The sequence below is a fragment of the Hymenobacter sp. BT559 genome (genome assembly GCF_016427535.1).
GTDB lineage: Bacteria > Bacteroidota > Bacteroidia > Cytophagales > Hymenobacteraceae > Hymenobacter.
Window position 1 is genome coordinate 173,015 of the sequence record NZ_JAELXV010000002.1, and the last position, 57,671, is coordinate 230,685.

At 60.0% G+C, this 57,671-nt stretch carries 26 protein-coding genes (2 of these 26 running past the window's edge); 12 read left to right on the forward strand and 14 right to left on the reverse strand.

The genetic code is table 11. The features are described 5' to 3' along the window. A protein-coding gene (locus JAO77_RS07410) for a hypothetical protein (protein ID WP_198989702.1) crosses the window boundary here: on the forward strand, positions 1 to 177 show its 3' portion. Its footprint begins 309 nt before the window's first position; the window shows 177 of its 486 coding nt (coding positions 310-486); the start codon falls outside the window, past its left edge; its stop codon occupies positions 175 to 177. An 85-nt stretch (positions 178 to 262) separates the two neighbouring features. Here JAO77_RS07410 and JAO77_RS24365 read toward each other — a convergent pair whose 3' ends face one another. The 4 genes from JAO77_RS24365 to JAO77_RS07430 all read right to left on the reverse strand — a co-directional run bounded on the left by JAO77_RS24365 (position 263) and on the right by JAO77_RS07430 (position 33,323). Next, positions 263 to 8,800: a T9SS type A sorting domain-containing protein gene (locus JAO77_RS24365; protein ID WP_198989703.1), complete on the reverse strand. Its 8,538-nt coding sequence runs from the start codon at positions 8,798 to 8,800 to the stop codon at positions 263 to 265. A gap of 441 nt (positions 8,801 to 9,241) precedes the next feature. Then, positions 9,242 to 20,107 (reverse strand): right-handed parallel beta-helix repeat-containing protein, encoded by a 10,866-nt coding sequence (locus tag JAO77_RS07420; protein WP_198989704.1) that lies wholly within the window; start codon positions 20,105 to 20,107, stop codon positions 9,242 to 9,244. A 457-nt stretch (positions 20,108 to 20,564) separates the two neighbouring features. Beyond that, complete coding sequence (locus JAO77_RS07425) at positions 20,565 to 29,771, reverse strand: T9SS type A sorting domain-containing protein (protein WP_198989705.1); 9,207 nt, start codon at positions 29,769 to 29,771, stop codon at positions 20,565 to 20,567. Positions 29,772 to 30,536: 765 nt separating this feature from the next. Beyond that, entirely contained in the window at positions 30,537 to 33,323 is a 2,787-nt protein-coding gene (locus tag JAO77_RS07430; RefSeq protein ID WP_198989706.1) for a 4-alpha-glucanotransferase, read from the reverse strand. Positions 33,324 to 33,457: 134 nt separating this feature from the next. Between JAO77_RS07430 and JAO77_RS07435 the strand changes: the two genes are divergently transcribed. Together JAO77_RS07435 and JAO77_RS07440 are read left to right on the forward strand one after the other, a co-directional pair. Continuing rightward, on the forward strand, positions 33,458 to 34,219 hold the full coding sequence (locus JAO77_RS07435; RefSeq protein ID WP_198989707.1) for a hypothetical protein: 762 nt from the start codon (positions 33,458 to 33,460) through the stop codon (positions 34,217 to 34,219). A 78-nt stretch (positions 34,220 to 34,297) separates the two neighbouring features. Continuing rightward, positions 34,298 to 35,065, forward strand: a complete 768-nt coding sequence (locus JAO77_RS07440; RefSeq protein ID WP_198989708.1) for a hypothetical protein — start codon at positions 34,298 to 34,300, stop codon at positions 35,063 to 35,065. Between the two features lie 65 nt (positions 35,066 to 35,130). On the opposite strand, the gene JAO77_RS07445 is transcribed toward JAO77_RS07440, so the two are convergent. Continuing rightward, a complete protein-coding gene (locus JAO77_RS07445; RefSeq protein WP_198989709.1) occupies positions 35,131 to 36,438 on the reverse strand; it encodes an amidohydrolase in 1,308 nt (435 codons plus the stop codon). 349 nt (positions 36,439 to 36,787) lie between these two features. Here JAO77_RS07445 and JAO77_RS07450 point away from each other — a divergent pair, with 349 nt between their 5' ends. Beyond that, on the forward strand, positions 36,788 to 37,492 hold the full coding sequence (locus tag JAO77_RS07450; RefSeq protein ID WP_198989710.1) for a phosphatase PAP2-related protein: 705 nt from the start codon (positions 36,788 to 36,790) through the stop codon (positions 37,490 to 37,492). Between the two features lie 100 nt (positions 37,493 to 37,592). Here JAO77_RS07450 and JAO77_RS07455 read toward each other — a convergent pair whose 3' ends face one another. Continuing rightward, positions 37,593 to 38,993 (reverse strand): MATE family efflux transporter, encoded by a 1,401-nt coding sequence (locus JAO77_RS07455; RefSeq protein WP_198989711.1) that lies wholly within the window; start codon positions 38,991 to 38,993, stop codon positions 37,593 to 37,595. 339 nt (positions 38,994 to 39,332) lie between these two features. Between JAO77_RS07455 and JAO77_RS24670 the strand changes: the two genes are divergently transcribed. Further along, positions 39,333 to 39,452: a T9SS type B sorting domain-containing protein gene (locus JAO77_RS24670; RefSeq protein ID WP_502213806.1), complete on the forward strand. Its 120-nt coding sequence runs from the start codon at positions 39,333 to 39,335 to the stop codon at positions 39,450 to 39,452. A gap of 138 nt (positions 39,453 to 39,590) precedes the next feature. Here the strand turns inward: JAO77_RS24670 and JAO77_RS07460 are convergent, their stop codons facing one another. Further along, positions 39,591 to 40,349: a glucose 1-dehydrogenase gene (locus tag JAO77_RS07460; protein ID WP_198989712.1), complete on the reverse strand. Its 759-nt coding sequence runs from the start codon at positions 40,347 to 40,349 to the stop codon at positions 39,591 to 39,593. 200 nt (positions 40,350 to 40,549) lie between these two features. Here JAO77_RS07460 and JAO77_RS07465 point away from each other — a divergent pair, with 200 nt between their 5' ends. Together JAO77_RS07465 and JAO77_RS07470 are read left to right on the forward strand one after the other, a co-directional pair. Continuing rightward, positions 40,550 to 40,882 carry a winged helix-turn-helix transcriptional regulator gene (locus tag JAO77_RS07465; protein ID WP_198989713.1) on the forward strand — a complete coding sequence of 111 codons (333 nt, stop codon included), beginning with the start codon at positions 40,550 to 40,552 and terminating at the stop codon, positions 40,880 to 40,882. An 82-nt stretch (positions 40,883 to 40,964) separates the two neighbouring features. Next, complete coding sequence (locus tag JAO77_RS07470) at positions 40,965 to 42,749, forward strand: glycoside hydrolase family 15 protein (RefSeq protein ID WP_198989714.1); 1,785 nt, start codon at positions 40,965 to 40,967, stop codon at positions 42,747 to 42,749. A gap of 86 nt (positions 42,750 to 42,835) precedes the next feature. Here JAO77_RS07470 and JAO77_RS07475 read toward each other — a convergent pair whose 3' ends face one another. From JAO77_RS07475 to JAO77_RS07490, 4 genes are all read right to left on the reverse strand, one after another. Next, the gene (locus tag JAO77_RS07475) at positions 42,836 to 45,019 is read right to left on the reverse strand and encodes a bifunctional alpha,alpha-trehalose-phosphate synthase (UDP-forming)/trehalose-phosphatase (RefSeq protein WP_198989715.1); all 2,184 of its coding nucleotides are present in this window, start codon (positions 45,017 to 45,019) and stop codon (positions 42,836 to 42,838) included. Positions 45,020 to 45,333: 314 nt separating this feature from the next. Next, positions 45,334 to 45,882 (reverse strand): TetR/AcrR family transcriptional regulator, encoded by a 549-nt coding sequence (locus JAO77_RS07480; protein ID WP_198989716.1) that lies wholly within the window; start codon positions 45,880 to 45,882, stop codon positions 45,334 to 45,336. 648 nt (positions 45,883 to 46,530) lie between these two features. After that, positions 46,531 to 47,316, reverse strand: a complete 786-nt coding sequence (locus JAO77_RS07485; RefSeq protein ID WP_198989717.1) for an SDR family NAD(P)-dependent oxidoreductase — start codon at positions 47,314 to 47,316, stop codon at positions 46,531 to 46,533. Positions 47,317 to 47,409: 93 nt separating this feature from the next. Then, positions 47,410 to 48,225, reverse strand: a complete 816-nt coding sequence (locus JAO77_RS07490; protein ID WP_198989718.1) for a phytanoyl-CoA dioxygenase family protein — start codon at positions 48,223 to 48,225, stop codon at positions 47,410 to 47,412. A 341-nt stretch (positions 48,226 to 48,566) separates the two neighbouring features. Between JAO77_RS07490 and JAO77_RS07495 the strand changes: the two genes are divergently transcribed. Together JAO77_RS07495 and JAO77_RS07500 are read left to right on the forward strand one after the other, a co-directional pair. Then, positions 48,567 to 50,102: a hydroxymethylglutaryl-CoA reductase gene (locus JAO77_RS07495; RefSeq protein ID WP_235998286.1), complete on the forward strand. Its 1,536-nt coding sequence runs from the start codon at positions 48,567 to 48,569 to the stop codon at positions 50,100 to 50,102. Between the two features lie 286 nt (positions 50,103 to 50,388). After that, entirely contained in the window at positions 50,389 to 51,126 is a 738-nt protein-coding gene (locus JAO77_RS07500) for a hypothetical protein (protein ID WP_198989720.1), read from the forward strand. Between the two features lie 103 nt (positions 51,127 to 51,229). Here JAO77_RS07500 and JAO77_RS07505 read toward each other — a convergent pair whose 3' ends face one another. Then, positions 51,230 to 52,921 (reverse strand): S41 family peptidase, encoded by a 1,692-nt coding sequence (locus tag JAO77_RS07505; RefSeq protein ID WP_198989721.1) that lies wholly within the window; start codon positions 52,919 to 52,921, stop codon positions 51,230 to 51,232. 422 nt (positions 52,922 to 53,343) lie between these two features. On the opposite strand from JAO77_RS07505, the gene ruvX reads away from it, so the two are divergent. The 3 genes from ruvX (at position 53,344) to JAO77_RS07520 (ending at position 55,527) form a co-directional block, all read left to right on the forward strand. Continuing rightward, positions 53,344 to 53,763 (forward strand): Holliday junction resolvase RuvX, encoded by a 420-nt coding sequence (gene ruvX, locus JAO77_RS07510; RefSeq protein WP_198989722.1) that lies wholly within the window; start codon positions 53,344 to 53,346, stop codon positions 53,761 to 53,763. Then, positions 53,760 to 54,380 carry a peptide deformylase gene (locus JAO77_RS07515; RefSeq protein ID WP_198989723.1) on the forward strand — a complete coding sequence of 207 codons (621 nt, stop codon included), beginning with the start codon at positions 53,760 to 53,762 and terminating at the stop codon, positions 54,378 to 54,380. Before ruvX ends, JAO77_RS07515 begins: the two co-directional genes overlap by 4 nt. A 202-nt stretch (positions 54,381 to 54,582) precedes the next feature. Next, the gene (locus JAO77_RS07520) at positions 54,583 to 55,527 is read left to right on the forward strand and encodes a zinc dependent phospholipase C family protein (RefSeq protein WP_235998288.1); all 945 of its coding nucleotides are present in this window, start codon (positions 54,583 to 54,585) and stop codon (positions 55,525 to 55,527) included. Between the two features lie 75 nt (positions 55,528 to 55,602). On the opposite strand, the gene JAO77_RS07525 is transcribed toward JAO77_RS07520, so the two are convergent. Both JAO77_RS07525 and JAO77_RS07530 read right to left on the reverse strand, forming a co-directional pair. Continuing rightward, entirely contained in the window at positions 55,603 to 57,090 is a 1,488-nt protein-coding gene (locus JAO77_RS07525; RefSeq protein WP_235998290.1) for an MFS transporter, read from the reverse strand. Between the two features lie 200 nt (positions 57,091 to 57,290). After that, positions 57,291 to 57,671: the final stretch of an alpha-amylase family glycosyl hydrolase gene (locus tag JAO77_RS07530; RefSeq protein WP_198989725.1), read on the reverse strand. It continues 1,413 nt past the right edge of the window; 381 of the gene's 1,794 nt are visible here — the last part of the coding sequence; its start codon lies beyond the right edge, outside the window — the gene reads right to left on this strand; it ends in the stop codon at positions 57,291 to 57,293.

Here is a 57,671-nt window from a genome sequence, read left to right on the forward strand (position 1 = left end):
CTGTTGTCGGCAAGCCAACTGCGCGACTATCGCAAGCTAGAGCAAACCTCCCAGGCCCAGACCTACCTCGTCAGCATGGCCCTGCTGCCGGCTAATGCCGACAACCTGGCCAAGGACAAGCGCCGCCAGCGGCGCAACTCTACTATGATGGCGCAGCGCCTCGACGAAACTGAGTAGCCCCCGCCGCTACTTACCGAAGCAATAAAAAAGGCCCTTCCCGAGCGGGAAGGGCCTTTTTAGTACCTAGGGCACCTCTAGTGGCTTACTCCTTGGTCAGACGCAGCGCCTGGCGCAGGGGCGAGCCATCGGGCTGCGTGCCGGCTACCACTAGCAGGTAGCTGCCGCTGGCCAAGCCAGCCAGCTCCAGGAGCTGCGGCTGGCCGCCACCTAGGGCCCAGGTGCGCACCGTGCGGCCGGTAGCATCGAGCAGCTGTACCTGGAAGGTGGCTGCGGTGGGCAGCTGGCTCAGGTCCAGCGTAGTGCGGTCGGCCACGGGGTTGGGGTACACGCTCAGGCTTACGGTAGCAACTTTGGGGAAGCTTACCGTGCGCTGGGGCGAGTAGGTAGCCGTGCCGTCGAGGTCTACCTGGTGCAGGCGGTAGTAGACCGGGCCGGTGGCCTTGGCTGCCACGCCCGCATCGGTGAGGGTGTAGGCGCTAGCCGCGGCCTTGGTGCCCTGGGCCGCTACCCGGCCGATGGCTACGAAGGTGGTGCCGTCGAAGCTGCGCTCAACCTCGAAGTAGGCGCTGTTGACTTCCGAAGCAGTGGTCCAGCTGAGTAGCGCGTCGCGCTGCTGCACGGCCCGCGCCCCAAACTCAACCAGCACTACCGGCAGTGGCGTGCCGCCGATGGTGAACGTGACCGGCTGCGTGGTGAGGCCGCCATACTGGTCGGTGGTCGTGATATTCAGAGTATAGCTGCCCGCGAGCAAGCTGCTGGGCGTCTGTACCTGAATCTGACCCGTAGCAGCGTTCAGTACCAGGCCTAGCTGCGAGAGGTTGGTGATGTTGTTATACTGCGAGCTCGTGAACACACCGGTCGAAGAGGCGGCGGCTACCCCACTGGCAGCTCCGCTTTGCAGCGTGCCGCTAGCGGTGTTATACAGCTGCGAACTGGTGTTGTATACGGCGCCGTTGTTGTCGGCCACGAAAGAGATGACATCGTTGGCGGCGTAAGCAGCGGTCGAAGCCTTCACGGGGGTGTTAGCATACACAGCGGCATTGTCGGCCCCCACCGGGATGGTGTAGAGGGCAGGGGCGCTGGCCAGGGCTGGGGCGCCGTTATCAGTAGCCAGGTAATTGAAGAACGCGTTGCCCGCAAAGCCGGCAGCCGGCGTGTACTTCAAGGTCTGAGCCTGGGAAGGAGCCAGGTTGAGCTGTGAGGTGCCACCCAGCAGGTTGGCGCTGGTGATAGCCGTGTACGTGCTACCGCTGCTGTTGTAGAACAAGGTGCCGCTGGTAGGCAGACTAGTGAGCGTGTAGCTACTCACGCTGCCGTCGGGGTCGGTAGCTTGCAGCGGCGAGATGGGCGCTTGCTGAGCGGTATTGCCCTCGGGCGTTTGCAGTGAGTTCACGATGTTGCTGGCTACGGGCGGCTGGTTGGCAGCCGTGGTCGTGAGGCTGGCCGTGTTGGGTGCCTGGGTAGCCAGCTCGGTGGTGGCCGTGCTCACAGTGCTCGTGAGGGTGTAGCCCACTGAGCTCGTAATGGTGCTAGGGGCCGTCAGCGTGATGGTGTACTGCACTGCCTGGGCTGCCGCATTAGCGGCCGCCGTGCCCGAGTAGCCGGGCAGGCTGGCTACGGTGGGGAAGGTAACGAGGCCGGTGTTGGCATCGTAGCTGCCGCCGCTCACTATCACGCCCACTAGGCCGATGGGCAGCTGCACGGTGGTGTTCACAGCGCTGGCCGCCGAGGGGCCCACGTTGCGGGTCGTCACGAAGTACGTGGCCGACGAGTTAGGCGCAATGGTGCTCGGGCCGCTTAGGGTCGTGGTCACGTCGGCGCGCGGCGCGAAGGGCAGCGTTACGGTAGCCACGTTGTTGTTCGGGTTCGAGTCGCTATTGGTAGTGCTCACGTAGGAGGTTGCCGCCAGTGAGGTTGTGTTGCCAGGCACATTGTTGATAGTAGCCGTGAAGTTGTTGCTCACGCCCACTGCCTGGCTGCCTAGGGTGTTGAAAGTGGCTACGCCGGTGGCCGGGTCGTAGCTGCCGTTGCTCAGCACCACGTCTGCTGGGTTGAGGCCAGCCGGAAGCTGCAGGCGCAGAACCACGTTGCTAGCTGCAGCGCTCGACGTGCTGGCGTTGGCGGCCGTGGCAGTGAAGGTGACCGAGCCGCCCGCTATTACCGGGTTCGCAGCACTTATAGCAGCGCCCCCTACAGTAGCCGCAATGGTCGTCGACTCATCGAGCAAGTTGGTGTTCGAGGAGTTCACCGTGGTGTTCACGGTAGCCGAGTTGTTGTTCAAATTTGGGTCGTTGCCGGCGGGCGTCACGGCCACCTGGGCCGTCACGGTGAGGGGCGTAGTTGTGGGCGCTACAAACGAGATGGTGTTGCTGACCGCACCTGCGGCGCCTACGGCCTGGTCGGTCAGGGCTGGGAAGGTTACTACACCTGTGCTGCTATTGTACGAGCCACCGCCGCTCACCTGCACGTTGCTCAGGCCTGAGGGCAGCTGCACCGTGGTCGTCGAACTGGGGTTCACCGAAGAACCGGCATTGGTGGTAGCTACGGTGTAGGTTACTAGGTTGCCCTGCGCCGTGGTGCTAGGGCCGCTTAGGGCCACATTTACATCGGCGGTCGGGGCCGGAGTCGTCGTAATGCTAGCGGCGTTGTTGGTCGCGTTGGTTTCCTGCGAGGTCGTCGACACGGCTGCCGTTACGGGGAAGCCAGTACTGGCGGGCGCCGCGAAGGTTACGTAGGTGAGTACCGAGGCGCCGGCCGCTTGGGTAGAGGCCACGGCCGCCGTGGGCAGCGTGAGCAGGCCCGTGGTAGCGTTGTAGGCACCGGCGGGCAGTGCAATGGCCGTTCCGTTGGCATTGGTTAGGGCTACCGACGACAAGCCGGCTGGTAGCTGTACCGTCTGCACCACGCCCGCCGCCTGAGTGGGGCCGTTGTTGGTGGTCGTTACGGCGTAAGTGGCCGGCTGGCCCACCGTGGGAGCGGTGGAGCCGCTTATCGACGTCGTCATGTCGGTCAGGGCGTAGATATCTACCTTGGTCGAGGCCACGTTGTCGGCCACTACCGTTTCGGCCGAGGCCGAGGTGATGCTCACTACCGGCACCAGCGGGCCGCTGGCCGGGGCAGGTAGCTGAATGGTGTAGCTTAGCGAAGCACCCTGGGCCAGATTACCCACGGGAGAGAAGGTAACGACGCCCGTGGTAGCATTGTAGGTGCCATCGTTGCTGACTACTACGCCGCTTAAGCCGGCGGGCAGGGCCACCCGCGTTACGGAGTTGGCGGCTGCGGTGGGGCCATAGTTGCCGGTTGCGATGTTGAGTTGCAGGGCCGTGCCGGGGGCTACCGGGCCAGTGAGGGCCGTAGTGGGCGTTTCGGCCAAAGCTGCCGAGATGGTGGTGTATAGGTTGACATTGCCCGCCGTGGCCGTAGCCGCGCTCACGCTCGTGGTGGCCGTATTAGAAAGCGAGTTGGTTTCGCCTGCCGCCGCTACGCTGGCCGTGATGTTATTAAGCGCCGTGGCGGGCATGGTCAGCGTGATGCTGTTGTTCACGTTGGCGCCGCTGGCCAGGCCAGTCACGGCCGGGAAAGTCACGGTCGTGTTGGTGCCATTGTTCGAGTAGGTGCCGCCGTTGCTCACATAGAGACTTGTAAATACTCCCGGTAGTACTACCGTTTGGGTGGTGCTGGGTGCCACGCCAGGGCCGGCGTTCTGTGTCAGTACGCTTAGCGTAACCGAGGTGCCGGGTGCAGCCGAGGTGGGCCCGCTGATGGTCGTCGTCACGTCGAAGTTCGACGAGCTGCCGATGGCGGCGGTTGCCGTGTTGTTGGCCGTGTTGGTACCCTCGTTAGAGGTCGTGTTTACCGAAGCGGCGGCTACCACCTGGCTGCCGGGCATGGTAAAGCTAATGGTCGAAGTCAGGTTGCTACCCGAAGCCAGCGTGCCAGTCGAGGCATACGTGACTAAGCCAGTCGTGGCATTGTAGGTGCCGCCTAGGCCGCTGGAGAAGGTCACATTGCTGAGGCCAGCCGGCAGCTGCACGGTCGGCGTCACGTTGTCGGCCGCGCTCGGGCCGTTGTTGGTGAATGTAGCCACGAACGTGCCCGTGCCACCCGCTACTACCGTAGCCGTGCCGTTGTTGGTGATGCTGGCGACCATATCGGCCAGCGGCGCCACACCAAAGTTGTAGGTAGCTGCGTCGGGTAGAGCACCAGGGCCCGTAGCACCGGTAGTCGTCTGGACAGAGGAGGTGCCTACTGTGCTCGTAATCGAGGCAGCGCCGGGCGTAGCGCCCGCCGTGATGGGGAAGCTGTAGCTGTTGCTGATGCCAGCGGCCAGCGTGTTGTTGCCGGTAGTAGGCGTAAACGATAGCACCCGGGTATTGGCGACATAAGAAATCGTGACCGGCGCGCTGGCATACTTAGCCTGCAGGGCCGATAACTGGGCTGGGGTGATGCTGGCCCCGCTGGGCAGCGTTACCGACTGCGTGATACCTTGGGCAGTAGCCGGACCGTTGTTGGTGAAGTTCACCGTGAAGTCGCTCGTAGCCAAGCCCGGGTTCACCGAGGCCGGGCCCGTGATGGTGGTCGTCACGTCAGCGTAGTTGCCGATGTTGGTGGTAATGGATGAAGGGTTGTTAGCCGTATAAGGCTCGGGCGAAGTAGTCGAAATATTGGCGTCGGCCTTCACGTTGGCCGAGCCGCCGGCCAGCGGGACCGAGTACGACAGGCTGTACGACTGACTGGCGCCTACCGCCAGCGAGGTCAGCGAGGAGTAGGTCAGAATGTAAGGCTGCGTGATACCACCCGTGATGGTGGCGCCCGGCGCCACGATGTTAGTGAGTGTAGCGGGCAGTGATACGCGTGCCGCTACCCCCGTAGCCGGAATGGCGCCGTAGTTCGAAAAAGTCACGTTTAGGTTTACAGTGCTATTAGCCGTAGCCGTGCTAGCAACAGCCGTGGCTGGGCCCGTAATCACGGAGGCTACATCGGCCACGCAACTGGCGTTGGCCGCCGAGCCAGCGATGCTGTTGCTGATGGCCGGGTTGCCTACGCCCACCGTGCCCGACTCGGCGCCAAAAGCTACCGAGCCAAACGTGATGCCGTTGGTGCCAGCTACTGCCGAAGCGCTGGCTGCCGGGCCGTTGGTAACGATGAAGCCACCCCCGCCGCCGCCGCCGGGGCCGTGGGCTACACCGCCACCCGAGTTGGTGCCGCCCGTGCCGCCCATGGCGGTCAGGCTGATGCTACCTAGGGTGTTAGGGTTTTGAGCCGTCAGCAGGATAGAGCCACCGGCCCCGCCGCCACCGCTGCCATCGTTGGCTACGCTGTTGTCGGCATTATAGCCATTGGCCACGATGCTGCCCGCGCCCGTTACCGAGCCCGTGCGCACAAGTACGATGCCACCACCTGGTGCACCGCTGCTGGCCAGGCCATCGTAGGCTGCACCTGCGCCGTCGTTGCCGGTGCCGTTGTTGGTAACGCCTGCGCCGCCGCCGCCGCCCAGTACCAGGCGCGAGCTGCTAGCCAGCGGGAAGGCTGCGCCAGGCTCACCGCCCACTGCCAGGTTGGAGGCCCAGGCGTTGCCGCCACGGCCACCGCGGCCGCCGTTGGCGCCGCCGCCGCCGCCCGTGTTCTGGTCGTTTACCGTGGGCTGGCCATCGGTACCACCGCCGCCGGCTGTGCCAGGCGCGCCGCGGCCGTTGTCGCCGTTGGGGTAGCTGCTGCCCGTGGTTACGAGCGTGCCAGCCGCGCCGCTGGCGCTGTAGGTCGCTACGAAGTTGGGAGTGCCGGCTGTGCCTTCGCCCTTGCCACCGTTCGAAGTATTATCGGTGCGGTAGTCGGTGCTATTGAGGCCAGCGGTACCACCTAGGACGCGGCCTGCGCCGCCGCGGAAGCCGGCACCCGAAGCGTCAAGCGTCTTGCCATTAAAGTTGAGCGGGCCAGCCACGTCTAGGGCCAGTACGCCACCGAGTTGGCCGTTCCAGGCCGGGGGCGCAAGGTTGCTGCCCAGTGTGAGGGCTATGTACTGCGGAATGCGGATAATCTGGTAGCGCTGCTGCCCCTGCGTAGCCGAGGCGTCCGCCTGGGTGTAGGTATAAGTCAGGTTGTCGCGCAGGGTGAGGGTGCCGGCCGTGCCGGGCGTAATGGTAGCGCTGGTAGCGGCTACCACGCCATACTCGTAGCGCCCGGCCGTGAAGGTGGCGCCCGGCGTGCTGCCGTTGGCTGAGGGGCCAGCCACGCCGTCGCCGTAGGTGTCGTCGTTGGCCGAAGTAATAACCGCGCCCTGCATCTGTACGATAAGCACCAGGTCGCCGGGGGCCAGCGCCGTGCCGACATTGGCCGCGCCCGTGCCGCTGAGGGTCGTGGCGCTGAGGCTGATGCTCTTTTGGCCTGCGGCAGCGTTGGCAGCAGGTAAGAAGTACGTGTTAGGGGCCGCTGTGAGCGAAGTCACCGTACCGTCCTTGCCGGGTGTGGTGGGGCAACCTAGGGCAGTGCCGGCCGCGCCAGTAGCGCCGACGGTAGTAGTCACGTTGGCATTGGCCGCCGAGCCGTTGTTGTTGCTGGCGGTGTTGTCGATTTCGAGCGCGCTGCTCTTGGCTACGCCCGTGAAGGACGTAACGCCGGCCGGCATTACGAAGCTCACGTAGTTGACCGTCGAGTTGCCGGGGGCTAGGGTCGTAGTGTTGAAGGTGACAATGCCCGTGCTGGCGTCGTAGGTGCCGTTGGGCACGTTTACGGTGTTGGCGGCCGGCTTACCGGGCAGCGTAATGGTGGTGCTGGCGCTGCTAGTAGTGCGCGGGCCAGTGTTTGTAGTGGTAGCGTAGTAGAAAACCGTTTGGCCCGCGGCAGCCGTGGCTGGCCCGCTAATGGTAGTAGCTAGGTCGGCCTCGCCGCACCATGACAGGTTCAGGATGGTTACTTTCTGGCTGGCCGGGTCGCTTACGGCCTCGGCCGAGCTGTAGGTTGCCGTTACATCTTTCACCGGCACCGGAAAGGCCAGTACGATATTGCCAGCTGGGCTACCCGAAGGATTGCTACCTGTCACGGCATTGTTGGCAAACGTGTTGGAAGGTGCCAGGGCCACGTCGGCCGCCGTCAGGGTCACGATAGTGCCGTCGGCTTTGGTGCCCGAAAACGTTACCCGGTCAATGAAGCCGCTAGGTGTCGTGTTGGCCGCCGAGCCTCGGTCGATGTCGCCCACCACCAAGGTGAAGTTGTTTAGGAAACGAGTCGTGCCGCTCGCTGCATCCGTAAAGCTGAACTTGATGCTCGACTGGCGGTTGGCGGCAGCTTGCGTCGCATCGTCGCCGTAGTCGGCCGTCCACACTATACCCTTGCCGGGCTGCGCTGCGCCGGGGTCATTGCCGGTTTCATCCGCTACGAGCAGCGATACCGTCGAGGTGGCGAGGCTAGGTGCTGTGTAAGCACTGCTAATGGTAATGCCATCAACCGTGACCGATTGGGCCGAGGTCCAGTTTTCGGCCAGTGAGCGGCTGGCAAAGCTGAACACCGACTGCGTGTTGCAGGAGTTGGCATCTACCGGAATGCCGTAGTTTAGGTCAAGGCTTTCATCGCCCACGTTGTCGGTGGCCGTGTACGTAAACAGCGCGTTGCCCGAGAAATTCTGATTAGGGTTGAAGCTCAGTGCCGCGGCCTCGGCGGTCGTCAGCACCTGGTTGGCGCGCACCGGCGAGCCATTCAGCAACAGCACACCCTGCGAAGCCGGCGGAAGTACTTTTATTTTGTACGACACCACCGCGCCATCGGGGTCGGGGTCGTCGGCGCGCAATGTAGGAAGCGACACAATACCCTGCCGCCCAAATACTGTGGGCGCCGTTTGCTGGCCCCTAGGTATCTGGTTGATACGGCGTAGCGAGATACCCGTTAGGGCAACATCGCCTCCATCAACCGCGGCCGTGGTACTACCATCACTCAATACAAAGCGTAGGGTAGTAGTGCCTGCCGAAGTGGTGTAAGTCGTTGTATTAGCGCTGCTGATAGCGTATTGCACCCGTCGCCAGGTATCGACTTGGCCGTTGGCTGTCGCTTCTTCAGTAAAGGTAGTGCCTCCAAAGTTGGCCAGGTTAGCATTGCTGGCGGCATTGCGAACGCGAAAATTCACCGTTGGCAGCGCTTTGCCCGATAAGGTGGGGTTCAACGCATTCGACGCATAATAGGAAAAGACGTACGAGCCGCCAGCGACAATCTGAATGTCTTGATACCAGATAAAGCTTGAAACAATAGTCGCTGTAGTAGTAGAGTTCGATACGCCTAGGTTGCCATTGTACAGCAGCCAGGTATCGCTAGTGGTTATGCCATTGGCTGCATCACCCGGGAATGGCCGTTGCAACAGCGCGCTACCCGTGCGATAAGTGGCCGTGCCAGTTTGACTGGCTGGCTGGTTTTCGGCCGCATCGACTCCGCTGCCGGAGTACGTGCGCGAGCTTTTCCAGTTACCTAGGTCGGTGCCAGCGGCAATATTGGTGCCGGTAGGCTGAGAGCTAAAAGTCCCATTCGTTACGAGGTTGCCCCCGACGTACCGCTGGGCCCACCCAGTAGCGGGCTTGCCTAGGACCAGAGCCAGCACCCAGAGCGTCCACCGCTTGCTTTTTAAAGCTGTTGGCATAAGACTGATAATTGTATTAAAATTATAAATATGACTAATGTCACTCGTGCAAATGTATTTTGATTATTGTAGTCTAAAAAATAGAATTTAGTCCAACAGATGGAAAAAGTTTGCGAAATGCCTGTTTTTCCATCTGAATGAATTGTGAGTTTAATTTTTAATTTTTTTATTTATTGTATTTTATTTATAATAAATTTATATCAAGAGTAAAAAATAGGTCTTCTTTATTATGATTAAAACAAGTTATATTATTAACCTGAACCGTTTTGATGCTATCGGTAGCTAGCAACCCGACCTAGGGAGTTCCTATGAGGATATGACCTTAGTGAAGAGCAAAAAGCTGATGCTTTTTTATGAATTGCTAGTCTGGGATAGAGGCCAAAAACGAAAAAGGCCCTTCCGTGGGGAAGGGCCTTTTTCGTTGCCAGGAAGACGGACAGCTTACTCCTTGGTCAAGCGCATAGTTTGCTTGAGCAAAGAGCCATCGGGCTGCTGGCCGGTCACTATTAGCAGGTAGCTGCCGCTAGCCAGCCCAGCCACATTCAGCGGATGAGTCGCGCCACCTAGGAGCGTCCAGGTCTGTACTTGGCGGCCCGTAGCATCAAGTAGCACTACCTGATACGTGCCCGTGGCAGGCAGTTGACCTAGGTCGAGGTTGGTGCGTGTTGCCACGGGGTTGGGGTATACACTCAGGCTTACGATAGCAGCCTTGGTGAAGCTTACGGTGCGCAGGGGCGAGTAGGTGGCCGTGCCATCGCGGTCGACCTGGCGCAGGCGGTAGTAGACCGGGCCGCTAGCCTTAGCCGCTACGTTGGCGTCGGTGAAGGCATAGACCGTGGCCGACGTAGTCGTGCCCTGACCAGCCACCCGACCAATCTTAGTGAAGGTCGTGCCATCGAAGCTGCGCTCGACCTCGAAGTGGTCGTTGTTCTGCTCCGAAGCCGTGTGCCAGCTGAGCTGGGCGTCGCGGTTCTGCACGGCCTGGGCCGTGAAGTCGGTCAGCACCACCGGCAGCGGGTAGGCACCTAGGGTGAACGTAGCCAGGGCCTGTGTGATGCCACCGTTGGCGTCGGTCGTGTTTACGAATACCGAATAAGTGCGGGCCGTCGGGTTGTTCACCAATTGGCTGGCATCACTCACGTAGATGCGGCCGGTAGCCGGGTCGAGGCTCACGCCCGAGGGCAGCGTATTGGTCGGGTTGTCAGAGGGGCCAGTGGTAGCTAGCACGGCGTTGGTGCCAGTGATGAGCAGGCCGTTGGCGGCGCCGGTTTGCAGGGCTCCTGTGGTGGGGTCGAAGATGGTGCCGGCGCTAGTATACACTGCCTTGTTAGGGTCTATTACCTGGGCCAGAATGTCATTGGTCTGGTAGGCAGTAGTGCCACCCTTAGTTGTGTTGTAGGCCGTGTAAGCCGAAGCCTGGTCCTGCGCCACCGGAATAGTATAGAGGGCCGGGTTGCTCACCACGCCGCTGTTGTCGGTAGCGGTGTAGGTGAAGAAGGCGTTGCCCACGAAGCCACTAGCCGGCTTGTAGCTCAGTAGCGTAGCGTCGGCTACCTGGTAGCCGCCGGTCGGAATGCTGCTGATGGCTACGCCGTTGTAGTAGAGCGTGCCCGCAGTGGGCAGGCTCTGCACGTAGTAGTTCGAGATGCTGCCATCGGCATCGGTAGCATTGAGCGGCGAGATAGCCAGCGGGTTGGCCGTATTGCCTTCGGGACTGCGCAGCGTATTCACTACGTTGCGGGCCACTGGAGCAAAGCTTAGCGGTGCCGTATTGGTGGTGAACGTGGCCGTGTTGTTGTTCGTGTTAGTTTCGCCGGTCACGGCTGTGCTCACCGTAGCATTACCAATGGTGAGCGAGCCCGTAGCTGGCATAGTAACGGTGATGGTGTTGCTCACCGCGCTACCTACACCGGGGGCCAGGTTGCTGATAGTCGCAAAGGTCAGCAGCCCGCTGCTCGTGTTGTAGCTAGCCCCAGTGTTGGAGAAGCTGATGGTCGAGCCTGAGACCGTGCCCGTCTGGCCAGCTACCAGCAGGGTGCTGGTGGTTAGGTTGGCAGGCAGCTGCACGGTTTGGGTGGCTGATGCTACACTCGACGGGCCATTGTTGGTGGTTCTAATCGTGTACACATTCTGGCTGCCTGCCAGCGCGGCGAGCGGGCCACTGATGCCAGTAGTAAGGTCGAAGGCCGAGTTCACCGTGAGGGTGCTAGTGCTGCGGTTATCGGCGGGGTTCAGGTCGGTCGTGTTCGATGTCACTGCCGATACAATAGTCAGCGTGCCGCTGGCCGGGGCCGAGAAGGCTATCGAGAAGCTGGTGGCCGTGGTGCTGGGTGCCAGGCTGGCAACTACCGGGAAGCTGAGCAAGCCGGTAGCGACGTCATACGTGGCGCCATTGGCAAACGTGATAAGGCCGTTGGCTAGGGTGCCCGTCGTGCCGCCTACCTGCAAGTCAGCAACTGGTAGGCCGGTGGGGAGGGTCACGGTGGGCACCACGTTGGTGGCAGCTAGGGTGCCAGCATTGCGGTACGTAGCTGTGTACGTGACCGTGCTGCCGGGCGCTACCGTATTGCTGGCGGGGGTGATGGTGGTCACGAGGTCGGCCGTAGTAGCTGCGCTAGGTGCGGGCGTGGTGGCCGGGGCTACGCTCGTGGTGAGGGCTGCCGTGTTGTTGGCCGCTACGTTGTCGAGGGTGGCGGTGCTTACTGAGGCTAGGGCACTGAGCTGTCCGCCAGCAGCATTAGGCATGGTAAACGTCACGAAGTTCTCAGTGCTCACACCCGCTTGCAGGGTGCTGCTGGCCGCGAAGGTCAGCAGACCAGTCGAGCTGTCGTAGGTATAGCCTGTAGACGCCGACTGAATAGTGAGGCCGCTGGGCAGCCGCAGGGTGGGCACCACATTGGTAGCCGTGCCGGGGCCATTGTTGGTCGTAGTTACGGTGTAGGTCGCGTAGTTGCCAACGACGGCGGTGGCCGGGCCGGCCAGGGCTACGGCTACATCGGTGGTCGGCGTCACAGTGGTGGCTACGCTAGCGGCGTTGTTGGCCGGCGTGCCATCGATAGTAGCGCTGCTGATGGCGCTGCTTACCACATAGCTCTGGGCCGGGGCCACGAAGGTTAGCCCAAACGTCTGCACGGCACCAGTGGCATTGCTAGCCAGGGCGGGCAGCGTAACCAAGCCCGTTATGGTGCTGTAGGTAGCGCCATTGGCGAAGGTTATCGTATTGGTGGCGCCATTGAGTGTGCCTGTCTGGCCACCTACCGTGAGGGTGCTGGCGGTGAGGCCACTGGGTAGCTGCACCGTTTCGGTGGTAGCCAGCGCCGCGTTGGGGCCGTTGTTGGTAAAGGTCGCCGTGTAGGTTACGCTCTGGCCGGGCACTACGCCTGTAGTGGGGCCCGTGAGCGTCGTAGCCAGGTCGGTGCGAGGCCGCACCGTTACGGTGGCCGCCTGCACATTATCGGCTGGCACACTCTCAGGCGTGGTGCTGCCCACCGAGTTAGTTGCCAGCAGCTGGCCTTCGTTGCCCACCGAGGTTGGCACCGTAACCGCAATTGGGAACGTGAAGCCCGAACCACTGGCCAGCGAAGTAGCCGTAGCGGTGTAGCTCAGCAGCCCGGTCTGGCTGTTGTAACTAGCCGACTTGTAGGCTGTGCCATCGGCAAAGGTGTAAGTCACGTTGTCCGGCTGCAGGGTGCCCCCTAGGCCATTCACCAGCAAGGTAGTGGCGTTGAGGCCGGGCAGCAATTGCAGGCGGCCCGTGGTGTTGGCGGCCGCGCCGGGGCCGGCGTTGGTGGCGCCCACGGTGTAGGTCACCTGCGTGGCCGCGTCTACGATGGTCGAGGTCGTAGTGAGCGTGGCTACTAGGTTAGCCGGTGTGCCGGTGGCCGCGGCTGGCGTCAGGGTAGCGCCGGTAGCGGTGCTGCTGGTCGCGCCGTTGAGGTATGCTACATTGTTAGCCGTGTTCGTGTCGCCGGCGCCGGTCGTATTGGGCGTTACCTGAGCCGAGGGCGTGAAGGCCGCCGTGGGGGCCAGGAAGGTAATGGTGTTGGCCACCGTCTGACCGCTGGGCAGGCTGCCCAGCGCCGGGAAGGTTACTACCCCCGAGGTATTGTCATAGGTGCCACCGTTGCTGACGAACACCCCGGGCGAGCCGGCGGTAGGGTTCAGACCGCTGGGCAGCTGTACGGTTTGCACTGCACCAGCTATAGTTTGTAGGCCGTTGTTGGTGGTCGTCACGTTCAGCGTTACCGGCGAGCCGGCCACCACGGCTGTGGGGCCCGAGAGGGTAGTAGCTAGGTCGAAGCGCGGCGCGGCCGTAATGCTGGCCGAGTTCACATTGTTAGCTGGGTTGCTATCAGTGGTTGTGGTCGTTACAGCGGCCGTGCCCGTTACCACCCCACTGCCCGGCATGGTGAAGGCAATAGCCGACGACAAGGAGGCACCACCGCCTAGGGTCGTAGTTGGGTAGGTAATCTGGCCCGTGGTGGTGCTATAAGTAGCCCCATTGGCAAAAGTGATGGTCGTGCCGCTGAGCGTGCCGGTCTGGCCGCCCACTGTGAGGGTGGTTGTCGTCAGGACCGGAATCAGCTGCACGGTGGGCACTACTCCGGCTGCCGAGGGCGTACCATTGTTAGTGAAGGTAGCCGTGAAGGTGGCCGTGGCGCCGGGGGCCACGGTAGCCGCGCCGGTCACCGCTAGGGTGGCCTGCACATCTACCACCGGGGTGGTGGTCAGGGCCAGGCTGGCCGAGTTGGCTGCCACGTTGGCACCTTCGCTGCTGGCGGTGCTAGTGCTGGCCGTCAGGGTCGAGCTGCCGGCCGTAGTGGGCGCCGTGAAGGCAAACCGGTAGCTGGTGGCCGCGCCGCCGGCCAGGGTTGGGGCTGGCGGAAACGTGATGGTCGTCACGGCCGAGGTGCCGCTGCCAGTGGTGGCCACCGTGGTGCCCGAGTAAGCCGTAGTCAGGGCGTTTTGCTGGGCCGGGGTCAGGCTAGCACCAGTGGGCAAAGTCACTACGCGGGTTACGTTGCTGGCGGCATCGGGCCCTAGGTTAGTGAAGGTGGCCGTGTAGTAGCCCGTGGGCTGGCCGGGGCTGAGCGTGGTGCCCCCCGTGAGGCTGGCCGTTACGTCGGCCGAGGCCGTGACGGGGATGGTGTAAACAGCCGGGCCGTCGGTGACGGTGCCGTTCGTGTTGTGCGTGGTGCTAGTCTGGCCGTTGGCGTCGGTGGCAGTGTAGGTAAAGGTAGCGTTGCCACTAAAGCCGCGCGTGGGCAGGAAAGTCAGCTGGCCTAGGTTGGCCGCGGGCACCGTGGTGGCGGCCGTTACGGCTGTGCCATTGTAGTAGAGGATGCCCTGCGCCGCCGCAATGGGGTTTACCACGTAGCTCGCGATGGTGTTGGCGGTGTTGGTGGTGATGTCGCCCGTGAAGCCGCTAGCCGAGGCCGACAGGTTCGGGTTCAATACCACCGGCGCGGGCTGGTTGCTGGCCACGCTGACGTTGGTTACGTCGTTGGGCACGGGGGCCTGCAGTACGCGGGTATTGGCCGAAAATTCCGACGTGCTGCGGGCTATCGTAGCGGTAGCCGTCAGCAAGGCCGAAGTGTTGGCCAAGGCCGTGCGCTGCGCCGCCGTGAGGCTGCTCAGCGGAATGCTGAATGTGAACAGGTTGGTGTTATCGCTACCCTGAGCCACGCCGTTGATGTTGGTGGGGCCGTAGGTGCCGGTACCCGTGTTGCTATCGTCGGCCGTAAGCCCTTCGGTGCGGCTAGCCAGGAAGCTCGAGCCCTGCCCAAAATACCGGTTGCTGGCAGTAGGGTCAGTGCCAAGCGGCGTGGCCAAGAACAGCTCAACCAGCGAGCCGGGGCGGGCGTAGCCGGTTACCGTCAGCGTGGTAGCATTTAGCGTGGCCGTAGTCAGCACCGGGTTGTTGAGCAGGCCGTTGCCGCCCGTGTCGCCGTCGCCACTATCATTGAGGGTCACGTTGGGAGTAGTGCCCGTGTTACCGTTCCAGAAAGGAGTGCCTGCTGCGGTGCTGTTGTAGTTAGTTTCGGCTGTGCTCAGCAGGTCGATGCCTAGGCGAGTGTTGCCGCTAGTTGCGTTCTGTGAAATTGTTACCTGGTTGGCTGTGCCCAGCACCAAAACGCCCGAGCCATTATTGCCGCTCAGCACGTTGTTGTTAATGAGCGTAGGGTTGGTAGCGCCGAAAATGCGCAGGCCCGAGCCTTCTTCGCCCGTGCTAGTGGCCACGCCCACCCCGTTGTTCGAGATGGTGTTGCCCGATACCGTATTACCGCCTATGCCGTTGTCGGCCGAATCAATGCCGTGGCCATAGTTAGCCGTAATCAGGTTGCCCGATACGGTAGTGTTTGTGCTAGAGCCCAACACCTCGATGCCGTCAAACACCAGTCGCTCTCCGGCACCGGGTACCGTCAGCAGGCCGTTGCCTCGGATTTCGTTGCCCGAGATGAGGTTACCATTCGCGCCATTGTTAGCATCGTTGAAGTCAGGCGCTACCCAGATGCCCATGCCGCCATTAAAGCCGATGAGGTTGTTGCGCACGATACCGTTGTCCGAGCCGTTCAGGTCAATGCCCTCGTTGAGGGTGCGGTTGGTGCCGCCAGGGTCAGTAAAGCTGGTGGCCGACGCGCCAATCACGTTTTGCTCGATTAACGTACCGGTGTAATTAGGCCCCCCCACAATGTTATCACTAAAGCCATAAAGACTCAGGCCGCGCACCGTTGTGTTGTTGGCCGTCAGCGACAAGCCGTTGAAGGAGTTGCTACCTTTCAGCTGTACCTCGGGGCCGTTGAGCTGGCTCAAAGCCGTAGCTGCTATGCCTACCGTGCCACCTGCACCTAGGGCTACATTGTTGGTGTTGCCAATGTTGAATGTTTGTGTAGTGCCGTCGATGCTAGTAAGTGTACCCGTGATGGCCGGCAGCTCCGTAGCCGGCGTGATAGCCGCCACGCCGCCAGTCAGGGCTGCATTCGGAATCATGAAGATGCTGGTTTCGCGGCTGGCCGGCAGCGCGCCAGCGGTGTTTGAGCCAGCCTGGGCTAGGTTGGCTTCGCCGCCCAGCGCGTTGGCGTTGAGGATGAACTGGCGCAGCGAGCCTTGGCCCGCGTCGTTGGTGTTCACCACCACATCGAAGTTGAAACCGAAGTCGGGGCCAGTAGTGGCCGCGCTAGTCGTGTTGATGGTAGCAATGCTCTGGGGCGTAGTAGTGCCGCTGCTCAAGGCCGTCAGGCTCTGGCTGCCATTGTTAGCGGGCGCATCGGTAAAGTTGGGAGTCGCGCCGCCTACGGCAGTTGTCGTGCCGTTGTACGTCTGCACCGGCAGCAGGCCGGCCACGTAGCCTGTGCGCGAGCTGCTTACGGTGCTATTCACTACCCGCACGGTATAGGTGCCGGGGGTGGTGCTAAACGTGTACTGGCCATTGCTATCAGTGGTAGTAGTGCTTACTAGGGTCGTGCCGTTGTAAAGCTCTACCGTAGCGCCGGGGCGGCCTACGGTGCCACTGGCCGAGCGCGGGCGGCCAGCGCCGCCGCCGTAATTCACATCCTCATATACGTAGCCCGAGAGGGCCGCCAGCGTAGCATTGCCCGAAAACTCCGAAGTGGAATTGTTGAGCGTAGCTGTGCTCGTGAGCGTGGTGCCAGCTGCGAGACCCGCAAAGTTGCCCGTCAGCGGAATCAGGAAAGAGAAGGCGTTCGTATTATCAGTGCCCTGGTTGAGGCCGTTGACAGTGCCCGGTCCGTAAGTGCCGGTACCAGCGTCGGCATCGGGGCTAGTACCGGTAGTACTGCCTTCGGTGAAGGTACCTAGGTAGGTGCGGCCCTGGCCAAAGCCCGCGTTGGCCGCTACGCTATTAGCCGCGTTGTCGGCGGTGAATAGCTCAATCGTGGAGCCAGGGCGGGCAAAGCCCTGTACTAGCAAGCCGTTGGCCGTGAGCGTAGCGCGAGTAATGACTGGGAAGTTGAGCAAGCCGTTACCGCCCGTGTCGCCATCGCCACTGTCGTTAGTGGTCACGTTGGACGCGGTGCCTGTCTGGCCATTGTAGAAAACCGGCGCGCCAGTTTCACTGATGAGGTCGATACCTAGGCGGGTATTGCCGAAGGTCGAGTTCTGCGAAATCGTGATGTTATTGCCCGAGCCGCTTACCAGCACGCCCGAGCCATTATTGCCCGAGAGCACGTTGTTGGTGATGCGCGTGAGGTTGGTGGCACCAAACAGGCGTAGGCCTGAGCCTTCTTCGCCGGTGTTAGTAGCCACGCCCACGCCGTTGTTCGAGATGGTATTGCCCGACACAGTGTTCCCACCAATACCATTGCCAAAGCTGTCGATACCGTGGCCGTAGTTGGCCGTTATCAGATTGCCCGACACGGTGTTGTTGGTGCTGGCACCTTGCAGCTCCATGCCGTCGAACACTAGGCCTTCAGGAGCCGGACGGCTCTCTTGGCCGTTGCCCCGAATTTCGTTGTTGCTAATTAGGTTGCCATTCGAGCCATTACCAAAGCCTTGTACCCAAACGCCCATGCCCCCGTTAAACCCGGATAAGTTATTGCGCACGGTGCCGTTGTCGGCGTTGTTGAGCAAGATGCCTTCGTTGAGCGTGCGTACGCCCACGCCGGGGTCGGTAAAGCTCGTGGCCGAGGTACCCACTACGTTTTGCTCAATCAGGAAAGCCGTGATATCGTTGTTAACGGTAATGTTGTGGTCAAACCCGTAGAGGCTGAAGCCGCGCACGGTAGTAGTGGTAGCGCCTACTACTACGCCGTCAAAGGCGCGGGTGCCGACCAGCTGCACTTCGGGCCGGTTTACGGTCGATAGAGCCGTAGCCCCGGTACCGACCGTGCCGCCAGCACCTAGGGTGCCGGCGTTGCTGTTGCCGATGTTGAAGGTCTGGGTCGTAGCGTCGAGGCTGGTGAGCGCGCCCGTGATGGTGGGCAGTATCGTCGTGGGGGAAATAACGGCTACGCCGCTGCCGTTGAGCTGCGAGGCCGGGCCGCCGTTGCCACTGGCCAGCAGGCCAGGGCGGGCCGTCCCATTAGGAATCATGAAGATGCTGGTTTCGCGGCCGGACGGTAGCGCACCAGCCGCGTTCGAGCCTTCCTGGAATAGCAGGTTTTCGCTACCTAGGGCATTGGCATTGAGAATAAACTGGCGCAATGAGCCTTGGCCTGCGTCGTTGGTATTCACTACTACATCGAAGTTGAAGCCGAAGTCTACGCCCGAGGTGCCGGGCGTAACAGTTGCAATTGACTGCGGCGTCTGGGTGCCTGCCGTCAGAGCCGTTAGGGCCTGCGTGCCGCTATTGGCCCCGGCGTCTTGCCTTTCGGGAGCTTCACCACCCACGCGGTTGACATCAGGTACGGCCGTGCCGAGGCCTGTGCCGGTGAAGGCCGTGGTGCGGAATGTCTGCACTGGTATCACGCCGGTAGCGCCCGGAGTGCGTGACGATTTCACGGTGCTGTTTACTACGCGCACCCTATAGCTGGTGCCGGCCGTGAGGCCTGTAAAAGAGTAAGTGCCGCTCGCGGAAGTCGTGGTCGAGGCCACGAAGGCGTTGGTGCTGGTGTTGTAGAGCTCCACCGTGGTGCCCGCGCTGGCAATACCGTTGTTGGCCGCACCCGAATTCACAGCCGAAGTATTGGCCGTGCTGTACGGGCGGCCCGCGCCACCGCCGTAGTTGGTGTCAGTAAAGACAATGCCGCTGATAGTAGTGGAGCAGACTGCCCCCGAAATGCTGTTAGCGATGGCATTGCTGGTGGTGGTGCTGCCATTGGCGGCGCTGGCATTGCTGCCGGCTGCTGCCCCAAAAGTGCTGGTAGCAGTGCCGGTGGTGGTGCCGCCGGGGGTGCTGGTGCCCGCAGCGCCGCCCGTGGTGCTAGCCGCGAGCGAAGTCGCGGTAGGGCCGGTGGTGAAGATAACGCCGCCGCCGCCGCCGCCGCCCGGCCCGTGGGCCGTCGAGCTGTTGTTGGCATCCACGGGGCGCACGGTGCCCCCCGCGCCACCCTTGGCACTGAGGGTTAAGCTAGCCAGGCCAGCCTGGCTGGAGGTTGCCGTGAGTAGAATGGAGCCGCCAGCGCCACCACCGCCAGCCCCGTCGTTGAGCACGCCAGACGGCGCATTAGCGCCATCAACTACGATACCACCCGTGCCGCTAACCGTAGCTGTGCGCACAATAACCAGGCCGCCGCCCGGTGCTCCGCTGCTGGCAAAGCCCGTGCCGCCAGGGCCCGAGCCATCATTGGTAGTGCCGGCGCCGCCGCCACCGCCCATTATGAGTACACTAGGGCTAGAAGCAAAAGTGGCGCCTGGCTCGCCGCCAATGAGGGTATTCAGGGTACTATTGCCGCCGCGCCCACCAGGACCCGCGTTGCCGCCGCCACCGCCGCCGCTGTTGTTGCCGTTGTCGTTGCCACCACCACCGGCGTTGCCAGGAGCCCCGCGCGAGCTGCTACCGCCGGGATAGCCATCGGTGCCGGTGTTTGTAGCAGTTGTAGCGCCAAGCACGTTAACAAAGCGCGGAGTACCGGCAATGCCTTCGCCCTTCTGCGCATTGAGGTTAGTAGCTGCGGCCGTCAGGTCAGGCGGGCCAGCAGTCACATACTGACTTGTCACAGCGGCGGAGTTGTACACTTGCCTAATACCGGCCCCACCCCGAAAGCCCAAGCCCGAGGCGTTGATAACCGCCGTGCCAAAGTTGAGCTGCCCTTGCACATCGAGGGCGATAATGCCACCCGTGCCGCCGTTCCAGAAGGGCGGTACAATGTTGGCCGTCATCGTCAGGCTGCTGTACTGCGGCACGCGTACTACCTGAAAGGTGCGTAGCGTGGCAGTGCTACTTACGGCCGAGGTTATATAGGTATTTTTTAGAGCTGTGGAAAGCGTAACAGTATTGGGAGTAACGGCCGTGTTAACGCCACTGGCAGCTATTACATACTCATACTGCCCGGCCGTAAGATTTGTGGTAAGGTTGCCACTGGCTCCGCCGCCAGCCACGCCGTCGCCGTAGCTGTCCGAGTTAGTGTTATTGATTTCGGCACCCTGCATCTGAATCACCAATAGCAGGTCGCCGCTACTGATAGGGGTAGTGCTAGCCCCCGTGCCGGTGCGGATGGCACCCACACTCAAGGTGGTGGTGGTGGCAGCCGCCGTGCCTACGCCAGGGTAGTATGTATTGGGGCTAGCCGTGAAAGTGCTACCGTCTCTGCCAGGGCTGGCGCAGGTGTTTTGAGCCCGAGCCAATTGGACTGGTCCTAAGACAATCCAACCCAATAGCACAAATAGTACTCGTAGTATTAGGCGCATAAAAGAGGAAAAGGGTAAATGGTTATTTGCAATAAAAGGACTTCTGCAGAGGTAGGGTTTGGAGAGTTTTTATAACACAGCAAAGATATTATTTTCTGCTTTTTTACAATATGCGTAACCTTTATAAAGCCCCTATTCGCTGGTTGCAATACAGTTAATAGCTTATAAGCCCTGTAAACGCATATTATTTTTTTTTAAATTTTATTGGCCAGCTTTTTTGATGTATGAATCATGTACAATATTCTAATTATTTATTTAATTATTCTAATAACAAGCGTGTTTTTTTATTTTTACAAAATTGTATTTTTATAATAATAAAATTTATTATTTATTGTCGAGCTAGATGCTCCATACCTATATGATTGCGATGGTCCCGGCTAAAAACTGAGAGGCACACATAAAAAAAGACTCCCCTTCTGCAAGGGGAGTCTTTTCAAAAACTGCGAAAGCAGTGCTGTTATTCCTTTACCAGACGTAGTACTTGGCGCACAGCCGTGCCATCGGCTAGCTGACCAGTTACTAGCACTTGGTAAGTGCCAATAGCCAGGTCGCTGATGGATAGCGGCTGCGGCAGGCCACCACCTAGGGTAGCGGTGCGCACCGTCCGGCCCGTAGCATCGAGCAGTAGAACCTGATACGTGCCCGTGGTGGGCAGCGCGCTCAGGTCGAGCGTGGTGCTGGTCTGGGCCGGGTTCGGGTACAGGCTCAGTGCTAGGCGGGTAGCTAGCTGCTGGAACTTGACCGTGCGCAGGGGCGAGTAGGTGGCGGTGCCATCGTGGTCGACCTGACGCAGGCGGTAGTACACCGGGCCGCTAGCCTTGGCCGCTACGTTGGCATCATTGAAGGCGTAGACCGTGGCCGACGTAGTCGTGCCCTGACCAGCGACTTGGCCAATCTTAACGAACGTAGTGCCGTCGAAGCTGCGCTCGACCTCGAAGTGGTCGTTGTTCTGCTCTGAGGCCGTGTGCCAGCTCAGCTGGGCGTCGCGGTTCTGCACGGCCTGGGCCGTGAAGTCGGTCAGCACCACCGGCAGCGGCGTGGCACCTAGGGCAAATGTCACGGGTACGGTGCTGGCACCGCCGTTGGCATCGGTCGTAGTTACCTGCAGCGAGTAGCTGGTGGTACGCGTCAGCTGAGGCAGCGCACTAGCGTCGCTCACGTAGATGCGGCCGGTAGCCGGGTCAATGCTTACGCCGGTGGGCAGTGTGCCCGAAGCGAGTACGGCGTTGGCTAGGCCGTTGGCAGACCCGGCCAGCAGTGCACCTTCGGGGCTGTAGATGCTTCCGTTGCTGCTGTAGACAGCCGCGTTGGGGTCAACTGCCTGGGCCAGTACTTCGCCGGTGCTGTACACGCTCTTGCCCGAGTTGTAGGTAGTGTAAGCCGAGCTCTGGTCCTGCGCCACCGGAATGGTGTAGAGGGCAGTGTTGCTCACAGCCGACCGGTTGTCGATGGCCTGGAACGTGAACGTGGCATTGCCGACGTAGCCTACAGTGGGTGCGAAGTACAAGCCAGCCGCTGGCACATCGCCGATAGAGGCGCGGGTACCATTGCTGAGGTAGAGGACACCCTGGGTGGGGTCGGGCAGGCTCACTATCGCGTACTTGCTCACGGTGCCATCGGCATCGGTAGCGTTGAGCGGCGAGATGAGCAGGCCGCCGGGTGCCTGCTGGTTGGCCGTGTTGCCACGGGCGCTGCGCAGCGTGTTCCAGATGTTTTGTGCCACCGGGGCCTGGTTGGCCTGGGTAGTGGTCAAAGTGAAGTCGTTGTTGTCGAGGTTGCTTTCGCCGGCAGCGGTCACGGTAGCCGTGAGGTCTAGGTTGCCGGTGGCGGGCATCACAACAGTGAACGAGTTGGCTACGGCACCATTGGCGCCGGCCGCCTGGCCACTGATGGCCGGGAAGGTAATTACCCCAGTACCGCTATCATACGAAGCTCCCACAGGCAAGTCGCCTACTATCGAGTTGGCTGGCACCTTCACCGTTTGGGTGGTGCTGTTGGCCGTGGCCGACGAGGTCGAAGGGCCGTTGTTGGTCGTGGTTACCGAGTAGGTGTTCACGCTGCCGGGCTGCGCCGTGGTTGGACCAGCCAGGCTGGTCACTACATCGTAAGCCGGCGTGATGCTCAGCTGGCTACCCGATACGTTGTTGCTCGGGTTGGGGTCAGAGGTATTAGACGAAACTGCCGAGGCCGAGATGGCTAGCGCATTGGCCGGGGTCGTGAGGCTAATCGTGTAGGAGGTCTCGTTGCCGGGTGCTTGGCTATCAATGGTGGGCAGTACTACCTGGCCGGTAGTGCTGTTATACGCATTGGGTACCACTACGCCATTAGCATCGCGCACTACTACGTTGGTCAGGCCAGCCGTCAGATAAGCAGTCGGCATTACTTTGATAGCTGCCGTGGTAGTGCTTAGGTTACTGAATTTCACGGTGTACGAAACCGTGGTGCCAGCCACTGCCGGCGAGGCCGGAGAAGTGATGCTAGTAGCAAGGTCGGCCGTGTTGGTCGTAGCAGGGGCCACACCCGTCGCGATGGCCGACGAGTTGTTACCGGCTACTAGGTCAGTGCTGGTAGTCGAAACCGAAGCCGTACCTCTGAGCTGGCCATTGGCCGGGCTGCTAGGCATGGTGAAGGTTACCAGGCCCACGCGGCTATCGCCGGCGGCTAGGTCGAAGCTCGGGAAGGTCACGAGGCCAGTAGTGGCATTGTAGGTGCCGCCGCCCGTGATAATCACTCCGTTGTTGCTGCTGCCATCGGGGTTGGTTACTACCGTGCCCGTGCCGCTGAGGCCGGCCGGCAGCTGTAGGGTGGCTTGCACGGCGCTGGCGTTGCTAGGTCCGTTGTTGGCCGTGGTCACGGCGTAAGTTATGGCGTTGCCGGCTACAGCGGTGGCTGGGCCATTCAGGTAAACGGCTACGTCGGCGGCGGGGCTCACCGTAGTGCGCACCAGCGACGAGTTGTTGGTCGAGGCCACATCGGTGGTGCCGCTGCTTACGTAGCTGCTCACCGAGAAGCTCTGGGCCGGGGCCGCAAACCAGATGCTGTATACCTGGGTGCTGCCTGCCGGCGCGTTGGCCACGGCCGGGAACGTAACCAGACCAGTAGCGGGGTTGTACGCGTTGGTGATAACGTTGCCGTTGGCATCCTGCACGAGCACGTTAGTGAGGCCAGCGGGTAGCTGGGCCGTTTCGACGGCCGAGGTAGCCGAGCCAGTGCCTTGGTTGGTGAAGGTAGCGGTGTAGCTAACTGTCTGGCCCGCAGCCGTGGCGCTAGGTCCGGTAATGCGCGCCGTCATGTCAGACGTCGTAACCACTTTCACAACTACCGACGACGAGTTATCGGCCGGCACGGGGTCACTACTATCGGTGCTTACCGAGGCCGTAGCCAGCAGCTGACCGTTGTTACCGGTATTAGCTGGCACTGTTACCATCAGCTTGTCGTAAGTGTACGAGCTGCCGCTGGCCTGGGAGGCAAGCGTCGGGTAGGTAAGTACCCCCGTGGCGGCATCATAAGTAGTGGTGCCCGCGGCCGTCACAAACGTGATGATGTTGCCCGCCTGCGTACCGCTCACGCCGCCTACCGTCAGCGTCGAGCTGCCCGGGTTAGCGAGCGAAGACGTGAGGCCCGGCAGCAACTGCACGCGCTCTACTACATTATTAACCGAGGTCGTGTTCAGAAAGCCGTTGTTAAACGACGTTACCGTGTACGTAACCACCGAACCGGCCCTCACTATCGTGGCATCGGCCGTGATGGTCGTGCCCTCGTTGGTTTTGGCTAGGGTAGTGTTGGTTACGGTCATCGGCGTGCTGGTGGTGCTGCCGTTGAGGTAGGCCGTGTTGTTGGCTGTGTTCGTGTCGCCGCTCGTAGGGGCTATTACGGCCGAGGGAGCGAAGTTGGCGGCGGGGGCGCTGAAGCTGATGCTGTTAACCACCTTTTCGCCGTTGGGCAGGTTGGTCAGGGCCGGGAAGGTAACCGTACCAACTTTCTGGGTCGAATTATAAACGTAGGTGCCCCCGTTGGTGATGTAAACGTCGGTCAGGGGTGCGTCTGACGGGATGAGAACCGTCTGCGAAGCTACCGGGGCGCTGTTGGGGCCGTTGTTGGTCGTGGTCACGTACAGCATCGTGGGCGAGCCCGCAATGGTAGTGGCCGGGCCCGTGAGGGTGGTTGCCAGGTCAAACTGAGCGGGCATCACGGCCGTCATTGCGTTGTTCTGCGTCAGGCCGGCCTCGTTGGTCGTCGTGCTCACGCTGGCCGTGGCCACTACGGGCGTCTGGCTGCTGGTGAGGTTGTAGGTGATGGTCGAAGTGAGTGGGCTGTTGGCGGCAATGCTCGTGGGCGAAGTGTTATATACTACTAGGCCGGTCGTCGCATTGTAGTAGCCGTCAGATACGGTCACGCCGTTATTGCTGCTGCCATCGGGGTTGGCGCTAGGGGTAGCCGAGCCCGTGAGGCCAGCCGGCAGCTGTACCGTGCGCACTACGCCATCGGCCGTTTGCGGGCCGCGGTTGTTGAACGTCACCGTGAAAGTGCCGATAGTGGGCGTGGCGCTTGCCGTAATGGTAGCGACTACATCGGCAGTAGCTATCGTGTTCAAGGCCAGAGTGCTGGTGTTCGGGGCAGTGTTGCTGCCTTCGGCTACGGAGGTGCTGGTAGTAGCCCTCAGGTTCGAGGCACCCGTGGTCTCAGGAGCCGTGAAGTTGAACATTACAACGCTGCGGGCATCGCTGGCCAGTGAGGCGAGCGGCCCAAAGTCGATGACGCCGGGCGTAGCAAACGATAGGTTTGCGTTGGGGTAAGCTGCACGAATGGCGTCTTGCTGAGCCTGCGAAACCGTAGCCCCGCTGGGCAGCGTCACAATGCGGCTCACGTTGGTAGCCGGGTTGGGGCCTTCGTTGGTGAAAGTGGCCGTGAAAGTGCCCGTAGGCTGGCCGGCGTTGAGCGTGGTAGGTCCGCTTAGGGCTACCGTCACGTCGGCCACCGCAGTTACCGTCGAGCTGAAAGCTGCCCTGTTGTTAGCCGTTTGACCCAGCTCCTGGGTGGTTGTCGAAGTAGTGCTTTCCGTGCTAGCAGTACCTAGGGTAGTAGGTGCCGTGTACGCAAACGAGTAAGAGACCGAGTTGCCGCTCGGCAATTGGGCCAGCGTGCCAAAGTCAATGGTCGTGATGGCGCTGGTGCCCGAGCCCGTGGTTGTGAACGTAGTGCCGGGGTATGCTGCTACAATGGCTGCCTGCTGGGTAGCCGTGAGGCCGGCCCCTGTGGGCAAGGCTACACGCTGGGCCACCGAAGTAGCCGAACCCGCACCAATGTTGGAGAACATCACCGTGAAGTTGCCGGTGGGCTGGCCCGCGCTTATCGAGGCCGGGCCCGTGATAGTCGTCGCTACATCGGCCACGCAGTTGGCGCCTGCCGTGCTGCCCGCAATGCTGTTGCTGATGCCAGTATTGGTTACGCCACCTAGGCCAGCCGCGGCGCCATAAGCTACGCGGGTATTATTTGTCGCCACTGTAGTGCCATTAGCGCCACCGGCAGCACTTAGCGTAGCCGTTACGCCACTGGTGGTGAAGATAACGCCGCCGCCGCCGCCGCCGCCAGGTCCGTGGGGGCCTGAGGTAGTAGCCGGGTTAGTGTTGCCACCTGTACCGCCGTTAGCGTTCAGGGTTAGCGTGCTAGTGCTGCTGGCCGTAATAAGGATGGCCCCACCTGCGCCGCCGCCGCCGCCGCCATCGTCAACTGTACTGCTGTTGGCGTCGCCACCATTGGCCAGGATAGTGCCCGTGCCCGTGATGGTGCCCGAGCGCAGCAGTACAATGCCGCCGCCCGCAGCGCCGCTGCTAGCCGGGCCGTTTGCCGGGGTGCCCGAGTTATTGTTGGTAGTGCCAGCACCACCGCCGCCGCCCATTACCAGGCGCGAGCTAGTAGCCACGCTGAAGCTAGCGCCCGGCTCACCGCCAATGGCTTGGTTGCCAGAGAAGTTGTTGCCGCCACGGCCGCCGATGCCGCCGTTGGCCCCGCCACCGCCGCCGCTGTTGTCGATGTTGTTGTTACCACCACCGCCGGCGTTGCCAGGAGCACCCCGACCACTAGGGCCACCGGCGTAGCCGTCGATGCCAGTGTCGCTAGTAGCGTTGGTAGCTGCGTCGTTAGGGGTAGCTGGTACATTCACGTAGCGCGGGGTGCCGGCCGTGCCCTCACCTTTTTGGGCGTGGGCATTAGCCGTCGTTGTAGCCACGTAATCATTGTTGGCGCCCGCGGCCGTAGCCTGCGTGCGTCCTCCACCGCCACGGAAGCCGCGGCCCGAAGCGTTGATGGTATTACCACCAAAGTTGGTTTGGCCGGCTACGTCGAGGGCTATAATGCCGCCGATGCTGCCGTTCCAAGGCGTGGCCGTCAGGGTGCCGCTCAAAGTTAGGTTGGTATACTGCGGAATGCGCACCACCTGAAAGCGGCGCGGGCCGGCGGTAGTCGAAGCTGCCGAGCTTACGTAGCTGTTCACCAGCGGCGCGGCTAGGGTCAAGATGCCGCCCGCCGTTGTGATGGGCGTAGTGTTGGTCGCTACTACGTACTCGTACACGCCAGCCTGGAAGTTGGTCGTCAGGTTGCCGCTGGCGCCGCCGCCGGCCACGCCGTCGCCGTAGGCGTCGGTGTTGGTGGAGTTAATGTCAGCGCCCTGCATCTGAATCACCAGCAGTAAATCGCCGGCCGAGATGTTGTTAGCTGCCGCCCCGCTACCTAGGGTGCCCGTACCAATCGTGATGCTGGTAGCACCTTGCGCGGCCGAGGCCGTGCCAGGGAAATAAGTGTTGGGGTTAGAGGCCAGCGTGGGCGAGCCGTCTTTGCCGGGGTTAGCGCAAGCCGCGGGGGGCGGCACGGCCGATACTGGGATAGAGTAGGTGGTGCTGTTCGACGCGATGTTAGCGTCGTCGGTAGCCAGGTAGTTGAACGTGGACGTGCCTACGAAACCAGCAGTGGGGTCAAACGTCAGCTGGCCTGCCTGAGTCGGCGTTAGCACTAGGCCTGGGAAGTTGGTCGTATTCAGCAGCACACCGTTCACGTACAAAACGCCTTCGGTAGCCGGGGGTAGGGCCGCAATAGTGTACGACTTGATAGTGCCATCAGGGGCCGTTCCGTTGAGGCTGCTGATAGGCAGCTGAGCCGAGGCGTTTGACATGCTAGCCACCGTTACGGGGCTGGCCGTGGGGGCCAGGCGGCACCAGGTCATGTTCTCAATACCGATAACCTGGAAGCCAGGGTCGGCTACGGTGCCTGATACGCCATTGACGTACGTAATGGTGAAGGTGTTAATAGCGCTGGGGAAGGAAACCGTTACGGTACCATCTACTGGGCTATCGGTGGTGGTCTGGCCGGTAGCCGTGGCGCCGCTGATAGTCACTACGCCCGCGCTGGGGTTTTCCGCCGACAGGTAAGGCGTTACGCTGGTGCCATTATTAGCCCCAGCAAATGTCACAACGTCGATGAAGTTGCCCGCTGCGCCGTCGATGTCTAGGATGCGCGTGGTGAAATTGGATACTGCCCGCGAAAAGGTGAAGGTTACTTTCGAGGTGCGGCCTGTGCCCGAGTAGTCATTAGACCACCCTAGGGCATTTACTGTGTTTACCGAGCTAATCTGAAATGCAGAAGCTGGGTTGGTAGCGTCAGCCGAGTAAGCACCCGAGCTGATGGTAGTAGTGGCGCCGGTGGGCACCGCTAGGGCGGCGTGGTTTTTCCAGTCTTCGTTGGCTGGGCGCGAGCCGAAGGCAAACGTGTTGGTGGCTGTGCCGCAGGGGGCCAGATACTGTAGCGGAATAGTGTAGGTAGCCGTGTTGGTCGAGGAGGCCCCCACTTCGTCTACAGCGCGGTAGGTGAAAGTAGTGCTGGTGCCCTGGAAGCTCTGGTTGGCCGAGTAGCGCAGCGAGGAGGCTTGGGCGGCCGTCAGGCTCTGGTTCAAGGCTACGGGAGCGTAGTTGCCGCCTGCCGTGCCATAGAGCAGCGTGCCGTTGGTGGGCAGGCTCGTGATGACATAGGAGGCGATGGTGCCGCCGTCGGGTGTTGAGCCGCTTAAGCTTCTAATGCCGGCCTGCGTGGCTGTGCTCAGCACCGGGGTGGTGGTCACGTTGTTGGCCACCGGTACCGAGCGGCACCAGCTCATTTTATCGATGCCGATAAACTGGCTGGCGGGGTCGGTTACGGTGTTCGGTACGCCGTTGGCGTATGTAATGGTGAGGGTCTTGATGGGGTTGGGGAAGTAGGCTGTCACGGTGCCGTCCACCGTGCTGCTGGTAGCGGTCTGGCCGGTGGCCACGTTGCCGCTCACCGTTACTACGCCCGCACTGGGGTTAGCTACCGACAAGAAGGGCGTAACGCTAGTGTTGCCTGCATTAGCCCCTTCAAATGTTACGACGTCGATGAAGCTGTTCGCCACGCCGTCAATATCCTGCACCTGCACCGCGAAGTTGGATACTTCGCGCGAGAAGGTGAAGGTCACCTTCGAAGTGCGGCCTGGGCTCGTGGTCGAGTAGTCGTTGTTCCACGCCAGCGTATTCGAGTTAACCGTCCCAGTTCGAAGCGTGGAGGCGGTGTTAGGCGTACTAACCGAGTAGTTACCCGAGCTGATAGTGGTGGTGGCGCCGGCGGGCACGGGCTCGTTGGTGCGAGCTGTCCAGTCTTCGCCGGCGGTGCGGGTGCTAAAATCTAGCGTGTTAGTGGTAGTGCCGCAGGCCGCTATAAACTGTAGCGGAATGGTGTAAGTAGCGGCAGGAGAGGTAAGACCCTGGTCGTCTTTGGCCTGGTAGGTAAAGGTGGTGCTGCTACCCGTAAAGCTAGCATTAGGCGTGTAGCGCAGCGAAGAAGCCTGCGCAGGCGTCAGGCTCTGGTTTAGGGCCACGGGGGCATAAGTTGTACCCGTAGTGTTGTAGAGCAGCGTGCCGTTGGTCGGCAGCGAGGTTATCGTATAGCTCAGGATGCCGTCGGCCGTGCCGCTCAGGCTGCGAATGTTGGCCTGCGTCGAGGAGCTGACCACTGTGGTGGTGGTAACGGGCGCGGCAGTGGGCGCGATGCGGCACCAGCTGATGTTGTCGATGCCAATTACCTGGCCCTGAAATTCAGTAGCTGTGGTTACGTTGCGGTACTGCAGCGTGAAAGACGTGATAGTGCCAGGGTAAGTAGCAATAATTGTCGCGTCGTCGGTGGTGGCGTTGTTGCCGCCGGCCGGGATACCCGTGGCCTTGTTGCCCGATATCGCTACGTATTTAGTTACAGCATTGGCCCGGGTCAGGGTTGGCTGTATGTTGGTAGTGGTGCCGTTAGTCGCCGTAAAGGTCACTTCGTCGGTGAAGCCGTTGCTGGGCGTAGCCCCGATACCTAGGAGCCCCCCTGGGTTAGCCGGTACAAACACCGCGTCGATATCTTGCACCCGCACCACTAAGTTGGTCACGGGCCGCGAGAAGGTGTAGGTTACCGTCGAGCCCGTGCTGGCGTTGGCTGCCGAAGCGTAGGTTGTGGTCCAGGCCAGCGTTTGGCCATTTAGTGTGCCGGTTGCCAGTGTGCTGTTGGCATCAGCCGACGAATAGGTCGTGCCCACGCGCGTAAAGGAACTGGCATCGGGCGCGGGCGCACTTGCCCGGTTCCGCCAGTCGCCTGCTACGTAGGCGTTGGTAGTATTAGACACCCGGTAGTCTAAGTTAACCGGGGCGGTGGCGCATGTTTGGGCTTGGGCTGTAGGCGGCCTAAAAGCAGCCCAGCCAAGCAAAAGCATGCTTAGGCGTAAGGATGGTCGCATAGAGTAGGCAGTAGAGTAAGCTAGAATGGAAAAAGGGATAAAATATATTATTTGATTTTCGAGAGAAACATATTTTTCAGCGAGCTAAGTACGACAAAATTAATAATATGAGTATTGAAAAGACACAAAATATATGTCTCAAAAAAAGACATAATTATTAGCTAGATGCAAAATTCATGAAAAAAATATGTGAAAATGTTTAGCATAAATAATTGAAATTCAAGAAAAAAATATACTGCTACTATCGAGTCTAATTTTTAGATTATAATTATGTGATTTATATCATTTTATTAGAATAATTAAAATAATGCTTAGAAAAATAGGGTGCTTTGAGATGAGCATAATTAGCTTGGGAACTGATTGCTAAATTGTATTTTATAAATAAAAGGTTTGTTATTATTGGGGTTTATTAGGTAAAAGGCCATCAGTGTGTTTTAAAACGGCCTCAGGTGCTTAGCTCGCTCTTGCGTATGCACAGCGAGAATTTGGTTAGGCCCAGAAAGTGGGGAGACAGGAATCCGGTGCCGGGGACGCTGGGAAATGCGCTGCGCCCTATAGAGGCGCCAGCAACTGGGCTATTCGCTAGGCGCTAGGGCCAAAAAAAAGGCTACCCGACTGGGTAGCCTTTTTTAACCAAAGTGAGTAGCTGGTATGCTAGTACGCGTGACCGCGGCCGCTTTCTTCTATCAGGGCGCGCAGGGGCTCGTTGAGGCCTGCTGCGTCGTTGAGCTCTTCTAGGGGCACGTGCAGGCGGTACTTCCAGAAGTGCTGCGGGTTGCTAGGCACGTTTATTTGCTCGTCGTGGGGGTTAGCGCGGCGCAGGTGGTTGTCCATGGCCAGCAGGTCTTGCAGCGGGAAGATGGCCCACATGGCCGGCGAGTGCAGGTGCTGCGCAATGATTTCGCGAATTACCCAGGGCTCGGCGTAGTAGGGCGCAAGCTGGCGCCAGTGCCCTAGGGTGGTTTCGAAGAAGCGCTGGGTGCGTACCCGGTCCTCCTCCCACCAGCCGCGCAGGGTGCTCATGTCGTGGCTGCCGGGGCTTACTACCGAGAGGTAGGGGGCCACGGCGGGGTGGCCAAATTCCGTTTCGGGATTGGAGGGCATGCGCTGGATGTTGAGGCCCAGCATGCCGAGCTGCTTCATAACGCCGGGCACCGAAGCGGGCACCATCCCTAGGTCCTCACCCGCAATGAGCATGTTGGTGGCGTAGCGCACGGGCGGCAGCTTCACCAAACCCTGCTCGCGCCAAAACTCCTCGTGGCGGCGGAAGAAGAAATCGACGTAGATGTCATCGTAGAGCCGGCGGCGTGCTTCGTCGCCGTCGAGCTCCTTGAAGCTGTCCGACTTATGCAGCGTGATGCGCGGGTGGTAGTAGTCGTTGCCAGCGGGCACAAAAAGCACCTCGTTGACGAAGTGATACAAGCCGGACCGCACGCGCAGCAGAAATTCTTCGCGCTCGGGATGCAGCTTGATTTCTTCGTTGATGTACGTTTCTATCTGGCGCTGGGTAGCCACGTGGGGCCGCAGCTGAATGGCGCCGTACTCGTCGGCCACCATAAACTCATCTAACACCGCCTGGGCATCGGCGCCGAAGGTGCGCTCGAGCAGGTGCCAGCGGATGTAGGGCTCGCACAAGCGGCCGTAGTCGAACCACCCGAGGCGGCGCTGTATCTCGTCGCGGTGCAGCGGCAGGGCGGGCGAGAAGTGACCTAGGAGCCCCTCGACCGAGTGGGCCGGCATTTCCCAGATGCGGAAAAAGCCCAGGATGTGGTCGATGCGCAGCATGTCGAAGTAGCGCGCCAGGTGGCTCAGGCGCTGCTTCCACCAAGCGTAGTTGTCCTCGGCCATGCGCTCCCAGTTGTAGGTCGGGAAGCGCCAGTTTTGGCCGGTGGTCGAGAAGTCGTCGGGTGGGGCGCCGGCCTGCTGGTCCATGTGGTAGAGCTCGGGCTGCGTCCAAGCATCGACCGAGTGGCGGTAGATGCCGATGGGTAGGTCGCCCTTGAGCACCACGTGGCGCTCGCGGCCGTAGTTAACAGCGTCGGTCAGCTGCCGGTCGAGGTGAAATTGCGTAAAAAAGTGCAGCCCAAACTCGTCGAAATCGGGGCCGTGCTCGTCTACCAGCTGCTCGAGGCCGTGCGGCGCCCGAAACTCCTGTGGCCACTCGTGAAAGTCAGCGGTGCCAAACCGGTCGCGCAGGCCCGAGAAGGCCGCGTACGGAACCAGCCACGAGCCCTGCTCTGCCTTGAACTTATGGAAAGCGGGGTCGGCCAAGAACTTGGCCTTTTCCTGCTGGTAGAGCAGCTTCAAGAACTTCCATTTGGCATTCATCACCGGCTCGTAGTCCACGAAGTCCTTGGCGTTGAACTCTTGGCGCAGCTGGGTTAGCTCGGCAGCGGCCTTCTTGTCTTTGAGCTTGGCAATGCCCTCTAGGTGCAAGTACTGCGGGTGCAGCGCAAACACCGAGATGGCCGCGTAAGGGTAGGAGTCAACCCAAGTGTGAGTGGCCGTTGTGTCGTTGATGGGCAACACCTGCACCACACTCATGCCGGTTTTAGCGGCCCAGTCCATGAGCAGCTTCAGGTCGGGGAACTCGCCCACGCCCAGGCCTTGCTCGCTGCGCAACGAGAACACGGGCAAGGCCACGCCCGCCCCGCGCCAGGTCCCGGCGGCGTAGCGGAAGCCTTCATCATCGGCCACGCGCAGGGTGCGGGGGGCGGCGCTGCCGGCGGGCAGGACGCGGTTGTCGCCGGTTTCGAGCTGCACCACCGTTTGAGTGGCAGGGTCCCAGAGGCCATACTTGTACTGTAGCTCGGCTTCGGGGTGTTGCAGGGTCACATCGGCCTGCCAGTAGGGGTAGGCGGCATCCGAAAGCACCACGGGCGGCCCTTGGTCCCAGGCCCCTAGGGCGGGGTCCGAGCCCAGCACGCATACCTGGTGCTCGGTGGCCACGCGCGGCGCGGCCAGGCGCAGGTGTAGGTTGGCGGCTGGCGCCTCGGTTACTACAGGGGCTGCAGCCGCCTTCTTTTTGCCCTTGGCAACCTTCGTGGCAGCTACTTTGGCAGCCGGCGCAGATGCGGGGCGGCGGAAGAGCGCCTTGGTAAAGGCCGAGGTAAAGAGTTCGTTGTCGTCTTGGGCGGGCGCCCGCCAGTAGTCGCGCACATCTAGGTGCTCGTAGCCGGCGGGCAGGGCCAGGGTGCGGTTGTCGCCCCACTCCCACACGGCGCCGCCACCCTCAAACAGCAGCACATACTTATACGAAATAGGGGCCGTAGCCGCCTCGGCGGGTACCTCCACCTCGGCGCTCCAGCGCGTGGTGGCTTCGTCGTAGTGCAGGGGTAGGGCCTGGGCTAACTCCCAGTGGCCCAGCGCCGGCAGCGAGCCGCACAGCACCAAGCGCTGGCCGTAAGTAGTGCGGTAGGGGAGAGAAAAGTGAACAGTCATTGAGGCAAACCAGAGTAAGGGGCGCAAGATACTGCCCCGGCCCTGGGCCCAACTACCAGAGGGGGCGCGCCGTATGGGGCAGCAAGGTGCCTACGTAGCCGCCGGCTGCAGGGTCTATTCTTCTGCTTTTCTCTATGATTCGTCTAGTACTCGCCACGCTGCTGAGCGGCAGCCTGGTGGCCCCGGCTCAGGCCGCGCCGGCCGACTACCACCCGCCCCGCCACTTCTACACGCCTAACCACCAGCCCTACCGCCGGCTGCCCACGCGCCTGTCGTTCGGCTTTAACCTGGCCAGCTACAACGGTGACCTCACCGGCCGGCTGCGCGATAACACGCTGCGCCTCGGGCTCAGCATCGGGCTCGTACGCACGCTCAGCCCGCATCTCACTTTTGGAGCCGACCTAGGCTACGTCAAGTTCCAGGCCGTGGACCAGTTTCCCGAACGTGGCTATCGCTTTGGGGGCACCGATGCACTGCTAACGACCTACCTGCGCTATAATATCTTGGCCGATAAAAGCATGTATCTAGGGCCCAACCACCGCCCCACCACCTGGCAGCCCTTCTTGCAGGCTGGGGTGGGCGGCATGGTCTACAACCCCGGCCTAGTGCAGGCGGTGCCCGGCGGCACGGTGCAACTGCCCGCCGAGGGTAATAATACGGCCACGTTCTCGGGGGTGGCAGCCGTGCTGCCAGTGGGTGCTGGCGTCACGCTGCGCGCTAGCCGCTCGCTTTACTTTACCCTCGAAGGCCTGTATTATTTTACTAGCTCTGACTTGCTCGATGGCATCAGCCAGCGCGGTAACCCCGACTCGAAAGACAGCTTTATGACCGCGGCACTCAAAATCGAGTATGCTTTCTACAAAAAGAAAGGCAAGCCGCTCGTGCACTTTGACTAAGAGTGTGGCTTGAACTTTGTAGGCCGGGGCGCCCCGGCCGCCGCTGGCGGCTAGGGCTACTTAGCCTTTTCCATTACGATGCGTTTTATACTTGCTGCCCTGCTGGGCGGTAGCCTGGCAGGCTTGCTGGGCGCCGCCCCAGCCGTGGCTGCCCCGGCCGGCTACCGCCCGCCCCGCCACTTCTATACGCCTAACCACCAGCCATACCGCCGCCCACCCACTCGCCTCACGCTCGGCGCCAGCCTCGGCTACTACGATGGTGACCTCACCAATCAAATCAGCCGCCGCCCAGGATTCAGCCTAGGGTTGGTGCGTCCGCTTAGCCCACACTTCACCTTTGGGGCTGACCTAGGCTACGTGCAGCTGGAGGGCAAGGACTATGCCCCCAGCCGCGGCCTGCGCTTCACCAGCACTAGTGGGCTGCTCACTACTTTCGTGCGCTATAATCTGCTAGCCGACAAGAGTCTATATATAGGGCCCAACTACCGGCCCACCAAGGTGCAGCTTTTTCTGCAAGGTGGCGTGGGGCTACTGCTCAACAACCCTAAGGCCTCGGTTGTCAGTGCCGTGCCGCCCTACGGCAGTATGCCACTACCCCCCGAGAAGCAGGGCGGCTATCCGACCCTAGTCGGCGTGTTGCCGGTGGGTGGGGGCATCACGCTCAAGGCTAGCCGCTCGCTGTCTTTCACGCTCGAAGGCCTGTTTTGCGTTACTGGCAGCGACTTGCTCGATGACATCTCCCAGCGCGCCAGTCCCGATAAAAAGGATGACTTCGCCACAGCGTCGCTTAAGGTAGAGTACGCCTTTTATAAGAAGCACGGCAAGCCGCTCGTACACTTCGACTAGGTCAATAAGCAATTAGTAATGAACAATGAGCAGACTGAGTAATCAGCTTCCTCATTGTTCATTACTCATTTACTTAAGTAGTCTACTGCCAGCGTGACCAGCGTTTTTACGCCCAGCGGGAAGGCGCTTTCATCGACCTTAAAGCCAGCAGTGTGATGGTCGGCCACGGTGGCGGGGTCGGTGCCGGGCGCGGTGCCACCTAGGAACACAAACAGGCCGGGTATTTTCTCCTGGTAGCAGGCAAAATCCTCGGCGCCGGTCACAGCCTTTATCTCGACCACATTCTTAGTGCCGGCCACGCGCTGCATGGTGGGCAGCATGCGAGCCGTGAGGACGGGGTCGTTGAAGGTGACGGGCACGTAGGGTTCGATGCCGACCTCGGCGGTAGCGCCATTGGCCGCCGCAATGCCGTTGGCAGTCCGCTTGATGGCGGCCCAGATGCGCTGCTGCGTGTCAGGGCTAAACGCCCGGATGGTGCCGCTGAGCGTAGCATCGGGCGGAATGATGTTGTAGCGCACCCCCGCCTGCACGGTGCCCACTGTCACCACGGCGGCGTCTTGGGTGAGGTCGGTTTGGCGGCTCACGATGGTTTGCAGGGCCGTAATAATCTCGGCGGCCGTCACCACTGGGTCGATGCTGCTCCAGGGCTTGGCACCGTGGCTGCCCTTACCAATGACCTTGATGCTGAAGCGGTCGGAGCTTGCCATTTCGCCCCTAGGGCGGTATTGCAGCTGCCCCACCGGCGCCGACGCCCAGATGTGCAGCCCGAAGATGGCCTCCACCTTGGGGTTTTCGAGTACGCCCTCCTGCACCATCAGCTTAGCGCCGCCCACCACGCCGGGCAGCGAGCCCTCTTCGGCGGGCTGGAAAATAAACTTGACCGTACCAGGCAAGTCCTTTTTGAGTTGGCTCAGGACCTCGGCGGCGCCCAGCAGCATGGCCACGTGCGTGTCGTGGCCGCAGGCGTGCATCACGCCCACAGGCTGCCCTAGGTAGGTAGTTTTGACGGTGCTGGCAAAAGGCAGGCCGGTACTTTCGGTGATGGGCAGGCCATCCATGTCGGCGCGCAAGGCTACCACGGGACCGGGCTTGCCGCCCTTCAGTAGGCCCACTACACCAGTGCGGCCCACGCCGGTTTGTACTTCTATACCTAGGGCCTTGAGCTGGGCGGCGATGAAAGCGGCGGTGCGGTTTTCTTCGTTGCCGAGCTCGGGGTGCTCGTGCAGGTCGCGGCGCCAGCCTACCACCTTGGCTTGCTCGGCAGCGGCCAGTTGAGCAATGCGGGCGTCGAGGGTGGCGCGCTGGGCGCGGGCGGCGGGGGCAGTAGCCAGCAGCCCCAGGCCAGCTAGCAGAGTGGGTAGCACGTGTTTCATGGCCCCCAAGGTACGGCCACCCACCTAGGGTAAAAATGGGTGGTGGACTTTTGGCCCAACTGCTTCGTGCTCATCGTGGGCTTACCCTGGCACCGGTAGCCGTACCAGCTAGCTTCTCCAGGAGGCGCTAGGTCTATTCTCGAAATCGCCATGTGTCATTAGGCCCTCAGTGCAAAACGCTGGTGCTCACTACGCAGCTAGCCTTGCCGCCCTGTAAGCCTAACCAAAAAATAACTTGGCCGGAACATTGCTTTTGCAGTGCCTTGTTATACCCTAGCTGCTATCGGGGCCACGATGGTGCTTATTTTTGCAGGCTCACAGAGATTAAGTTCTTTTCCTAACGGTATTTATGCGTGTTTTTCCGCTCGTTTCTACTCGTTCGCTCGCTCGCACTCCTGCTGGCTCGCCGGCGGTAGACGACGGCCGCTGGGGGCAGGCCCTAGCGCAGCCCGCTTTTCGGCGCAGCTGGCTGGTGCTGGCTTTGCTGTTTGTGGTGCTGCTGTCGCTGGTGCCAGGCTTCTTTCTATACATTCAGCAGCGACCGGGGTCAGTAGCCATCGACCCACTGCTTGCCCTGGTGCCGCGCCACGATGTGGCCGTGCCGGTGTTCGCGCTCATGTATGGCAGCGTGCTGGCCGCCATGGGCTGGCTGACGCGCCAGCCGCACCTGTTTCTGCGGGGCCTGTGGGGCTACCTCGTGCTGCTGTTGTTGCGCATGGCCACCATCTGGCTGGTGCCGCTAGCCCCGCCCCTCGACCTGGTGCCGATGCCCGACCCCTTCCTGGCGCTCGTGTTCCACACCGAGGCTAGCGAGGCCATTACGAAAGACTTGTTTTTCTCGGGGCACACCTCTACAGTGGTGCTGTTGGCGCTGGCCGTGCGCGGCCGCTGGTGGCGCGGGGCGCTGGCCGTAGTGGCCATGCTGGTAGGCTTGCTAGTGGTAGTGCAGCGCGTGCACTACAGCTACGACGTGCTGGCAGCGCCCTTCTTTGCCGCTCTAGCTTATTGGGTGGCTGGCTTTGTGGTGCGGCCCACGGCAGAAAGCAACGCCTAGGTGGTGCTTCGACAACGTAAAAGATTAAAGCAACAGAACCGCCGGATAGCACTGCTGTCCGGCGGTTCTCTTTTAAAGCGACTCGATTATAGCAGCTTACTTAGGCTGATTCAGCCACTGGCGCGGGAGCTGGAGCAGGAGTCAATTTTTCGCGCAGCCACTGGCCGCGCAGGTACCATACGCCAGCCAGCAGCGCCGACAGTACATTGGCTACCACAAACGACCACCAGAGGCCGTGGAAGCCCAGCGCCGTGTGCCGCGACAGGTACCACGCCACCGGAAATTGCAGGCCCCACACCCCAATGATAGTCAGCACCATGGCCCCTAGGGTATTGCCGGCCCCGCGCAGCGCGCCCGAGATGCACTGCTGCACCCCCGTGAAGCACAGGCTGCCCACCGCAATGCGCACAAACTCGACGGCATCGCGTGTCACGGCCTCGTCGCCCTTCAAGAAAAAGCGTACCAACGGCTCGGCGGCCAGCCACCCGGCCGCTCCCACCAGCAGCAGGCCCGTGAAGCTGAGCCCGATGGCATAGTTGGCCGTTTGGCGGGCGCGGGGCAGATTACGGGCCCCGATGTTTTGGGCCACCAGTGTAGAGCATGCCAGCGAGATGCCCAGCGCCGGAATGATACCTAGGGCCAAGATGCGCGACCCGATACCATATGTGGCCAGCACGGTGGTGCCAAAAGCTGCGGCTAGCCCCGTCATCATCGACAGCCCCAGGGCGCGGGCCGAGAGGTCGACCGACGAAGGCAACCCCAGCCGCACCGAGCGGCTCATGAGCGCCCAGTCGGGCCGGAAGCCCTGAAAGCTGAGCCGAATGCCTGACTTGCCGCGCAGCAGCACCGCTAGGCCAATACCAAAGCTCAGCACCTGGGTAGTGAGCGTGGCCCAGGCCGCCCCAGCCACGCCGAAGGCGGGCACCGGTCCCCAGCCATCAATCAAAAGCGGGTCGAGGGCAAAGTTGAGTGCCAGCGTGCCGATGTTGATGTAAAGTGGGATGCGTACCTCACCCACGCCCCGCATCAGGGCCTGAAACATGAGGAAGCCAAAGTTGAATACCAGCCCCAGCATCAGTACCCGCTGGAACGAATTGGCTAGGTCGAAGATGTCATTGCCTACCCCGAAAAGGCGCAGAATAAGCGGCGATGCCGCATAGGCCCCCACTGTGAGCACCAGCGCCAGAGCCGTTTCTAGCACCAGCGACTGCGCCGCCACGTGGTTGACCATTTTCAAATTGCGCGCCCCAAAATTTTGGGCTACCAGCACCGAGCCGGCCACCGAAAACCCCGACCCTAGGGCCACCAGCAGGAAGTTGATGGGGAAGCACACCGCCACGGCGGCCACTGCATTGGCCCCCAGCCGGCCCACCCAGTAGGCATCCACAAGCTGGTAGCCGGTCTGAAGCAGGTTGCCAAACACAATGGGTAGGGCCAGCGTGAGCAGCGATTTTAGAATGGGGCCTTCGGTGAGACTAGGGCGAGCGGCAGTAGGATTCATAAGCCCTCTTAGTACGGCGTACACCTTGGCTAGGCTGCACGGAGAAGACCGGCTGGCGAGAAGCTGATAGCCAACACGGCTGCAAAGCCGCACGGCAATGCTGCAGGTGCTAATGTATAAGCATTCAGTCTGTATGAGCCGAATACAGTGTCTCCTAGAGAAAGGACGATAATTACCGAAAGGTCATGCAGCGCGTAGCGAAGCATCTTGCTCGCTTCGTTGTTGGCGTGAGGATTTACTGCACCACGCGAGATGCTTCGCTGCGCGCTGCATGACCTTTCGGTATCGCCTGTCTCCTAGGTAATTCACCAAAAGAAAAATTAATCTAAGCTTTAAGTGGTGCTAAGAACCTACGCGCACGACTGGACCGGTGCAGGCATCCCAGGAGGCACTTACTACTACCTGCTGCGGGTACCCGGCTGCACCACCGTTAAGGGCTGGGTGAAGCTGGTGCGCTAAGCGGCTAGTGTTGTGTAGCGTTAGTCTCGATGGAGGCGTCTTAATTTATCCTAGGTCACAAAAAAGGCCGCTACTCCAAGCCCGGAGCAGCGGCCTTTTTGTGACCTAGGCGCCGAATACCTCAGCTAAGGCATGGCGCTAAATCTGCGCTAGGCCGCCATCTACAAACAGCTCAGCGCCGGTTACGTAGCTGCTGTCGTCCGAAGCCAGAAAAACTACGGCTTTGGCAATTTCGTCGGCGTCGCCGATGCGACCCAGCGGCATGACACTCACCAGCTGTGCCTTAAACTGCGCGGTCTGCTCGGGCGAGCTAGTTACCGCATTGAGCGCGGGCGTTTCGATAGGGCCGGGGCTAATGGCGTTCACCCGGATGCGACGCGCCTTAAGGTCGGCAGTCAGCGTGCGGGCCAGCGAGCGGATGGCGGCCTTAGTGGCGCTGTATACGCTGTTGCTCTCAAATCCCTTTATGCCCACGATAGACGACATCAACACGATAGCGGCCCCGTCGGGCAACAGAGGTAGTGCCTTTTGCACTGTGAAGAAAGTGCCTTTTACATTGATGTCGAACTGCCGGTCGTACTGGGCCTCCGTGACGGCGTCGAGGGGCGAAAGCTCGGCAATGCCCGCGTTGGCAAACAGTACGTCAAGGCGACCTTTTTGCTCCTGAATAGTAGCAATGGCCCGGTCGAGGTCAGCTAAATGGCTCACGTCACCCTGGATGCCAAAAGCTTGGTCGCCGAGTGTGTGCACCGCCGCATCGAGCTCAGCCTGCCGCCGCCCGGTAATGAATACGAATGCGCCTTCGGCCACGAAGCGCTGGGCCGTGGCAAGGCCGATGCCAGCAGTGCCACCAGTAATGAGCGCTACTTTGCCGGCCAGTTTTTGAGAAGTTTCCATGTCAAAATGAATAATTTTGGGTTGGTTTCGGCAAGGAACTATCAATGGTTACTACAAGTTACTATTGGCAATCATTTTGCCTCACAAACTGGTTACGTCGCCGTAACTAACGGTTGTGGAAGGCCCGCCGGACGCCCCACGCCCGGCTGGTGCTGGCGTTCGGGCAGCGCACCTTTGTATCGTACCAGCTTTTCTGCCCTATGCGCGACGCTGCTTTTTGCACCTCTACTTGCTCCGTAACCCGCACCATGGGCGTGCTGGGTGGCAAATGGAAACTCATTATTATTTCGCACCTCACGCAGCATCGGCGCTTTGGGCAGCTGGCGCAGCGCATGCCGCTCATCTCGCGCAAGGTGCTTACCGAGCAGCTCAAGGAGCTAGAAGAAGACGGCGTGGTGCGACGCGAGGCCTTTGCCGAGCTGCCGCCCCGTGTTGAGTATTCGCTCACGCCGTATGGGCAGGCGCTGCTGCCCATCTTGGAGCAGCTATGCGCTTGGCATAGCGCCGCGCCGACACCTGCGGCCGTCGAGTAGGCCCTAGGTATAACCCCGGCCGCCCGAATGAGGTACACCCCGCTACTACCCGCCCGGTGCGTAGCCGGGGCTCCTCCTTCTTATGATAAAGCATACCTATGACATGGGCGTGATTGGCAACTGTGCCTTTCTGGCCCTTATCGGCACCGATACGGCCGTGCGCTGGCTTTGCTGGCCCCGCTTCGATAGCAGCTTCGTGTTTGGCCCGCTGCTCGACGAGCAAAAGGGCGGCGAATACAGCATCAAGCCCGTTGACGCAGACTTTACGTCCGAGCAGCGCTACCTCACTAACACCAACGTGCTCAGCACGACCATCACCACCCCCGAGGGCAGCTACCGTGTTACCGACTTCGCGCCACGCTTTTTGCAGTACGAGCGGTACTACAAGCCGCTGATGCTTATTCGGAAAGTGGAGCCCTTGACCGGGGCGCCCCGCGTGCGGGTAGCCTGCCGCCCGGTGGGCCAGTACGGTGAGCAGGAGCTGACGCGCCGCCGCAGCTCCAACCACATTGCCTTTCTGGGGCTAGAGGAAGAAATTCGCCTCACCACCAATATTCCCCTCACCTACGTGCTCGATGAGGAAGATTTTGCCCTCAACGAAACCAAGTACCTGGTGCTCACCTACGGCGCGCCGCTCGAAGCGCCCCTAGAGAGCACAGCCGAGCGCTTCTTGCTTAACACGGAAGGCTACTGGCGCAACTGGGTGAAGAGCACTAGTATTGGTAACTTCCACCAGACGCAGGTTATCCGCTCGGCGCTGGCCCTCAAGATTCACCAGTACGAAGACACCGGTGCCATCATTGCGGCCAGCACCACTAGCCTGCCCGAGGCCCCCGGCAGCACCCGCAACTGGGACTACCGCTACTGCTGGATGCGTGATACCTACTATACACTCACGGCCTTCAACAACATCGGTCACTTTGAAGAGATTGAGCGATACTTCCAGTACATCGCCAACATCTCGACCAAGGTGGTAGGCAAGTACCAGCCGCTCTACGGCATTGGGGGGCAGGCTACCCTCACCGAAACCGAACTGCCGCTGGCCGGCTACCTAGGCAACCAGCCCGTGCGCATCGGCAACGACGCCTACACCCACATCCAAAACGACGTGTATGGCCAAGTGCTGGTAGCGCTACTGCCGCTTTACACCGACTGCCGCTTCCGCGACCCCGAGCGCGCTGCGCCCTTGAGCTTAGTGGAGGAGTGCCTGCGCCTCATCGAGGCCACCATGGACCAGCCCGATGCTGGCCTGTGGGAGTTCCGGCACATTGCCCAGAAGCACTGCTATACCTACCTTTTTCACTGGGCCGGCAGCCACGCCGCCCGCCAGGTGGCCCGGCAGCACGGCGACGTGCTCCTCGAAGAGTTTGCTACGCGCCTGCTGCAAGAAGCTGAAAACCGCATCGAGCAGTGCTTTTATCCTGAGCGCGGCGCCTATGCAAATGCCATCGGCTCGACTGACTTCGACGCCAGCACTATCCAGCTCATCACGATGGGCTACCTCGACCCGGCTTCTGAAAAAGCCAAGCACCACCTCGTGGAGCTGGAGAAAGAGCTAAAAACGCCTGAAGGCCTTTTCTACCGTTATCGCCACCCCGACGACTTTGGTACGCCCGAAACGACCTTCCTCATTTGCTCGTTCTGGTACGTGGAGGCCCTGGCCTGTGTGGGTCGCCTCGACGATGCCATTCGGGAGTTTGAGCACCTCATCTCCTACGCCAACCACCTAGGGCTGCTTTCGGAAGACGTGGACGCCAAAACCGGCTCGCAGTGGGGCAACTTCCCGCAAGCCTACAGCCACGTGGGCTTGGTGAATGCCGCCTACCGCATTGCCAAAAAGCTGGACCGCCCCAACTTCGTGAGCTAAAAGTTGGGTCACTTATATCCATTAAAAAAGCCGTGCGAAATAGATTTCGCACGGCTTTTTTAATGTATTACCTACCTAGGGCGAGGCTAGCTTAGCAGCTTGCGCAGCAGCTGCCGCACATCGCTGGGTGCGGCCAAGTGGAAGCGCGCCAGCGAGCGGGCATCTGTACCTATGCGCACTGTGTAAGCTTCGGGCGGCATGGCCCGGAAGGTATCTTCGTCGGTGCGGTCGTCGCCCAAGGCCAGCGTAAAAGCCGGGGAGTAGCGCTCAAGCCAGCGGGCAGCGGCGGTGCCTTTGTTGAGCCCCGCGTTTTTGATTTCGACTACCTTATTGCCTTCCAGTACTTGCAAGTCGGTGTTGGCGGTCATGAAAGAGAGGTGGCTCATCATTTCGCGGGCGCGCACCTCGCCTAGGTCGGCGTCGGCGCGGCGGTAGTGCCACACCAGCGAGTAGTCCTTCTCTTCAATAAATGAGCCGGCGGTGCGGGCCACGTACAGCTCTAGCACCGGGCGCATCTCGCGTTTCCAGTCATTGCGCAGGGGCTGGAAAAGCTGCCAGTCTTCGCCCGCCGTGCGCAGCCACACGCCGTGCTCGGCAATAAAATCGATTGGTAGGTCACCCAGCCAATTAGAAAGCGTAGTGCGGTCGCGCCCGCTGATGATGACCACCCGCGTGTCGGGCAGCTCGCTCAGGGCGCGCAGCAGTAGGCGCAGTTCCTCGCCGGGCCGAGCCAACTGCGGGTTAGGGTGGAAAGGCACCAGTGTGCCATCGTAGTCGAGCAACAGCAGCCGTTGCTGGCCGGCCGCCGCCTTGAAGTCGGCTAGTAGTTGGGTAGTGGCGCTAGCCGTCAGCATTTCGGTGGCGAGGGTGTGTTGCTTCATTTTGGTGTAAGCCAGCTGGTTCATAAACAGCTTGGTCCAGGAGAATACGTTGTAGCGCTTTACCAGCGCCTGCATGGCCTTTAGGCGGGTGGCCTGCTCTTCGTCGGGCATCACCAAGGCATCGTGCATGGCCTCTACCAGCTGGTTGATGTCGGTAGGGTTGATAAGAATGGCATCCGACAGCTCGCGGGCCGCACCGGCGCGCTCGCTGAGAATTAGCACCCCACGCTGGTCGAGCTTGCTGGCAATGAATTCCTTTGCTACGAGGTTCATGCCATCGCGCATGGGCGTTACCAGGGCCACTTCGGCCAAGCGGTAAAGTGCGGCCAGTTCCTCTAGCGGTAGTGAGCGGTAGAAATACTGAATCGGGTTCCAGCCAATGGTGCGGTACTGCGAGTTGATGCGGCCTACCAATTCGTCAATCTCTTCTTTGAGAGAAGCATACTGCGGCACTTGGTCGCGCGAGGGTACTACTAGCATCACGAGGCTTACTTGCCCGCGCCACTCAGGGTAGCGCTGCAATAGCAAATCGAAGGCGCGCAGCCGCTGGGCAATGCCCTTGGTATAATCGAGCCGGTCGATGGAGAGAATAACGCGGGTGTCGCGCATTGCCTCCTTATATTCTTCTACGTGCTTTTTAGCTTCTTCCGAAGCCGCCGCCACAGCATAACGCTGATAGTCAATGCCCATCGGAAATGCATCGACGCGCACCGAGCGAGTGGGCGTATCAATCTGTCCGTTCTGGGCCGATAGACCTAGGAGGTGTGATACCGCGCTCAAGAAGTGGCGCAAGTAACCAAAGGTATGGAAGCCAATGAGGTCGGCTCCCAGCATACCGCGTATTAGCTCACTGCGCCAAGGCAGCACCCGGATAATTTCCTGTGATGGGAAAGGGATGTGCAAGAAGAAGCCGATGGCCGCCTCAGGGCGTGCCTTGCGCAGCATTTCGGGCAGCAGCAGCAGCTGGTAATCGTGTACCCAAATAGTGTCTTCTGGGCCAGCCTGGGCCAGCACGGCCTCGCAAAACTTCTCGTTTACGGCTACATATGCCTCCCAGTGGCTCTGCTCGTAGGTGGCAAACTCACTGAAGTAATGGAAGGTAGGCCAGAGCGTAGAATTACTGAAGCCTTCGTAAAAATCCCGAATTTCATTCTCGGTTAAGAACACTGGGGCCATATTATCAGCCCGCAGTTCGGTGCGGATATGCTTTTCCTCGGCTTCGTCCTGCACAAATAGTCCCGGCCAGCCTATCCACAAGTTATCGCCCTGGCGATAGATAGACCCTAGGCCCGTAGCCAGTCCGCCTTCGCTGGGCTGAAACGTGAGGCCTTCGTCGGTACGCAGGACTTTAGTAGGAAGGCGGTTAGAGACGATTAAGGTTCTTGACATAAGTAAGGCAAAGGATAGTAAACCCTTTGGCTTACGGGATAATTCACCAAAAAGGCATTTTTACCCTATCCTCACTCCTCACTTTCCTACGCGCCAGCTCACAAACAGGAGCTTATTTGGCCAAGTATAACCAGCTTTCTAAGCCAAAGGCGGCCTAGGTAAGGCGCGGGCTACTTAACGAGCCAGCGCCTTACCTAGGCCGCCTAAATTTGTTACTGATACCCAACAGCACGAAGCCTCTCACGGCCCCTAGGTCGCTTCTTAGGCAAGCAAAGGCCTTTAACCAATCAACAGCATGAAGATGGCGCGCTACGCTACGAATTGGCGCTAGCTACTTGTGTCTGGTATTTGCGCTTGATGAAATCCAGCATGTCGCGCACGTGCTCATCTGTTTTGTTGGCCTCAATTTTCCAGAGTGCTTCGATGAGCAGCAGCAGCAGTTGCGTTTCCTTTTCGGGGTCAGCGTAGCCGAGCTGGGCAAAGGCCGACTGCAAGCGCGCTGGCACAGGCCGCATAAAACGCTCATGTTGCTGGCGTGCGGTTTCGTAGTCGGCTAGGCGATATTGCAGCTTCCAGAAATAGGGCTCTTCCTGCACCATCTTATAGGGCAGGTCGATGACGCTATGGATGAAAGCGAGCGGGTCGGTTTCGAGCATACCGCCCCGGTTGTGCTCAATAATACGTTGGTAACCGCTCTTGATAATAAAATCCAGGAGCTGGTCTTTGGAACCAAAATGCTTGAAAATCAGGGCTTCCGATACGGCTGCTGCTTTCGCAACGGCCTGGGTCGAAGTATTGTCAAAACCCTTCTCCCCAAACAGCTGCAACGCCACGTTGGCAATGTGTTGGCGGCGGGTAATCATGGGGATAATGCTAGAGGAAAGTGTTGGCGAGTGCCAAGCAACTCTCAAAACTTAGTAATTCGGGTGCAAGTTCGGCAAGAATACGCAGATATGCTTAAAGTCGGCGGCATGCAGCGTTTCTCGGGCAGGTAGGCTTAAACGGAAACCGGCCGATTTGGAAAAAACCAAATCGGCCGGCGGAGCAACTTTCAGTGTCTGTAGAGGCTAGGTGCCAGTGCAGAAGTTGTGCGTCCGGGCGGGGTGGGAACAACGACCGGATAACTAGAACAGAGAGTGTGCAAAAAACGCATTCGGACGGGGTGGGAGCAACGGCCGAACAGAAGTAAAAAGTAGAGTGAGAGTGGGTCCGGGCGGGGTGGGAACAACGACCGGAAGAGTAGAAGAGTGTGTGTGGCTAGCTGGGTGGGAAGCCCTAGCCGTTAGTGGGAGCAATATTACGACAGAAATCATAACATGAGTAAGTGGTAGCTTACTTTTTTCTAGTAAGTGGACACTTACTCTATTTTTTAGATTATAAAACACTGTTTTACAACCGTATAATCTAATGTATAAAATTTTGTCATATTGCAAATAAAAATAATTTAATGATAAAGCCCAGCGTACTCCCCTAGGAGGAGTGCGCTGGGCTTCCAATAGGTGAGCGATGGCTTACAAATACTTTTCGTAGATGCCAGCTGCTATCTTTTCTACCAAGCCTTTAGGCACTACTCCGGTAAGGCCAGCCGATACCTTATTGAGGACGCCGGGAATAAATTCTGTCTCACCTGCAAAAAGGGCCTGCAGCCCGGCTGCAGCTACGGCGGCCGGCGTCATGGATACTTTATTAGCTACAGCTTGCAGCTCGGCGCCCATGCCGGCGCGGCTCGTAAAGTCGGTGGTAGTAGCCCCAGGGCTCAGGCATGTAACGGAGATACTTGTATCCTTCAACTCGTAGCGCAGCCCCCGGCTAAAGCTCAGCACAAAGGCCTTGCTAGCCGCATACACCGTGAGCGAGGGCACAGCTTGGTAGGCAGCCGTGCTAGCCACATTGAGGATATACCCGCGCGATGCCTGCCGCAGCTGAGGCAGCAGCGCATAGGTGAGTTGCACTGGCAGCGTGAGGTTGAGCTGCAGCATATTGAGCTGCTCCTCTAGGTTTAGCTGCTCGAAGCGGCCCCATAGGCCATAGCCGGCGTTGTTTACTAATACGGCGAGTCCGCTGGGGGCATGCTGGCTAGCCCAGGTGGCTACCTGGCTAGCGGCAGTGAGCTCAGTAAGGTCGAGGGCTAGCACCTGGGCTTGCCGCTGGTGGGTGGCTTGCACCTCGTCGGCCAACGTTTGCAACTGGTTTTCGGAGCGGGCTACCAGTAGCAGGTCGTAGCCTCGCCGGGCTAGACCTAGGGCCAGTTCGCGGCCAATACCGCGTGATGCTCCGGTGATAAGGGCAGTGGGCATAGGGAAGGGTAGAACTAGCGCTAATAAATAGTGGGCGCAACACCGTTCTCCTTATCGAACAGTATTGCGCCCACTACCTAAATGCACTACTCTTTACTTTACTAGGTGTAAAAAGCGCAAATAGAAGGGGGTAGGGCTTTCCTCGCTCTTGGGCTGGTACTTGCCACCAATGATAGGTACGTACATCACCCGGCGGCGCGACTCGGGCCCGACCAGTGGCGACTGGGCCACGCGGTGCCACATGCGGCCATCGTGCACGGTGAGGTCGCCGGGCTCGGTTTCTACGGCCACTTCATTGGGGTCGTAGTACACATCCTTATAGTACTTCTTACGGAAGAGCATCTTGCCGATGCCCTGGCGGTGTGTACCCGGAATAACGCGCAAGCCGCCGTTGGTGGCTTTGGTGCCGTCGAGGTGCAGGCCCACGTTGAGCATAGGCCGAATGCGCTTGCCGTAGAATACGTCGCGCAGCGAGTCGGTGTGCCAGCCCATCTGCGAGAACTCAGAGCCTTCCACGTTGACATAGTGGTTGACCACTAAGCCGTCGCGCTCGTTTTCGCCTACTCGGCCGCCGGGCGTTTCGAGCAGCGGAAACAGCGCCTCAAAGCGCTTGTCTTGCAGCAGCTCGTGCAGCACGGGGCTGTGCTGCGAGGCAAAGGCAAAGCGCTGTACAATGGGCGAGCCATCCACGTCCTTGCCATACTTGATGGGCACGCCATTTACTTTCTCTACCTTGTTGGCCAGCCAATTGTGCTGCACATCTTGGGTAGCTTTCAAATAGGCTTGCACCTGGTCGGGCGAAGCAAACGGGCGGAAGTGCAAAAACCCGTATTTAGCAAAAAAAGCCCGTTGCTCCTGGGTTAATTCGGCACCGAGGGTGAAGCGGGGATAATCGGATAAAGACGCCATAGGGGACATGCCGCCAGCGAGTAATTCGCCGTCGAAAAAGTCAATTGAAAAGGCAAAGATACGGCCCGTCTAGTGGCTAGCGGGTGAAGTAAATGCCAACGAACGCGACATAAGGTGCCTATTAACCGGGAGGAGGCGCTAGGGTTGCGCTGGTGGCCTCTTTATTTTGAGTAAAAACTGCTATCTTTTAGTATTTACCCCCAATTAGCTGGTCTGTATCACCAGAAATGCGTAGTTGACCGACCTAGTATAGCTGGCTGGGCTGCTAGGTTCGCATTTTAGCTGCTCTTTTCACCGTACTCATTCTCTTGCCTACACCTATGGTATTCACGCCAAGCCCGATGCTTTTAAAGCTCCTGTACACCCGCGGCAGCTTGCACAATCAGCCCGATGGCGCTGGGGTGGCTTTCAGTATCAAAAACCGGCTTGACACGGTGCGATTAACCAGTGTGAAGCAGGTGCAGCTCGACGATGTAGTAGTGCCCACGGCCAGCATCCGCCTTGACCTAGGCGGGGGCGACGTGCGCCCGGCCACCGCCCTAGGTGCCGACGGGCCACTTAACCTACCGGTGGGGCAGGTGCTCACGTTTTTGCTGGATACGCCGCCCTTGGCAGCGGGCATGCACCGGCTGCGCGTGCAGTTCAGCACCGATGCTTTTGGCGAGCTGAGCGTGGAAGTGGAAGATGCTGTTGCGAGCCAGGATGGCCGTGTGCGCATTCCGCGGGCCGAGGGCGACGACTACGCGGCGGCCGCTATTCAGGCCCGGCAGCAATTTGCAGAAGACTTTACGGGGCAGCAGTACAAGCACCTAAAGCAGTATTCTTTTGACCCGCACGACTTGCAGGGCAACTGCGAGAGCTTTGTGGGAGTGGCCCAGGTACCGGTGGGCCTGGCCGGCCCGCTGCTGGTAGATGGTGAGCACGCGCAAGGCGAATTCCTGATTCCGCTCGCTACCACCGAGGGCACCCTGGTGGCGAGCTACAACCGCGGTATGCAGGCTCTGAACCTGTGCGGGGGCGTAAAGTGCACCGTCATCGGCGATGCCATGCAGCGGGCACCGGTGTTTGTGTTCGACGATGCCCGCGGCGCACGCGATTTTGGGCGCTGGGTGGCCGACAGCCTGCCGCAGATTAGGCCCGAAGCCGAAAGCACCTCGCGGGTTGCCAAGCTGCAGTATATTGATACTTACCTGAGCAACAAGTTTGCCTACCTGCGCTTTAACTACTCGACCGGCGATGCGGCGGGGCAGAATATGGTGGGGCGCGCCACCTTCGCGGCGTGCTCCTGGATACTGGAGCACTACCCCGGAGCACCCATCCGGCACTTCTACTTAGAGTCAAATTTTGCTACTGATAAGAAGGCTTCGCAAATCAACGTGATGCGCACGCGCGGCAAGCGCGTGGTGGCCGAGGCCACAGTGAGGCGCGACATCTTGCAGCAGCGCCTGCGCGTGACGCCCGAGCAACTAGCTTACCACGGGCAGGTTAGCAACGTAGGAGCTTTTTTGTCGGGGGCTAACAATAATGGTGCGCACTCGGCCAATGGCATCACGGCCCTTTTCATCGCCACTGGCCAAGACGTGGCCAACGTCAGCGAATCGTCGGCGGGAGTGCTGTACTCTGAGGTGACTCCGGAAGGAGATTTATACCTGAATATCACCATCCCTTCGCTCATTGTGGCCACTTATGGCGGCGGCACGGGCCTTGCTACCCAAAACGAATGCCTGCGTATGCTGGGCTGCGTAGGCCAAGGCACAGTAAACAAGTTTGCGGAAATAGTAGCCGGTGTCGTACTGGCCGGCGAGCTTAGCCTAGGTGCTGCCATTTCGAGTAGCGACTGGGTAAGCAGCCACGAGCAGTACGGGCGCAACCGCTAGCTCCAAACTAGAACTGGGTAAGCCCCTATGTATGAAACTGGCCAGCTACCCTATGGGGGGCTGGCTTTTGTATAGCATTAATCTGATATTGGTTTCGTGTGCTAACCGTGTCTTATGGTGCCCTTAGTGGTTCGGTGCTCAGCTATTTAAAACCAATAGCTGCTTTTTAGGTAGGGTATTTCAGATATAATTCTATTGTAAATCTTATTATTTATCGCAAAAAACTACTATTAACTGCTTAATTTTGAATCGCATCAGTACGCTGTGTTTCACTTTAGTAGCTGTTATGATTCGCTATCTACTCGCTTGTCTGCTAACGCTAGGTGTAGGCTCGCGGGCCTATGCAAACAGCGAGCACCCAAAGCAGGCTAAGACAGGGCGTAGCACGTCGAAAGCCAGCGTTGCCTCAGCTCGCACGCTGAAAGCCCCGGCAAGTAAGCCTAAAAGCGGCATCACGCTGTACGTGCAGGAGCTTGGTAGCTTACGTTTGGTGGGTGACTACCAACTGGCTACCCAAAACCAACCTAGCGCCGCGCAGCCCGACTCGCTAGCCGCCATGCTTTTTGCGCAGGCCGACAGTGCCGAAGCTTCTGCTCGGCGCGAAATCCGGGGCCTGTATCCCGAAACAGCTGACCTGCCCGCTTCGCTCGCACTTACGCTGCGCCACCCGGAAGCCCCAATGGGCAAGCGCCGCTTTCGGACGCGCCTGGTGCGCCCTGGTCGTTGGGGCACTCGCCGCGAGGCCGTAGAAAGCCTGACCTGCACCGATACCGGCCCCCTGGTGCTGGCGCTGCTGCCTGCCACGGCTGCTACGCCCGCTCAAGTGCTGGCTGGCCCTGGCTACGACCAGAAAGCGGTGCTTCGGCCGCTTGAGCTTAGCCAGGCGGCCGTGCTACGGCTGTGCGGCGAGCGGGCTCCTCAGGTGCGGGCATACTCCATGCTCTACAACCTTCATTTTGAGCAAGCCGATGATGTAGCACGGCTACTCGACTACTACAATCGTATTGCGGTGGTGCAGGAGTAGCAGGCACCCTAGGCAGCCTGTGTCGGTGTGGCGCGCCACCCAAAAGCGCCCTAGGTAGCACTACTAGCTTCACTTATATAGGAAGCGCCCCACCTGCTTTTTCCTACGATTGATGTAGAAGTGCTACCAGCGCGGTATCATCTTTCACAGCTTGCAGGGCTTGCTGCAGCTCGGTATCGTCTTCGCGCAGTACGGCGCGGGCGGCTTCGGGGCCATAGGCGCTCTGCGCTACATAAGCCTTAACGTAGTGGCGCACCAGCGGGGCGCAGTGCCGCAGAGCCGCCCCGCCCGCCGGTAAGCCAGCCAGCTGACCTAGGCGCCCCACGCCCGCTAGCTCGGCATCGGCGAGCTGAAACGCGGCTTGGTACTGCGCCGGGCGCAGCGCAGCTAGCTCAGCCTTATGGCGCTGATAGTAAGCTAAAGCGTAGGCACGTAGCACACCGCGGCGGCAGAGGTGCGTGAAATAAGACGAGTTTAGTAATGTATCCCGGGCCACAAAGACATCGGGCACAATGCCACCGCCACCGTACACCGCCCGGCCGTGGTCGGTGAGAAAGCGCAGCTCTTTGGCTACCGGCACGCTATCGGCCGAGGTGAGCTCGCCGTGCTTTTGGCGCTCGGCTACCTCGTGCTGGTAGGCATTGGCGTCGGCGCCGTAGGGCTTCTGAATGCAGCGGCCAGCGGGCGTATAATAGCGGGCAATGGTGAGGCGCAACTCGCCGCCATCTTGCAGCGCAATGGGCTGTTGCACCAAGCCCTTGCCAAAGGTGCGGCGGCCCACCAGCAGGGCACGGTCGTGGTCTTGCAGGGCGCCGGCCAGCACCTCAGCGGCCGAGGCGCTATTCTCGTCTACCAGCACTACCAGCGGGCCGTGCTCCCAATCGCCGGGCACGTGGGCGTAGGTCTGGGTGTCGTATTGCTCGCCCTTGCCATCGGTATACACCAGCTTGCGCGAGCCTGCGATAAACTCGTCGGCCATGCGTGTGGCGCGGTCTAGGTAGCCGCCGGGGTTGCCGCGCAGGTCAAGCACCAAGCGCGTCATACCCTGGCGGCGCAAGCCATCGAGTTCCTTTTTAAATTCGTCGTAGGTGCTGCCCGCAAAGCGGTTAACCTTGAGGTAGCCCGTTTGCTGGTCGGCCAGGATAGCGCCAGGTTCTACCGAAGGGTTAGGCAGGCGGCGGCGCATCACCGTAAAGCTCAGCGGCTCGGGCTGGCCGGGGCGCTGCACGGTCAGCACCACAGCACTGCTGCGAGCACCGCGCAGTAGCGCCGTGAGTTGGCTGCTGGTGAGGTGCGCGCCGGCTACCTCTTTAGTGCCCACGCGCAAAAGTTGGTCACCTAGGCGCACGCCAGCTTCTTCAGCCGGGCCGCTACGCAGGGTCGATGATACGGTGGCCGTATCCCGGAAGAAATAGAAGTCCAGGCCTACCCCCTCGAAGCTGCTTTTCAGGAAAGCATCAGCCTTCTCCCGTTCGTTGGCAGGCAGATATACCGAGTGGGGGTCAAGCTTTTCGAGCATGCGCGCTACAGCGTAGTCCGTGAGACCCTCCGTATCGGCCGAATCCACGTAGTCGCGGTCTACATAGCTCAGAATTTCCTTGAAGCGCAGGTAGGCCCGGGCCGTGCCCGCCGGGTTTTCCGACGAGGGCCTGAATGGGTTGCTAGCCACTAGCAGGCCGCTGCCAAATGCCAGCATCAGCAGCAGTGCCCAGCGCCACCGCACGCCAAAAGGACGTACGGACGGCTCCGTGGCTGAGCGCTGAGAAGAAGGCAGAACTGGCGGCAAAGCGGCCATGAGAGAAGTAGAATTATAGCGTTAAATCAATCGGATAGGGCGAGCCTATTATCAAAGCTAATACAATTTTTGGGGGCTTGCTATAGCTGTAATAGGTGTCACGTCTATTTATATGATTAGTGATATGTTTTTCTAGGTAAGTGGCAATTAATATTGATTATTTAGATAAAAATTCAATTTACTTATCTTCAAGTAAGGTGATTTTATGCTGTTTGTTTTATGATTAAAATTATAAAAAATAGACAGTGGAAGGTTTGAAATCAATTAATGTCACAGCCTTTTTTGTACCGTACGAAGAGCCACAAATTGATGCGCATTTGCCTCGTCCAACGAGTTGCCGTTGGCACCTAGGGGAGCTAGCCGCCGTATCTTTGCGAGAGGCTAGTAGTAGCCACTGTTTTTCCATTTTTGCTCTTTTCGGCATGGCCCGCACCCTCGCCATTGATTACGGCCACAAGCGCGTGGGCCTCGCCGTGACGGACCCGCTCGGCATGATTGCCACGCCGCTCGACACCATCCACAGCAAGGATTTGGTGGCGTTTGTGCTGGCTTACCACCAGCGCGAACCACTGCGGGCCATCGTGGTAGGCATGCCGCGCACGCTGCTCAACGAGCCCACCGACTCGACCAGCGCCGTGGTGGGACTGCTCCGCCGCTTGCGCCGCGAACTGCCCGATGTGCCCGTGCACGAAATGGACGAGCGCTTTACTTCGCTCCTCGCCAAGCAGGCCATGCTGGCAGGTGGCCTGGGCCGCAAAGCCCGCCAGGATAAGGCTACCGTCGACAAGGTGAGCGCTACCCTTATTCTTCAGTCTTTTTTAGAATCACCGTTAAGCCAATGATTTACCCGATTGTTGCAGTAGGCGACCAGGTCTTGAAGACCCGCGCCAAAGACCTGCCTGCCGACCTGCCCACCGCTGAGCTGAGCCAGCTGGTGCAGGATATGTTTGAAACGATGTACTCGGCCAGCGGTGTAGGCCTAGCCGCGCCCCAGATTGGCAAAGGCATCCGCCTATTTGTGATGGACTCGACCCCCATGGTGGAGCCTGAAGATGATGAATCAACTACCGAGCCGCTCGATGCCGCTACCCAGGCTGCCCCGGCCGAAGTACCCGTAAAGCGCGCCTTCATCAACCCCCAGATGCTGAGCGAAACTGGCGAGCAGTGGGGCTTTGAGGAAGGCTGCCTGAGCATACCAGGCGTGCGCGAAAACGTGATGCGCTGCCCCGACATCGTGCTGCGCTACGAAGATGAAAATCGCCAGGTGCACGAGGAGGCCTTCAGCGGCATGGCCGCCCGCATCATCCAGCACGAGTACGACCACCTAGAAGGTATCTTGTTCACCGACAAGCTATCGGCCTTCAAAAAGCAATTGCTGAAAGGTAAGCTCGCCCGCATCAGTAAGGGTGATGTGCGGCACGACTACCGCATGAAATTCCCGACTAGCGGACGGCGCTAAGCGCTCTGCTAGTTCCTAGGTCAACAAAGCTGGTATATCCTTCGGGGTATGCCAGCTTTTTGCGTTTTACCGGTTACGCGGCTTGCGGCGTAGTAAGTAGGAGTAAGATAGAGAAACGCATTGTAAGCCTGCGTGCTGCACGTAATTTAGTAGCGTGAAGAACCGCTACTACTGGCTTTTAATACTAGGACTGCTTTTGAGCTTGCCTAGCCCTGCTCGCGCCTGGGGCTTCTACGGGCACCGGCTGCTCAATCGGCTGGCGGTGTACACGCTGCCGCCTGAGATGCTGCCGTTTTTTAAGGCCAACATCGACTACCTGACTAACAATGCCACGCGGCCCGACTCGCGCCGCACGGTGGTGCCCACCGAGGCCCCGCGCCACTTTCTGGATGTAGATGCTTACGGCGACAGCGCCCTCACGCGCCACGGCCGAGGCCTGCCCCGCGCCTATGCCGACGCGGTGGCACTGGTGGGCGGCGAAGACTCGCTACTGCGCCACGGCATCGTGCCCTGGCAGGTGGCGCGCATGAAGGGCCAGCTTACGGCCGCCTTCCGCGACCGCGACACCGACCGCATTTTGCACCTGTCGGCCGACCTAGGGCACTACGTGGCCGATGCCTGCGTGCCCCTGCACACCACCCGCAACTACAATGGCCAGCTTACCAACCAGCGCGGCATCCACGCGCTCTGGGAGTCGCGCCTGCCCGAGTTGAACGGCATGAACTACGACCTGCTGACGGGGCAAGCGCCTTACCTGGATAACCCCACTGAAGCCGCTTGGCTGGCCGTGGAGCACGCCCACGCGGCCCTCGACTCAGTGTTCACAATGGAGCGCCAGCTTACGGCCGAGCTTACCGAAGACCGCAAGTACGGCTATGAACAGCGCGGCCGGCAGACCATACGCACCTACTCGCGCGAGTTTAGCCAGGCGTATCATCAGCGGCTCAATGGGCAGGTAGAACGCCAGTTGCGCTACGCGGCGCGGCTCATTGGGGCGTTCTGGTATACCTGCTGGGTCGATGCCGGCCAACCCGACCTGACCGAGATGGACCAGCAGCCCTCGGAAGCGGAGCAGCTAGAAATAGAGCGGGAGCGCCGGGAAGCCGCAGCCGCGCCAGTGGTCGCCATTCCAGGCCACGAGGAATAAAAAAGCGCCGACTGGTAGGCCGGCGCTTTTCAGTACGACTATTATGCTTCGTTACGCTCTGCACGACAATCGGTTTTAAACATTCGGGTTGGCGTCGGCTAGCGAGGCTTCGTAGGCGAGGTTTTCGGCGGGCGTCAGGTTGTTGGGCAGGCGAATGTCGTCGGCGTCGTGCACGCGCAGAGTGAGTAGGCCCGAGAGTATCATCGAGCAGCCACCTAGGACTAGCGTGAGGGCCGAGTTACCACCGAACACTTGCTTGGTGAAGAAACCTAGGGTAACGCTGGCTAGCATCTGGGGCAGCACGATAAAGAAGTTGAACACGCCCATGTAGTAGCCCATTTTGTTGGAGGGCAGCGCGCCGGCCAACATGGCATAGGGAATCGATAGGATGCTAGCCCAGGCAAAGCCCACCCCAATCATGGGTAATAGCAATAGACCATCCACCGTGCGCAAATGTATCGTAAAGCCAAATAAGTTGACAGCCGGCAAGTAGCTGTCGATAGGGTAATTGCCAATGAAGTAAATGGAAATAAGCCCTAGGCCGCCTGCTGTAAGGCAAATGAGATGCGTGGCGCGGCGGCTCGTAGCCCGCGCTATGATAGGTAGTGTGAGAGCTGCTAAGGCTGATACACCATTGTATACCGACTGGCATACGTTCCACCAGTCGGCCCCCTCATTGTAAAGCTTAGAGGTTGGGTCGTTGGTGTGGTATACGTAGTGCGTGATGGCAGAAGTGGCATAAATCCACATTGAGAACAGCGCTAACCAGCTAAAAAACTGAACGACCGCCAACTGACGCATCGTGCGAGGCATGTCAGCTACGCCAGCAAAGGAAGCTTTAATACCTGCCCAAAAACCACCAGTGCGTTGTTTTTCAGCCTCAAACTCGGCCATATCTACCGGCGGGTATTCGCGAGTGGTAAGTACGGTATAAAGGACAGCAACAAAAAACACAGCGCCCCCAGTGTAGAAGGCATACGTAAGAGCCGGGGAAATATGCCCTGCCGGAGCTGTGTTGGAAAAGCCTACCAGCTTGGAATAGATAACGGGTAGTAGCGAGCCTACCACCGCTCCGATACCAATGAAAAACGTTTGGAAGCCAAAGCCTGCGGTGCGCTGATTGCTAGGTAGTAAGTCACCTACCAGCGCCCGAAAAGGCTCCATTGAAATGTTGATGCTGGCGTCCATAATCCACAGCATCCCAGCCGCCATCCATAATGCCGATACGTGAGGAACCAGCAGTAATGCCAGCGAAGCCAAAATGGCGCCTATCAGGAAATAAGGCCGCCGGCGCCCCCAGCGTGAGCTCCAAGTACGGTCAGAAAAATAACCTACAATGGGCTGCACAATAAGCCCAGTAGCCGGCGCCGCCAGCCACAAAAAGGCTAGCTCATCCTCCTTGGCACCCATCGTTTCGAAGATGCGGCTCATGTTGCCATTTTGCAGCGCGAAGCCAAACTGGATACCTAGGAAGCCGAAGCTCATGTTCCAGATTTGCCAGAAGCTGAGGCGCGGCTTAGCCCGCAGATGAGGGTTATCGATGGTGACGCCGGAGCCTGCCATTGGAAGAAAACGGGGATAGGGTGGGATATTTAGTCTAGAAAGGTAAGCACCGAAATCGATTCAGAAAACGGTAAGAATGATGCCTGTCAAGCTGAGCGAAGCGCAGCGAAGTCCGAAGTATCTCGCGTGGTGCAGTAATTTCTAGCGTTTGGTTTTACTGCGCTACACTAGCTGCTTTGCTGCGCTCAACATGACGAACGTTATTTGATTTCCAACACCATAGCCGCCAGCGGGGCCAAGGTCAGCTTGAGGTCGGTTTGGGGTTCGCCGCCATTCAGCAGGTCGCGGTAGGTGTGCGGGCGCTTGGGGTCGAGGCCTAGGCGCTGCTGCACCTCGTTCGGGAGGAGCAGGATAGGGCGGTAAGTCTGGGTGTCGCTGAAATTGACCACTACCAGCACCTTTTGGCCCGCCGTGTAGCGCAAGAAGGCGTAGAGCTTGTGCTGGTCGTACTCCTTGCTGAGGTTGTTGGCATCCTGCAGCTCGTAGAACTGGCCCTTACGGATGGCCTCGCTGCTGCCCGCCAGCGTCAGCAGGCGCTTGTAGAAGTCGTGTAGTTGCTTCTGGGCCGGGCTCAGCTTGGC

Coding starts and splice junctions, on each gene's coding strand:
- JAO77_RS24365 (WP_198989703.1), bottom strand. CDS start 8,800: ATGCCAACAGCTTTAAAAAGCAAGCGGTGGACGCTCTGGGTGCTGGCT.
- JAO77_RS07420 (WP_198989704.1), bottom strand. CDS start 20,107: ATGCGCCTAATACTACGAGTACTATTTGTGCTATTGGGTTGGATTGTC.
- JAO77_RS07430 (WP_198989706.1), bottom strand. CDS start 33,323: ATGACTGTTCACTTTTCTCTCCCCTACCGCACTACTTACGGCCAGCGC.
- JAO77_RS07435 (WP_198989707.1), top strand. CDS start 33,458: ATGATTCGTCTAGTACTCGCCACGCTGCTGAGCGGCAGCCTGGTGGCC.
- JAO77_RS07440 (WP_198989708.1), top strand. CDS start 34,298: ATGCGTTTTATACTTGCTGCCCTGCTGGGCGGTAGCCTGGCAGGCTTG.
- JAO77_RS07445 (WP_198989709.1), bottom strand. CDS start 36,438: ATGAAACACGTGCTACCCACTCTGCTAGCTGGCCTGGGGCTGCTGGCT.
- JAO77_RS07450 (WP_198989710.1), top strand. CDS start 36,788: ATGCGTGTTTTTCCGCTCGTTTCTACTCGTTCGCTCGCTCGCACTCCT.
- JAO77_RS07455 (WP_198989711.1), bottom strand. CDS start 38,993: ATGAATCCTACTGCCGCTCGCCCTAGTCTCACCGAAGGCCCCATTCTA.
- JAO77_RS07460 (WP_198989712.1), bottom strand. CDS start 40,349: ATGGAAACTTCTCAAAAACTGGCCGGCAAAGTAGCGCTCATTACTGGT.
- JAO77_RS07465 (WP_198989713.1), top strand. CDS start 40,550: ATGCGCGACGCTGCTTTTTGCACCTCTACTTGCTCCGTAACCCGCACC.
- JAO77_RS07470 (WP_198989714.1), top strand. CDS start 40,965: ATGATAAAGCATACCTATGACATGGGCGTGATTGGCAACTGTGCCTTT.
- JAO77_RS07475 (WP_198989715.1), bottom strand. CDS start 45,019: ATGTCAAGAACCTTAATCGTCTCTAACCGCCTTCCTACTAAAGTCCTG.
- JAO77_RS07480 (WP_198989716.1), bottom strand. CDS start 45,882: ATGATTACCCGCCGCCAACACATTGCCAACGTGGCGTTGCAGCTGTTT.
- JAO77_RS07485 (WP_198989717.1), bottom strand. CDS start 47,316: ATGCCCACTGCCCTTATCACCGGAGCATCACGCGGTATTGGCCGCGAA.
- JAO77_RS07490 (WP_198989718.1), bottom strand. CDS start 48,225: ATGGCGTCTTTATCCGATTATCCCCGCTTCACCCTCGGTGCCGAATTA.
- JAO77_RS07495 (WP_235998286.1), top strand. CDS start 48,567: ATGCTTTTAAAGCTCCTGTACACCCGCGGCAGCTTGCACAATCAGCCC.
- JAO77_RS07500 (WP_198989720.1), top strand. CDS start 50,389: ATGATTCGCTATCTACTCGCTTGTCTGCTAACGCTAGGTGTAGGCTCG.
- JAO77_RS07505 (WP_198989721.1), bottom strand. CDS start 52,921: ATGGCCGCTTTGCCGCCAGTTCTGCCTTCTTCTCAGCGCTCAGCCACG.
- ruvX (WP_198989722.1), top strand. CDS start 53,344: ATGGCCCGCACCCTCGCCATTGATTACGGCCACAAGCGCGTGGGCCTC.
- JAO77_RS07515 (WP_198989723.1), top strand. CDS start 53,760: ATGATTTACCCGATTGTTGCAGTAGGCGACCAGGTCTTGAAGACCCGC.
- JAO77_RS07525 (WP_235998290.1), bottom strand. CDS start 57,090: ATGGCAGGCTCCGGCGTCACCATCGATAACCCTCATCTGCGGGCTAAG.